The organism is Shewanella sp. (genome assembly GCF_047975355.1).
Taxonomy (GTDB): Bacteria; Pseudomonadota; Gammaproteobacteria; order Enterobacterales; family Shewanellaceae; genus Shewanella.
Map to the genome: position 1 here is coordinate 1 of NZ_JBKEDJ010000045.1, position 57,671 is coordinate 57,671.

Here is a 57,671-nt window from a genome sequence, read left to right on the forward strand (position 1 = left end):
GGGATTAGCGGCAGTTTAACACTCAAGCCGCTGGCTGACTAATAAAGAACTTGGCAACCTTGCGCGAAGTAAGACTCAGTGCCTGTCAGTATTCATCTTGATTTTACAGGCACTTATACGGCTTAAAGTACAATAGCTTTATCGCGATTGTTTATCCGCGCAGCTTATCCCAAGAGTTGAGCGCCAATCACGGCCACTCCGCAGAGCATAGCTAACAGTAAACCGAGCTTCCCCCCCGCGACGCGGTAACCCTGAGGCAGGTTGGACCTATCGCGCGTTTGTCTTTGCACCCACACCATGGCAACGGGTAAAAAAATCGCGAGGATCACGAGGGCGATCGCCGCATAACCGAGGGCGGTTATAAATCCCTGCGGGTAAAAGAGGGCAAAACCCAGAGGTGGCACGAAGGTAATGGCGGCGGTGATACTGCGACCCGTGGCATTATCCTGTTGCCTTAAGTTAGCCGCCATAAAGTCAAACAGACCTAAGCTCACCCCTAAAAAGGAGGTGGCCAGCGCCAGATCGGCAAACACACTGATCGCTGAGCTTAAGTATTGGCTGTGCAGAACGCTGGCTAACTGATTGATAAAGCCTGAAAGACTCTGATTTGTCATCAGTTGGCTTTGGCTGAGCACGCCTTGGCTGCCCAGTTGCCAAAGCAGGTAAATCAGCAGCGGTAATGCCGAGCCGAGCAACATGATTTTGCGAAGGCTGTTAACCTCAACGCCTAAGTAGCGCACTACAGATGGAATCGAACCATGAAAACCAAACGAGGTAAAAATCACTGGGATGGCCGACACAATAAGCCCTTGTTCCAGCGGCAATTCGAGTAAATGTGTGCCTTCCACCTGCGGGAGTAATAACGCCAGCATCAAGATCAACGCAATGATTTTTAAGCTAAAGAGAAGGCGGTTAATTAAATCGACGCAGTGGGTACCTAAACCCACAATCGTACCAATCAAGAGGGTAAATAAGATGGCGCCTGCCTGTGGCGGCAGCGCTAACCCTAACCAAGTGCTGAGCTTTTGATTGACTTGCTCCCCGCCGCCTGCGATGTAGGCGGCGCACAGGGCGTAGAGTAAAAACATTAACGCGATACTGGCAACCACTTGGCCCTTAGCGCCCAAAAGCGTGCGGGCTAATTGGTTGAGGCTGGCATCATTCGGGGCAAATTGGTGAATTTCGACCATAAGTAGGGCGGTGAAGGCCATCAATGCCCAGAGGATTAGCATAATCATGCTCGATACACCAAAGCCGAGTCCTGCTGAGGCGATGGGGAGTGCGAGCATGCCCGCGCCGATGGTGGTGCCTGCAATTAGTAGCAAACTGCCGAAAAATTTATTTTGTGTCATAACTGTACGCTCAAACGTCTTTATTAATGGCTCAACTGTGTCAGATGAGTGCTTTATTGAGGAGCTGTGCAGAGTGGCGCGTGAAACTGGGGTCTAAAAGGTACCTGGGTGTACCTGTATTGTGATCGTGGCGCAATCTGCGGATCGTTGGGGATATGGCCACAATGGAAGGTCAGGCGAGTGTGCCTATCTATGCCATTGCGGCTACAGATAGGGATAATAAGCTGTGGTAATACGCATAACACTCGCCTTTGCTTGGGGTTAATTTGGCACTTAATGACATCTAGTGACTTGATCACATCTAATGGCTTGGCCACATCACATAACTAAGGCAATTCGCCCTGTTGTTAAATTTGTCTTAAATGTTAATAAGTTGCGTTAATGCCTCGGTGCGGGTTCGAGGACGCTGGCTACGATAGGCTGTTAAAATGTACTTGTCAACCATTACAACAGTATTTTGCTGATTTTTTGTCAGGAGACAAGTGTACAATTTGTGTGACGTTGTGTGGTTTATAGGTCAGGTTAAGGATTACAAAACAGACTGTAGAAGCGGGGTTTTGGTTGGCTAAAGCACACAAATAGACAAGCAAATAGACACGTAAAAAGCATCTAAATAGGGCTGAATGGAGAGTACTCTGCCGCAGAACCAAAGGAATGCGGCAGAGAGGTACTGCGATGTTTGAAAACGGACTACTTTTGCTGCGCCTTTTGATGGCGGGCGAGCAAATTGGCGTTGATATCACTTAAGCTTAGTGATTGATCTTCAAGCAAGACTAATAAGTGATACACCAGATCCGATGCCTCGTTAATCAGCTCTTCTTTATCGTGAGTCGCAGCGGCCAAGGCGGTTTCTAATCCTTCTTCACCGACTTTTTGGGCGATGCGTTTGGTGCCACGGGCAAAAAGGGAAGCGGTGTAGCTCGACTCTGGGTTTTGCCCCTTACGTGAAGCAATCAGCTCGGCCAGATTATTTAAAAACGGGTGAGCATTGCCATCGAGCCAGCAGCTTTCAGTGCCTTTATGGCAGGTTGGGCCATTGGGCAACACCTGTACCAGCAAGCTGTCGTTATCACAGTCTTTATCAATGGCGACCAATTTTAGGGTATGGCCCGAGGTTTCGCCCTTGGTCCATAAACGTTGCTTAGAGCGGCTAAAAAACGTCACATCACCGGTCGTCAGCGTGTGCTGCAGCGCGGCTTTATCCATAAATCCGAGCATTAACACCTTGCCCGAGAGGTGATTTTGAATAACCGCAGGGATAAGCCCCTGTTGTTTTTCCCAGTCGAGACTATTGACTAGTTCTGTGTTTACTGGGCCTTGGCAATAGCTTGAAGTGGTTCCAGTTGTCATATCTGCATACCTTATTATTTCTATCAATCGCTACTGATGTTGAGTTACTGGCGAATGGCGATGCCTTCGGCCGCTAAATACTGTTTTAACTCGCCGATATTGATAATGGCCTTATGGAACACGCTGGCCGCCAGCGCAGCATCCACCTTAGCCTCGATAAACACATCGCGAAAATGCGCCATAGTGCCAGCACCGCCCGAGGCGATTAAGGGCACGTCGCACAGCTGGCGTACTAGGCTTAACTGTTTGATATCATAGCCACCGCGTACACCATCTTGGTTCATCACGTTGAGCACGATTTCGCCGCAGCCGCGTTTTTGTACTTCTTCAACCCAATCCTGAGTGTACCAAGGGGTTTCTTTGGTGGCGGCTTCATCGCCGGTAAATTGCTTCACCTTATAACTATCGCTTGCCGCATCATAAAAAGAGTCGATGCCGATAACGATGCATTGACGGCCAAATTCATCCTGCAGACGCGAGATTAAACTGGGATCACTGAGGGCGGGTGAGTTGACCGAAATCTTATCCGCGCCAAAGGCCAATAACTCACGGGCTTGGGCAATGGTTTTAATGCCGCCGGCGACGCAGAAGGGGATATCGATTTGCTCCGCCACTCGGCTTACCCAAGACTTATCGACTACTCGGTCGTGGGCACTGGCGGTGATATCGTAAAACACCAGTTCGTCGGCGCCCTCTGCGGCGTAACGCGCCGCGAGAGGCACTATGTCGCCCACAATTTCATGGTTACGAAACTGTACGCCCTTGACCACGCAACCATCTTTCACATCTAAACAGGGGACTATTCGTTTGGCCAGCATTGGATTGCCTCCGCCACATTAAACTGATTGATAAGTAAAGCTTTACCGATAATGATGTCCGCGGCGCCACTGTCTCTGACGGCGGCAACATCCTCAAGGGTGGCAATGCCGCCCGAGGCTTGCCAAGCGATATGGGGATAGCGACTGGATAGCTCGCGGTAGAGTTCGGTATTAGCGCCCGTGAGGGTGCCATCGCGGCTGATGTCAGTCACCAGCGCATGTTTAAGTCCCACTTGGCTAAAGTCTTCGACGATAGATTCTAGACTCTTACCGCCACCGCTTTGCCAGCCAGAAACCGCAACGATTTTCTCGCCGCTCTGATTGATATTGACATCCAGTGCGAGGCAAATAGCCTCGCTGCCAAACTTGTTAAACCAGCCTTTGACTAACTCGGGCTCTTTGACGGCGAGCGAGCCTATCACCACGCGTTTAACCCCAAGGGATAATAACTCTGCGACTTGCTCTTCAGTGCGGATCCCGCCGCCCACTTGAATATTGGCGCTTAACCCCGCTGTCAGCTTAGCAATCAAAGCCGTTTGGCGTTTAGCAGGTTCTTTGGCGCCAGTTAAATCTACAATATGCAGCCAGCTTGCCCCTTGGTCTTGGTAGGATTGCAACTGGGCCAGCGGACTTAAATCGAAGGTGGTCTGCTGCCCATAATCCCCTTGGTAGAGCCTAACTACCTGGCCATCAATTAAATCAATTGCTGGAATAATCATCTGTTGTCCTTAAATTCTTTTTGGTGCATTTGCTGCCGCATTTTATTGCTGAATGTTATGGCTCAAAAATGCGGGTTCATCCCAAACACAATAAGCGATTGCATTTACTGCATTTTTAAAAAGTTACCTAGGATTTGTGCACCCACGGCGGCACTCTTCTCGGGGTGAAATTGCACGCCCATAAAGTTGTCTTTACCGATGGCGGCGCTAAAGTCCTCACCATAACGGCATTGTGCCAAGGTGTAGTCGCTTAATGGCGCGCGGTAGCTGTGCACAAAATACACGTAACTGCCGGCCGCCACGCCGGCAAACAGCGGATGAACCTGAGACGGATTGCTAAAGGTCAGTTGGTTCCAGCCCATGTGCGGTAGAGGTAAACCTTCGGCCTTCAGTATTTGACGGTCTAGCTCGTCAATCTCGGTTGGAATAATGCCTAAGCACTTACAGTCTAAAGTTTGGCAATCCAGCGCTTGGCCGCCGCGTTCTTTAGAGAGCAGCGTGAGCATTTGCATTCCTAAGCAGACGCCCAGCACGGGTTGAGTTAACCCTTGAATTAATTCGACTAAGGTTTTTTCAGATAATGAAGCCATCGCGGCGCCAGCGCTGCCGACACCTGGCAGTACCACACGTTTGGCGGCTTTAATGCTGGCCTTGCCATCGGTGACTAACACCTTAGCGCCGAGGCGCTCAAAGGCGAAACGGACCGAGCTTAAGTTGGCGCAACCTGTGTCTATGATGACAACATCAAATTCATCTATGTTTGCTGACATTGGGTTTTCCTATTGATGGGTCAGTGGGGAAGTGGCTTGTCGCCGCATTTCCTAAACTGCCCCTCGTTAAAATCATCAGGCTTTGTATTATTCGCTAATCAATCTGCATTAGGTCATTACACACCTAACTCAGGTTGAGTGCGCTGTTAGAGCACGCCTTTACTCGATGGTAAGACATCACCTTCAACTTTGACTGCCTGACGCAGCGCGCGGCCAAGCACTTTAAATAGCGCTTCGACCTTGTGGTGATCGTTGTCTCCTTCGGCGGCCACATGCAGGGTGCAGCGTAGGCCATCGGCAAAGGAGCGGAAAAAGTGCGGCACCATTTCGGTGGCCATTTCACCGACTTTTTCCCGTTCAAATTGGGCGGCGAATTTAATAAAAGGCCTGCCGGAAAGATCCAGTAAGCATTCGCCCTTGGCCTCATCCATCGGCAAACTAAAACCAAAGCGGGCGATACCGCGTTTATCGCCAAGGGCTTGGCGCAGTGCATCCCCAATCGCCAATGCCGTGTCTTCAACGCTGTGGTGATCGTCTATCTCAAGATCGCCATCGACATTCACCTCCATTTTGAAGTTTCCGTGGGTGGCGATTTGATCCAGCATATGGTCGAAGAAACCAATGCCGGTGTTGATGGCGCCTTTGCTGGCATTGTCGAGATCGACAGTCACTCGAATATCGGTTTCCTTGGTGGTGCGTACCACAGTCGCGGTGCGGCCCTTGTTGAGTAAGGCATCGGCAATGGCGTCCCAACCTAGGCTGCCACGTTGATATTGAAAGCTTTTTATCCCCATGGCATTGCCCAGTTCCACATCTGTATGTCTGTCACCAATCACGGCGGACTGGGTAAAATCGATGGTGCCTTGGGTCAAAAAGTCTTTTACCAGCCCTAGTTTAGGTTTACGGCAGCTGCAGTTTTCATCGTTAAAGTGCGGGCAGATGAGTACATCTTCAAATTTAACCCCTTGGCTAGAAAGGATTTGCATCATCATATTGTGCGGCGCATCGAAATCTTCCTGCGGGAAGGAAGGGGTACCGAGTCCGTCCTGATTGCTAACCATCACCAAACGAAACCCGGCTTTTTGCAGGCGCAGCAAGGCGGGGATCACTTGGGGCTCGAAGACCAGTTTAGCAAGGCTATCGACTTGTTTGTCGGTGATGGGCTCTTCAATCAAGGTGCCATCACGGTCGATAAAGAGTATTTTCTGGGCGACATTAGGAGTAAATACTGGGTTCATGCTGCTACCTTTCAATTCAGTTTGTTATCTTTATAAAATCAGTTTATTAGGCAAATGCTGCGACAAGACTTTCGCTAAATGCTCAAAGCTTTTGCGATTCAAATAGCGACACTAAGCGGTCGGTGTCAGCCTGAGAGCTGAAGCTAAAACGAATGGCTTTAGCCAGCCTTGGGTCCTTATAGGCCCGCGCGACAATGCCATTATCGATAAGTAGCTGTGCCACTTTGGCCACGTCGTCAAATTCGGCGAGCACATAGTTGCCATTGGGTGTTAGTACGGCGCCGCCCCATTGCTCGCAGTACAAATTCAGCGCCGACGCGAGTCGCTCTCCCTGCGCATTGAGCTCTTTGACTTGGGTTTTCATCCGCGCAATTCCAGCCGGTGACAGTGCTTGCACGGCCACTTCACTCACGGGCAGTGGCACGGGATAGGGTGCAATCACCCGCATGATGATTTCGATAATCCCTTCATTGGCGAGCAAAAAGCCGCAGCGGGCGCCTGCTAAGGCAAAGGCCTTTGAAAGGGTGCGTAGCACCACAAGGTTTGGGTAAGACTCGAGTAAATCGGCGACGCTATATTCTGGGCAAAACTCGATATAAGCCTCATCGACAACAACAATGGCGTCGGGCAGGGCTTGGATAGCTTGCTCTATGCGCGCCTTGTCAATCACAGTGCCGGTTGGGTTATTGGGATTGCAGATAAACACTAATTTAGCGCCGCGCGCGGCCGTCGCAAAGTCGGCTGGGAGACCGTACTCCGCCGTTAAGCTTAATGCCTTAACGCCCACATTAAAGGTTTGCGCGCTAATGGCGTACATGCCGTAAGTGGGCCCAAAGGTCGCAATGAAGTCGATGCCTGGGACACAAAAAGCACGGATCAGCAGTTCGATGGCCTCATCGGCGCCGCGACTGGCGACAATCTTGCTCTCTGCTACACCACTATATTGGCTGTAGGCATTGATCAACGCGGGCGGTTGGCACTCGGGGTAACGATTTAACTTAGATAAATCGAGTTCGGCAACCGCCACATTATTGAAGGGCGATTCGTTAGCGTTGATCCAAATATCCCCTCGACCACCCAGCCTGCGAGCACTTTGGTAGGGCGTTAACTCGAGCAGTTCGGGCCGCGCAAGACGTGTAGCAAGGGTTGTCGGCTCGAGGCTTGTGGTATCGAGAGTATTGTTATCGAGAGTATTGCTGGCGCAATTGGCGCTCGGAATGTTTGTCACAGGCACATTGCTCGTCGGTGCTGGGCTCGTTGGTGCTTGGCTAGTTGGCACTTGGCTCATCCTATTCATCCTAAGTCTTGCTATGGCGTTAATTAAGCGTACTGTTGATTGCGTTACTTATTTTCATCAGTCCTTAAGACTGGCTAAGCGTATCGCGACCGCATTTTTATGGGCATCGAGTAACTCATTGCTGGCAAGGGTCATCACCGCTTGTCCGAGTCCGAGCAGGCCCTTGGCACTGAGCTCTTGCACCGTAAAGCGGCGGCTAAAGTCTGCTAAGGAGAGGCTAGATACCGCGCGGCTATAACCGTAAGTCGGCAATACATGGTTAGTTCCACTGGCGTAATCTCCGACGGATTCAGGTGTATAGGCGCCTAAAAACACTGAGCCTGCGGCACGAATATGATTTAGCACATCCCGTGGGAAGCGGGTTTGAATAATTAAGTGTTCGGGCCCATAGCGATTCGAAACGAGCGCCGCTTCTAGCATATCTTTGACCAAAATGGTGCGGCTGCCTTTTAGTGCGGTCGCGGCAATCTCTTGGCGCGGCAGGGCGGCCAGTTGTGACGCGAGCGCTTGATTGACTGCCTGTGCTAATGGCTCCGAATCCGTGACTAAAATGACCTGCGAATCTGGGCCATGCTCCGCTTGCGAGAGTAAGTCTGCGGCAATAAACTGCGCATTGGCATCGCTATCGGCAATCACCAACACCTCGGAAGGCCCCGCTGGCATATCGATAGACACAGTGCAGCGACCGTCCTGCGAGACTAAGCGCTTGGCCTCGGTGACATAACGATTACCCGGACCAAAAATTTTATCGACGCTGGGAATCGTTTCAGTACCAAAAGCTAGTGCGGCAATGGCTTGCGCACCGCCAACTTGATAAATTTCGGTGATCCCACAGGCGTTTGCCGCATACACAATGGCATCGTTAATCGGCGGCGGACTCACCAATACGCGTTTTTCGCAGCCGGCAATTTTTGCTGGCAGGGCCAACATCATCACGGTCGAAATGAGGGGCGCGCTGCCGCCGGGAATATATAAACCGACTTTTTCAATCGGTTCGCTACGAAGCTCGCAGCGAACACCCGCTTGGGTTTCAATGTCTATGGGGCGAAATTGCTGCGCGCTGTGGAACACATCAATATTAGCCATCGCTTGGGCAATGGCGGCTTTAAGTTCTGCCGAGACTCGTGCGCTGGCGGCGCTAATCTCGCTTTCACTTAAGCGCAGACTGTCGATATTGGCGCTATTAAAGCCATCAAACTTTTGATTAAACTCTTTCAGCGCCGCATCGCCACGGCTAGCCACAGCATCGACAATCGCCCGAACACTTTGTTCTAAGCCGCTGTCACCGATTAAAGGCGAGCGTTGGAGCGCATCTTTTTGTTCATCGGCGGATAACGCTGCCCAAGTCAAAATATCCATAGATCACCCCATCATTTTTTCAATTGGCATTACGAGGATAGAGCTGGCGCCGAGTGCGGTGAGCTCTTCCATAGTGTCCCAGAATAAATCTTCGGTACTGACGGCGTGGATGGCCACTCGATTAGTATCGTCGTTTAATGGCAGCACAGTGGGGTTTTCGGCGCCGGGCAGCAGTGCGACAATTTGATCTAAGGTTTCTGTGGGCGCGTGTAGCAAAATATACTTACTTTCACGGGCGCGGATCACGCCGTTTACGCGGGATAAAATTCTGTCGATTAGCGCTTGTTTGCTTGGCGTTTGAGTTTGGGTCGATTGGATAACACAGGCCATGGAGCGGTAGATGACTTCGGTCTCGTATAAACCGTTGGCCTCAAGGGTGGCACCGGTGGAGACTAAGTCACAAATGCCATCGGCAAGCCCTGCACGCGGCGCGACTTCAACCGAGCCTTTCAACATACAGTCGCGATAACTTATGCCTTTTTGTTGCATAAAACGGCGCAGCAGATTGGGGTAGGAGGTGGCAATTCTCAAGCCTTCTAAGGATGAGGCATCAGCATAGCTAAATTCGCTTGGCACGGCTAACGACAGGCGGCAGGCCCCAAAATCCAGTTGGCGTAACTTCACAAATTCGGCGGGTTTATTTAAGGTTTGACGCTCAATTTGCTCTTCTTCGAGTACGTTCTCACCAATAATGCCTAAATCGACCACGCCATCCATCACCAGTCCTGGAATATCATCGTCACGCACTCTGAGTAAATCGATGGGCATGTTGTCTGCGTGTGCGATAAGGCGTTGTTCATTAATGGAAAACTTAACGCCGCAGCTCTTGAGTAATTGCTGAGAGTCGGTGGATAAACGGCCAGATTTTTGGATGGCGATGCGTAAACGGTTTGATTCAGTCATAGTCTTGTCTCGCTCAAAGTTAACAAATTCAAAATGATATTCTTTTGTCGCATGGTTTAACTGGTTTCTATGTCTTGCCGGTATTTATCTAGCTAACATATTGAAATTACATACTAAACATGGGTTAAGTTGTAAGTTAAAAAGCCTAAAAGCAAAAACCCCCGGAATTCCTTCCAGGGGTTAGTGATCATCTTTGAATCAGTCCGCCAGAAGGATACAGTCCTCCGGCAGTGAGCGTCCGAAGGCTACCGCATATGGTGGTGATGATGGTGGATAGCGTTCAGTAATGGGCTCATATGACTCTCTATACTCTGTATTCTGTTGAATTCGGTGTTGATGGATACTTATCCATCGAACGTTTTTTTAAGCTAACCGCTTTCTGTGCCGTTTGCAACAGCTAATTTTAACTAAATAAGAATATTTATGCGCTTTATGAAAATGTTTCATCTTGATGGTCGCAGAAGGTAAATCAACCGATTGCAAGAGGGGACTACTTGAGGTTTGCTAGGATGGGCGCAAAGCCAACTCTGCTTTTAGAACCTTTCGGCAGCTAGAATAGCGGCAAGGATGGCAGATTTTGGCTAGCAGCATCCTCTGGACTGGCGAGTGCGGATGAGTGTCAGTCACAGCGCTAATGCCGAATTAGTGCTGTGACATCCTTTTTATTGTGCTAAATATTCTCCAAACAGATGTTCAACTGTCTGTTGGCAATATTTATCTTCGCCACGCCAATATTCGGCAAATACCCAGTCATTTTTGCCTTTGCGTTGTCTATCGAAACAACGAGGTTTTAAGACTCCCAGACTGGCTAATATCTCGATTAATATTTGTCGCTCAGCTTTACTCGATTTAATTACACTCGCTAATCTTTTCTCCAGTGAGCTGGGATAATCGCTCGGCTCAGACGTTTCGATAATCGTTAATATTGCTCTAAAACAGGCAATATCTTCTGACGTTGGTTCTGGAATATCGGCATTGATAAATTGGCTTAAATCAAAATAGGTATACAAAATATCCCCATGGCGAACGCCGCCCCATTTAATGCGCTCGAAATTGAATACGTTAATATCCATCTCGTTATAGGATTCACTTCCTCGGATGCCATATTGACTGTCTCGGCAAATGCCACAGGTATAGGAGTGTGCCGTTGGTTTGCCATCCGTATAGGAAGTGCCTGAAATGACGGGCGCATATTGGTGTGATGGGATTTTTTTTGCGATCGCATAGGATGCAAGGGATGAGCGCCAATCCAATCCCCGAGAGGTTAGACTGCTTAAAAATCCTTTTGTTACTTGTGCTTGCGAAATGCCTTTTACTAGCGTCGTGATGGCAAGGATGCATTCATCGTGGGAGATAGTTAAAGGATCAAACATTAATCCTTTCGATTTGGCGTAGTTGAAGTCGGACTCGGAGAGACTTCTATTTTTTGCGTCAATCCAACCATTCTTCCAATAGGTGGAGAATAAAATCCTTTTTGCTTTTTTATCCATATCTGATTCTTTTTTATCTTTTAACAATTGGGTTTAATTTATCTTAAAAAATCTCAATTAAAGCGGTTAACACTCTACATTTATATAAGCATCGTTTTGATAGTAATAACTGACAGCATGAATTAAGTCATGCAAGCTGGCATTTGGCCGCTGTTGCACTAAGTTAGCATTGATGCTTTGTAAATCCGCAATGCTCAAAACGTATTGATAGCCTTGGGTTTGTGGAAAGAGAGGCTCATCCTGTTGGTCGCGTTCTTCTTCAAGCTCATCGTCAATGATTAACACCGACATTGTTGGACTTAATGGTTGATCTAGGGCTTTATACACATCCAAGTGCCACGAAAAAGAACCGAGTTGGGATAATAGGGTTTCCAAGGTTAATGTTAATCGCATGAAATATCCTTTTAGCGAGCATCATTTATATCATCAACACGAGTTAATTAAGGCGAGTTAATTAAACCGACAGAATTAGGCTTAAGGCCTCAACAGACTTAGCATTAATTCGGTTAACGCAAACGATGAGAAAATAAACAGTAAATTAATCAAGGCCCGCATAATCCAAGGCAATACACCGTAGGACAGACCATATTTATTTGAGGCAATTACGATAACTCCCATGATGCCAAACCAAGGTGTAAAAAAGAACATGGCTTGCCATTTAACCAGAGCTACGGCGAGATCATGTAGCGCACCACTGACCAAAAAGGTGAACAAGACGGCAAGCCATATGGGCAGAAACTGACTGAGAGGGCGCATGACATTACGAGATAAATAATATCCCCAAATCGGATTCCAATAATGCCAAAAAATAGGGAATGACTTAGCGCCAAGAGCGCGGGATAGCATATTCCTCATCGAGTGATTGGCACCGAGCGGAACACCATTTCGCTTTTTCACATATTGTGACAAAGATAATGTCGTTTGCATGGTTAACCTCTATGCTCCACGCTTACCCTCATAGTGAGTGGTCTGCAGTCTGTTTTGCCGTCTAAAGTATACGGTTATCAATATTGATTACAGCACTGCATCAGGCAAGCAGTAAGTTATGCTGTTATCTGCCATAGCATAACAGGTTTGGTCACTCTTTTCGGGGGACGGCCTAATGAAGATACCTGGGGTGCCATTAACACGAATAAGCTGCGATTGATTATCCTGTCTCATAAAAATGGTTCCTCCATTTTCGAGCGAGACATCAACTAGGTATTCGCTCATATTGGCGCAAATCGCAATTTCACAGGATTCAGAACGCGCTTTATCCCCATCAATAACGAGGCATTGCGAAGTCACTTCATCACAACCAGCCCATGAAGCGTGGCTAAAAGCCAACAATAGTAAAAAACCAGAAGGGTATTTCATCGAATCATCCTGTCGCGTTATAAACGTTCATCCGTGGCTGATGAGCGCCAATCTATTAAAGCGTATTGTCGACTGGCCGCCAAACTTCGCAATATTCTCGCATATAACTATGTTCGTGTTGAATTCGGCGCAGGACTGAAACTATTGGTATTATTAGGCGGGCTTAATTACACTGCGGCGACGGAATCAGGCTCTTTAACGCTTGCTGACAAATTTACCAAGATTTAGCCATCTCTGAACCGTATTATTTAACCCTATTAAAGGACCTTGCTCGCCCTTGAATCACACCCGACGCCCAGCTATGCGGCAAGCCAAACTTCAGCAATCCAATCAGCAGTCGAGTGACGCTCAAGGTCCGATGAGCCGATTGGCGAGTGAAGTGTTGCGTGCTTTTGCCAGTGATGGCGTGCTCGCTAAGCATATTCAAGGGTTTAGTGCGCGTCAGAGTCAGGTTGAAATGGCGCAAATCATCGGTGACGCGATTGCCAGCAAGGGCAATGCATTGATTGAAGCGGGCACTGGGGTCGGTAAAACCTTCGCGTATTTAATTCCTGCCATCTTAAGTGGCAAGCAAGTGATCGTGAGCACGGGCAGTAAAAACCTGCAGGAGCAATTGTTTCTAAAGGATTTACCCGCATTGACATCTATGCTTGGGATTACGCCCAAGCTTGCGCTATTGAAAGGTCGCAATAATTATTTATGCCAGCATCGGCTCGATAGGCAGATGCAGGAGGCCAGCCATATTGAGGCGCGATTATTGGATGATTTACTGAAAATCAACCAATGGGCGGGCATGAGTAAGGATGGTGATATCGGTGGCTTAACTTCTGTTGCCGAAAACTCTCCCGCGCTTCCCCTAGTTGTCAGTACCAAAGAGACCTGTCTTGGGCAGCGCTGCGAATTTTATGATGCTTGTTTTACCCGCAAGGCCCGCAGCCGAGCCATGGACGCCAAAATCATTGTGGTGAATCATCACTTATTCTTTGCCGACAGCGTGTTAAAGGATACGGGCTTTGCAGAGCTATTACCCGATCCCGATGTCGTGGTCTTCGATGAGGCGCATTTGTTACCAGACATCTGCGTCAGTTACTTTGGGCAGCAATCCTCGAGTCGCACCATCGATGATTATCTGCAAAAGTTATTGCAGATTTATCAAACTGAGCTCAGCGATACGGGGCAGATTGCTCAATTCTGTCAGCGCTGTTTAGCCAAGTTAAGTGATTGGCATAACGCGTTATTTTCGAGCGGCGAGTCGGATTGGCGGCTGCAGCTTGGCAATAAATCCATCGCCTTAGCCTCATGGGATTTATTGGCTGAATTAACCGCACTGCAAAAGTTGTTACTTGTGCACGTGGGGCGCAGTGAATTATTGGATGATATTGCGGTAAAGTTGACTGAGCTTAACCATAAACTCAATCAATTTTTTAATTGCGATAACCCGCAGGCGGCGTACAGCGTTGAGTTTGGTAGCCGTTTTGTCATGCTACGTATGTCTCCCATCAATATTGCCCGCGAGTGCCAGCAGCTATTTGTGGCCAATACTAGCTGGATTTTTACTTCGGCGACCTTACAAGTGAACCGCAGCCTAGGACATTTTGCTCAGGAGCTTGGAATAAGCGATGCTAAAGCGCATATTTTAGACAGTCCCTTTGATTATCCGCGTCAGGCCTTATTTTGTGTGCCGAGGCAACTGGGGAATGTGGCAAATCAGCAGCAGGCACTTAAGCAGTTAGTCGATGTGTGTGTGAAAGCGATTGAGGCGGCGCAGGGGCGAACCTTTATTCTGTTTACCAGCCATAAAATGCTTGAGCAAACCGCGCTGGCATTACGGACTCGAACTCAATATCCACTGTTAGTACAAGGGCAAGCGGGTAAGCAGAGTTTACTGACCAAGTTTCGCCAACTGGGGAATGCGGTGTTACTCGGCACCAGTAGTTTTTGGGAAGGGGTAGACGTGCGCGGTAAGTTATTAAGCTGCGTGATTATCGATAAGTTGCCCTTTGTCTCGCCCGATGAGCCACTTTACCGTGCTCGCGCCGACAATATCAGCCGTCAGGGGGGCGATCCTTTTACTCAAGTGTCGTTACCGCAGGCAATTATTGCGCTCAAACAAGGGGTTGGACGTTTGATCCGTGACGAAAAGGACTGCGGCGTACTCATTCTCTGTGATAATCGGATTGTGAATCGCGCCTACGGACAGGCGTTTTTAAACTCCCTGCCGCCGATGTCCCGCACCCGAGATTTAGACCAAGCCCTGCAATTTTTAAGGAAAATCCCTTAATACAAATAATGAGTTGGAACAGAAACTCATTATTTGTATATCTTAGCTGGAGAACGGACGTGTTTAATTGGTTAAAGGGCTTAGTCTCCAAAGACCTGTTGATTGAGCTAAGTGAAACTAAGGTTGTGATAAAAGTGTTTGGTGAGCGTACTTGTATCGAATATGAACCTGTGCTCGCCCTCGTCGATGAGCCGACTCAGACGCGGATCAAGGCTATTGGTCGTGAGGCTGCTGTAATGTCAGGCGAGGGCGTTCGCCTTGTGAATCCTTTTTCCCATCCTCGGATGTTTGTTGCAAGCTTTGAACTCGCCGAAAAGCTGCTTCAATATGGCATTTCGCAACTTCATTCATCAGGATTTAGAGCGGCGCCACGGGTCATTGTGCATCAGTTGGAAAAGACCGAAGGTGGCTTAACCGATATTGAAGATAGGGTACTGCGTGAACTTGCTCTGGGCGCAGGTGCAAGGGAGGTGGTGATTTATCTCGGCCCGAGGATCAATACTACATTTGAACATTATGAAGCCATTAAACGTGCGCAACATAAAAAATAGGAAGGGATAAACACTATCCCTTCTACTTAACCTAAACTTAGACTTTTTGATAATTAGACTTTTAGTCCAACCATCAGTTGATCTAGCTGTCCCGCAGTTGCCTGCAGTTCATCACACCCCGACACCGATTGGTTCGCCGATTGTTCAACATCGTGGGATTGATCCCTAATTTCCATCAAATTCGTGGCGATTTCGTTAGCCACGGCCGATTGTTCTTCGGCAGACGTCGCTATCAGTACGCTCATTTCGAACACTCGGCTGCTGTGGTGGGCAATCGACTCGAGATCTTTACCCGTTTGCAGCACATGTTGTTTGCCTTCGCTCGCTTGGCTCACGGTGCGCGACATCACTTGAGTGAGATTGCGGGTTCCCAGTTGCAATGATTCGATCATCGACTTGATTTCAACCGTTGCTGCTTGGGTGCGACCAGCTAGGGTTCTAACCTCATCGGCTACTACCGCAAAGCCTCGGCCCTGTTCGCCAGCACGCGCCGCTTCAATCGCAGCATTGAGGGCGAGTAGGTTGGTTTGTTGTGAAATCGCATTAATGGTTGAAACCACCTCGTCAATTTTACTGGCGTTGTCGTTGAGGATGTTCACCGCATCCGAGGCGGCAGAAATTTCATCCGACAGCACATCAATAGCGCTCACTGTGGTTTCAATATCTTTAGAGCCCGCGCTGACTTGTTGATTGGCCTCTTGGGTTTCGGCGGAGGATTGCTCGGCGTTGCGCGCCACTTCTTTAACTGCGGCGGTCATTTCTTCCATCGCGGTGGCTAAGGAATCGAGGTGCTGACGTTGATTGACCGCAAGGGCTTGGCCTTGCTGCGCCGTGCTTCTAAATGATGAAACCACTTCGCGGATTTTGCTGGTGGATTCAGCAATTTGCTTCACTAGGGTATGTTGACGCTCGACCAAGGTGTCGATACTAATCGCTAAAATGCTGAACTCATCTTTCACTTCGAAGAAGTTTAATCGACCGGTTAAATCCCCCGAAGCCGCGCGTTTAAGCGCCATCACAGTGGTGTAGAGCGCGCCGCCCACGAAGGTGGAGATGTAGTAACTAAAGAGGAAGAGTACGAATAACAGTACCCCCATCACGCTATAGACCAAAATATTATCGTCGGCTAAAAGTGCATTAAGCTGACGATCATCTACGGGAATAATGGTTAACATATTTTGATCGTTAACCGAGCTTATGGCTCTATTGGGAGAACCCTTAGTATCGATACCGCCACCACTACGGGCAATGGTTTGTGCGCGGCTATCGGCATCAGAAACCGTGACAATTTGAACATTCTTTATGCCTTGGCTCAACAGATTCGGTAGATTTTGGCGTTCTTGCTCGGGCAAGTTGTTATACACCTGCGCCGCGAGTTGATTGATTTTCTGCGATGAGTCCTGAATGCCGTTCAAATGGCTTTCGAGCAAGGTATCCCTAAACTGAGTATTTAAAAATAGCGCTAATCCCACAATCATAAACATGGGAACTAGGGCGAGAATTGCAAATTTGGTTTTTAAGGTCATGTGGATAAGATATTGATCTATCCAGCGAAATTTAACTTCTTTCATTAGCGCCTCGATAAATTGGGCTGTGACCAAATGGATATCGGTCGATTTGCCATAGACTTTATGCTTTTCTGCTTAGTAAGCTGTTGCTTGTATTATTGTTGTCCAATTGCGGCATTTTTGTTTGTTTTGCTGCAATTTTGGCAAGGTACAAACGCAAGTTTACAGTTTGGATACATTTGTAGCTAGTGGTGGCAGATGAGGAACTGTTTGCTGTAAAAATCAACAATCCTGATTTTTCGCTATCGAACTCGCGGCATTTGTTGGGGTAACACATGAATTTGCATGATAAAAACCCCGAATAAACCCTAGTAATATGTCGCTCGCTCGCGTAAAATTTCTCTCCTTTTATTTCGTTATAGCTAGCAAAGCGTCTGGCATTAACGCCCGATAACCTGAGCACCCAAATAGCCTGAAAGTTTGGCGCCCATAGCACTTGTTTATCAAGCGCGACTATGCAGTGGAAGAGAAAATGCAGCAGTTAACTGAGATCGTAGAACAAGCCTTAGTCATTATTGACCAGGCCAGTGATCTAAAAGCACTGGATGATATCCGTGTCGATTACCTGGGTAAGAAGGGTAAGATCACCGACATGATGAAAATGATGGGCAGCTTAAGTCCTGAAGAAAAACCCGCTTTTGGTCAGGCGGTCAATGATGCGAAACAGGCGATTCAACAGAAATTAACTGAGCGCATCGACGGCCTGAAAAGTGCAGAACTGGAAGCTAAATTAATCGCCGAAAAGATTGATGTAACGCTACCAGGCCGCACTATCGAAATAGGTGGTTTACACCCAGTGACGCGCACTATTGAGCGTATCGAAACCTTTTTTGGGGAATTAGGGTTTTCGGTAAAACAAGGGCCAGAAATCGAAGATGACTTCCATAACTTCGACGCCTTGAATATCTCTGAGCACCACCCAGCGCGTGCAGACCACGATACGTTTTACTTTAATCCTAAGCTGATGCTGCGTACCCAAACCTCGGGCGTGCAGATCCGTACTATGGAAACTGAAAAGCCGCCACTGCGGATTATTTCTCCGGGTCGTGTTTATCGTAATGACTACGACCAAACCCACACGCCAATGTTCCACCAAGTGGAAGGTTTGCTGGTGGATGAGCACGTGAACTTTGCCGAGTTAAAAGGCGTGTTGCATGACTTCCTGCGTAACTTCTTCGAGGAAGATTTGCAGGTGCGTTTCCGTCCTTCTTATTTCCCATTCACTGAGCCTTCAGCCGAAGTGGATGTGATGGGTAAAAACGGCAAATGGTTAGAAGTGTTAGGCTGCGGTATGGTGCACCCAAATGTACTGCGTAGCGTTGGCATCGATCCAGAAAAATACTCTGGTTTTGCTTTTGGTATGGGCGTTGAGCGTTTAACTATGCTGCGTTACGGCGTAAACGATCTACGTGCGTTTTTCGAAAACGACCTGCGTTTCCTGAAGCAATTTAAATAACGGAGCTGTATAGCATGAAATTTAGCGAATCTTGGCTTCGTGAGTGGGTCAATCCTGCCGTTAGCCGTGAAGCATTATCCCACCAGATCACAATGGCTGGCCTCGAAGTTGATGGCGTTGATGCCGTGGCCGCCGAGTTTAGCGGTGTTGTGATTGGTGAAGTGGTCGAATGTGGCCAGCACCCAGATGCAGATAAACTGCGCGTGACCAAAGTCAGTGTCGGCAGTGGTGAACTTATCGATATCGTTTGCGGCGCACCTAACTGCCGCCAAGGTCTACGCGTTGCCGTTGCTATGGTTGGCGCTGTATTGCCAGGCGATTTTAAAATTAAGAAGGCTAAGCTGCGTGGTATGCCGTCTGAAGGCATGTTGTGTTCATACAGCGAGCTGGGCATCGACATCGACAGCGATGGCATTATTGAACTGCCATTAGATGCGCCATTAGGCACGGATTTACGTGAGTATCTCCAGCTTGATGATGCTGTGATTGAAGTGGATTTAACCGCTAACCGTGCCGACTGTTTAGGTATGGTGGGTCTGGCCCGTGAAGTCGGCGTGTTAAACCGTGCTGCTGTGACTGAGCCACAATGGCAAGCCGTTACGCCAACGATTGATGCCAAAGTGGCTATCAATGTGAAGGAAACCGCAGCGTGCCCACGCTACTTAGGTCGTGTGGTGAAGAATGTGAACGTGAAAGCGGCTACGCCTCTATGGATGCAGGAAAAACTGCGCCGTAGCGGTATCCGTTCTATCGATCCTATCGTCGATATCACTAACTTCGTGTTAGTTGAATTCGGCCAACCTATGCACGCCTTCGACCTTGCCAAACTCTCTGGCGATATCCAAGTGCGTTTAGGCAATGGCGAAGAGAAAATCACCCTGCTCGATGGCAGCGAAGTGACCATTCCAAGCGACACTTTAGTGATTGCCGACGATGCCCGTCCATTAGCACTTGCTGGCGTATTTGGTGGCGAATATTCGGGTGTGAGTGACACCACGCAAGACATTCTGCTGGAATGTGCTTTCTTCGCACCGTTAGCGATTATGGGTAAATCACGCCGTTTAGGTCTGCATACCGATTCTTCACACCGTTTTGAACGTGGTGTTGACCCTGAGGTGCAGCACAAGGTTATGGACCGTGCGACTCGCTTAGTGCTGGATATTTGCGGCGGTGAAGCGGGTCCTGTAGTTGAAGCCAAATCTGACGCTGACTTACCAAAGCCTGCGCAAATCCTATTGCGTCGCAGCAAGTTAGATAAAATTCTGGGTCACCATGTTCCTGATAGCGACGTGGTTGAAATCCTCGAACGTTTAGGTTTTGGCGTTGTTGCAGGTGAGGGTAGCTGGCAGATCACAACCGCCACTTACCGCTTCGATATGGCGATTGAAGAAGACTTAATCGAAGAAGTGGCCCGTATCTACGGCTACAACAACATTCCAAACGTTGCGCCTGTGGCGTCACTGCGGATGTCAGATCATAAAGAGACCGACTTAAGCCTCAAGCGTGTACGTTCGCTGTTAGTGGCCCGTGGTTTCCAGGAAGCTGTGACTTACAGTTTCGTCGATCCTAAGCTGCAAAATCTGGTTCACCCAGGTGAGCAAGCCATGGTGTTACCGAACCCAATTTCCAGCGAAATGTCGGCCATGCGTTTGTCGATGTTCACAGGATTATTGACTGCGGTTGGCTACAACCAAAGTCGTCAACAGGGTCGTGTGAGACTTTTTGAAACTGGCCTGCGCTTTGTTCCTGATATTAATGCAGAATCAGGTGTAAGACAGCAAGCTATGCTCGGTTGCGTCATAACTGGCCTTCAAAATGACGAACATTGGGCTATGGAATCGAAAACTGTTGATTTTTTCGACCTTAAAGGCGATTTAGAAGCAATTATCGGCTTGACAGTTTCCGCATCAGAATTTAGCTTTAGAGTAGCGACGCATTCTGCTCTTCATCCAGGGCAATGTGCTGAAATATTGAGAAATGATCGAGTGATCGGTCATATAGGTGCTATCCATCCTAGTTTGGAGAAGCCTTTTGGACTCAATGGTAAAACCATCGTATTTGAGTTGGAATTGGATGCATTATTGCATACCAGTTTACCGCTAGCCCAAGCTGTATCTAAGTTCCCGGCTAATCGTCGTGACATCGCTGTAGTAGTAGATGAAACTGTATCTGCAGGTGATGTAATGAAGTTGATAAGAAAAGTTGGCGAAAATCAGTTGGTTGGCGTAAACTTGTTCGATGTATACTTAGGTAAAGGTGTTGAGCCCGGCAAGAAGAGCTTGGCGATAGCACTTACATTACAAGACACTACTCGTACACTTGAGGAAAAAGAGATCGCTGAGACAGTTGAATCAGTTGTTTCTGCCCTGAAGACCGAGTTCAACGCATCGTTGAGGGATTAAAGTATGGCACTTACCAAAGCCGAAATGGCAGAACATCTTTTTGAAACACTAGGTATTAACAAGCGTGTCGCCAAAGAGATGGTTGAGTCGTTTTTTGAAGAAATTCGAGGCGCACTTGAAAGTGGTGAGCAGGTCAAGTTATCTGGCTTTGGCAACTTTGACCTTAGGGATAAGAATCAAAGACCGGGAAGGAACCCAAAAACAGGCGAGGATATCCCGATTTCCGCTCGCCGTGTCGTGACCTTCCGTCCCGGCCAGAAACTGAAAACTCGCGTAGAAGCAGCTAACGCGGGCAAGTAATTTCTTTAAGTTTGATAGGAAAGCCACTCCTTCGTGAGTGGCTTTCCTATTTTCTTCCTTTGGTAGTTCAGTCTTTTACTGTCTGAGGTGATTTCTTTGTCAAGACAGCCCAAACATTTTGACCGACGTTTTCAACTGGTCTTATTGCACCCTAAATATTGGGTCACTTGGTTGGCGATCGGCCTATTAGTGATTTTTGGGATCATGCCCGCATGGCTGCGTGATCCTATTGCCAAAACCTTGGCTAAACTGGTGGCACCTATTGCGAAAAAGCCGATTGGCATTGCCAGAGCTAACTTAAGGGCTTGCTTCCCTGAAAAATCCGCTGCAGAGATTGAAGCCTTAATTAACGATAACGTACAAAACTTCGTATTAGTGCTGTTATCGCAAGGTGAGCTGTTGGTACGCTCCAAGGCGCATTTACGCCGCCGCGTGAATCTGATGGGCTTTGAGCACGTACAAGCTGCACAGGCGGTAGGGCAACCTGTGATATTTATCATGCCCCATGTATGGCCCATCGATTATGCGGGACTGAGGCTAAACCTCGAGCTGCCCATGGTCACTATGGCAAAAGCCCATAAAAACGCGTTATTTAACTGGTTCAATAACCGAGTACGCAGTAGTGGCGGTGGCCACGTTTATATGCGAGAGGCTGGCATTCGTGCCTTATTGGCCGAGCTTAAGCGGAACAATAGCTTTTTCTATCTGCCTGATGAGGATTTAGGCCCAGACCAAAGCGTGTTTACGCCGTTTTTAGGCACAGTGAAAGCCACTTTACCCGTGGTAGGTAGGTTAGCGCAGGCGGGTAATGCGCAAGTTTTGCCGGTGAAAATTGGTTATAATCAAGCTTTACACCAATTTGATTTGACTGTGATGCCTGCCATTGCCGCCGACGATATGGTCGGTAAAGAAAACGAAGCGCTGGCGCTGAATAAAGCGGTTGAACAAGTGATCCTCGCTTATCCTGAGCAGTATATGTGGTTCTTAAGACTGCTTAAGACTCGACCCGAAGGGCAAGCCTCGATTTATCAGTAAGCGTTTATCCGCTTATTGTTCACCTAAATGAAATGGGCTTTAAGTGGAATACTTAAAGCCCATTTTTTATGACGAGTGAGTGCTTGGGAAGATGCTCACAATCGCTCAGGCTCGTCCTCTTGTTCCATTTCAAGCTGCATTAGCAGCATATCCTCGCCGTCCAATACCCGCGTGTGGTAACTTTTACAAGCAGGACAGATGATAGAGCGCTCGTCGAGCTCTGACTCTTGGTGACAGTCTAAACAGCTAATAACTAAGGGTTGCAGCGTCATACGAAGTTCTGCATCACGGCAGATCCCATCGAGTTTGAAGGTCTCAAAGGCGGTCTTGAGCAGAGGGGGTTCGACACCGCTCATGACCCCGAGTTTGATATCGACGCGAGTGATTTTGTTGGCTCGATTGGTCTTAGCGTGTTGCTCGCATTGTTCAATCAAGGCACTGACGATGGAATATTCGTGCATTAACAAATCCTTGGCAGCAGTTCACCCTGGGGCAAGTCTAAGTAACGCTTGGTATTCCACGGAGTTCTTAAGATCACTTTTCCCGGCAATTCGTCGCTGACGGTACCGATAATGGCCGCCTGCTCACAGTGACCAAAGCGTTGCATAATCTCCAAGGCACCGAGTGCGATATCGTTGGGTACGGCCAAGATAAAGGTGCCTTCATTGGCTAAATCCATTGCCTCAAAGCCATAGAGTTCGCATAAGCCTTTGACTTCATCGCAAACCGGGATGCTGGCTTCATTGACGGTAATTCCGACATTGGCAGCTGTTGCCCATTCATTTAACACGGCGGATAGTCCGCCACGGGTGGCATCACGCATTGCATGAATAGGAATATTCGCCGCAATAAGCTGCTCAACCACGGGCCAGAGGGTGGCACAATCGCTTTGCAGAGCTGATTCAAGAGTTAAGCCTTCACGCGCCATTAAAATTGCTGCGCCATGGCAGCCCACATCGCGGGAGACAATAATGGCATCCCCCGGCGCGACATTCGCCGCCGAGATATTCGGACGTAAAATCCGTCCAACGCCTGAGGTATTGATAAACAAACCATCGGCACAGCCCTTAGGCACGACTTTCGTATCGCCACAGACAATTCTGGCGCCGCTTTGTTTTAGCTCCTTGGCCATACTGCGCACAATAGTGGTTAACTGATTGAGTGAAAAACCTTCTTCGATAATCACACTACAACTTAAATACTGTGGCTCGGCGCCCATCATGGCTAAGTCATTCACAGTGCCGGCTATTGCCAACTTGCCGATGTCGCCACCGGCAAAAAACAGCGGCGATACGGTAAAGGAGTCTGTGGTGAAGGCTGTAGCACCTTGCAGATCAAGTTTTGCCGCGTCTTCTTCGCTACGCAGGATGGGGTTATCGAACTCGGCAAAAAACAGTTCACGAATGAGTTTATTCATCTCTTTGCCACCACCACCGTGGCTGAGTTGAATCGCTTTATCTTTGGTTTGGAAATCAGCCATGGTGTGGCTCCTTGCTATCTATGCCTTGATAGCGGTAATACGCATTACACGCGCCTTCGGAGCTGACCATACAGCTACCGAGAGGGGTTTCGGGATTGCAGCCGCGGCCAAAGACTTTACAGTCCTTAGGCTTGGCGAGCCCGCGAAGAATATCGCCGCATTGGCAAGCCTTATGATCGTCAATCTCTTTGACGGGTAATCTGTCCTTAAAATGCAGCTCAGCATCCCTGTGGGCGTATTCGGGTTTTAACTCAAGCGCCGAGTTAGGAATTGGCCCAAGCCCGCGCCAACGAAATTGCGGCCGAGTCTGGAAAAATTGATTAACCTTGGCTTGAGCGGCAAGATTGCCTTCCTCGGACACGGCGCGGCTGTATTGGATTTCTAACCGCGCCGTCCCTGCGGCCTTTTGCCTCACTATGCGCAGGATGGACTCCATCACATCCACAGGTTCAAAACCAGATACCACCACAGGTGTGCCATATTGCTCGACGGCGGGGCGATAAATTTTGGCGCCACTGATCACGCTGACGTGCGCAGGGCCAATAAAGGCATTCACCCTTGCTTTAGGGTCTTGCATTACCGCATCAATCGCGGGTGGGACTAAGACGTGATTGATATGAAATAACAAATTCGCCAGCTTTTCCTGCTCGGCCAGTTGTAGCAACACCGCGGTCATTGGGGTGGAGGTTTCAAAGCCAATGGCGAAAAACACTACGGTTTTATCGGGATTGTCGCGGGCGATTTTGAGTGTATCTAAAGGGTCATAGATAGGGCGAATATCACAGCCTTTGGCCCTGAAACTGGCAAGTGAGCCCTGGGAGCCGGGCACGCGGATCATATCCCCTAAGGTCACTAAAATCACATTCTCTTGCTGGGCGAGCAATGCGGCTTGGTCAATTCGCTCTTTAGGCATTACACACACAGGGCAGCCGGGACCGTGGATAAACTCGATATTTTCCGGCAGTAAATCCAACAAGCCGTATTTCATGATGGTATGGGTGTGGCCGCCACAAACCTCCATGATGTTGATAGGCTCTTTGAGCGTGCGGGCACATTTGGCGATATCCTCGGCAAACGAGGCTATGGTGTCGGGATCGCGAAAGCCTTGATAAAGTTGTTTTAGGTCAAGCATCTTCAGTCCTTGCGCAGTTTTGGTTGTTATTTGTTATCACTTATACTGCGGTGATTACTTAATGCATGGTCTCACTTTCAAGTTTTGAGACTATCTCTTTATATAATTCAAGGCTTTGCTCCGCATCGTTACGATCAATTTTATTCATCACAAAACCGATATGGATAAGCACATAGTCACCAATGGCTAAGGGCTCGGTCATTAAATGGCTGCTGACATCACGCCTGACGCCTAAGGTATCGACGGTGACAGATTGACGCTCGTTATCGACAGCCACCACTTGGGAAGGAATAGACAGGCACATTATTGTGGCTCTCCTGCAGCGTGGCGAAGGTTGCTGTTAAGCCATGCAACGACGGCGCGCATGGAATCGCCATCCTTGATGGAGACTTCCTGAATCTTCGTGTCAGGATTAAGCTTTTTAAGTTGGGCCTTAGCCTCGTCGACATTGAAGTCGAAGTAGGGCAAGAGGTCGCATTTTGTGATGAGCACCAGATCGGCGCGGCGAAACATGACGGGATATTTCTCAATCTTATCATCGCCTTCGGGCACCGAGAGTAATACGATATTTTTATGGGTGCCGACATCGTAACTGGCGGGACAGACGAGGTTTCCCACGTTTTCGACAAAGCAAATATCTAAGCCTTCGAGTGGCAAATGATGCAAAGCGCCGTGCACCATGAATGCGTCGAGGTGGCAGGCACTGCCGGTTTGAATTTGATGGGCCTGAATGCCTTTAGCTATCAAACGGTCGGCATCGCGGGAGGTTTCTAAATCGCCTTCAATCACAGCGTAGTTGAGCTGTGTGTATTCTTTCAAGTGCTCAAGTAGAGTGGTTTTACCGCTGCCTGGGCTACTCATTAAATTGAAGGCGGTGATATTGTGCGCCTCAAAATGCGCGCGGTTATGGGCGGCTTCAACATCGTTTTTATCGAGAATTTTGTGGATCACCGACAAGGTTTTTTTATCGTTAAGCTGAGGATTGGTGTGCAATTCCTGATGGTGATGGCCGTGATCGTGGGAATGGCGGGGTAGTGAGCAGCCACAGTCTTTACACATCTTATATCTCTCCTTGTCCTAGGCTGAGGAGCCTCTCTCGGAGGTGCTTGCCTGACAATATGTTGATGCTATCGAATAGGGTTAATTTGATTACGCTAATGTTAAGTGTGATATAAATCTGCAGCGGATTCTTTGATATTCGTCAGGTTATTAGGACGTATTGTCCTCAAGGGATGAGATTTTGTTTATTTCACTAATATGCTTTATTCGAACTCAATATTTGCCCTTTGATGTATTCCATACCAAAGCTGACCAAGGGCGATACCGCCATCGTTGACGGGGATCTGTTTATTGGGCAGCACTGTACTGCCTTGCTGCTGCAGTTTACTGAGGCAATATTCGAGCAGATATTGGTTTTGAAAGACTCCGCCGCACAGCACCACGGGCAGCGATGGGTAGTGCGCGGCATAACCACAAATCGCATCACCCAAACTATGTAAAAAAGCGCGGGCGATCCGCTCTTGCCGCTGTGCTGTGAGCGGCGCTTCGGTTATGAGTGTAATTATTTGTTTAAAGAGTTGGCTACTGCACCAGATATGCGCTTTGTGCGCCGAATTTCCATTTGATACATTCGCCATCTCGAAAGGTAAATCGAGTAAAAGCGCAGGCAGTTGTTGTGCATCGGCTCGTTTTGCCGCCGCTTCAATTAACATGCCCGCTTGGCCTTCAAATTGGGTAGTATCGATAAAACCTAAGGCGCAGGCGAGGGCATCGAATAAACGTCCCACCGATGAGCTTTTAATTCCATGGCCGTTTTGCCAGATCCGATGAAGATTGCTTAAGGTGATAGGGCTTAAGGTTTCGAGAATTGGCAACTTCAAAGCCTGTACCGCTTCTAAACTCATCTTCTGAAACAGCAGCGCCAGCAATAATCGCACCGGCTGCTTAATCGCCTGCTCACCTCCGAGCAAGGGAATGGCCTCGAAATGGGCGAGACGCTCGGCGCCGCTAAGCGTCGTGAGTAAGACTTCGCCGCCCCAGAGGCTACCATCGTCACCCAGGCCTGTGCCATCGAAACTAAAACCTAAGACCGAGTCTTGGTATTGATTGATGGCCATCACGCTCAGCACATGTGCATGGTGATGCTGTACGCTTAAGACATTAATTTTATTGCTAGTATTATGATTATTTTTTGTATTGTTATTTTGACTTTGTTCCTCTGCCCAGCGTGAGGGAGCATAGTCTGGGTGCTTGTCATGCACAATCAGCTCGGGGCTAAAATGGTATAGGCGCGTAAAGGTAGCCAAGGTGCGCTCGAAGTACTGCTCGGCGTTGACACTAAAAAGATCACCTATGTGAGGGCTTAAAAATACATTCGAACCAAAGCCTAGGGCGATCGCATTTTTTTGTTGGGCGCCCACGGCAAGTATGGGTTTGGTTAGCGGCGCGGCTAACGGAAAGCTTAATGGTGCATACCCCCGAGCCAAGCGCAGCACTTGTTGCTGAGGCGGGTTGTCTTTGGGGTGAATAAGTTGCACGACACTGTCATCACAGCCGTTGAGGATGGGGCGATTGTGATCGACTATCGCATCTACCACATGCCCTAGTTGGCTGATAAGTTCATCGCAGTTTGTGATAATCGGCTCGCCCGACAGATTTGCGCTAGTCGCTACCAGCGGACCATTAAATAGTCCGAGCAGTAGATGGTGCAGTGGTGTGTAGGGCAAGAAGATGCCAAGCTTTGGAATATTGGGCGCAATCTCAGGGCTAAGGTTGTGCTTAGCTAGGGCTCTCATCAGCACAATTGGCCGCTCCTGAGAGCTTAAGGTTTGCCACTCCGCCTCTGTGCCCGTAACGTAGCGTTTCGCCATTTCAATGCTTGGCATCATCACCGCCAGAGGCTTGGCTTTACGTTGCTTGCGTTGCCTAAGTAGGCTCACAGACTGGGTATTTGTGGCATCACAGATTAAGTGAAAGCCGCCAAGGCCCTTAACCGCCAGAATTTGCCCTTGGGCCAGTCTTTTCGCTGCAGCTGACAATACCGCAAGGCTGATATCTTGCGAAGCAGACAAGGAGTTAGGTGCAAGTAACTCGCCCTGAGGTGTTTTTAAACTGAGCTTAGGACCACATTTGGGGCAACTCACGGGCTGGGCGTGGTATCTACGATTAAGGGGATCTTGATAAGCCTTGGCGCAGTCGGGACACATGGCGAAATCGGCCATGGCCGTATGTTGGCGATCGTAGGGTAAGGCATTGATAATAGTGTATCTTGGGCCGCAATTCGTGCAATTGGTAAAGGCATAGCCAAAGTGGCGATCCTCTGGATTGTGCATATCGTTGAGACAATCCTGACAGGTGCTCTTATCGGCCGATACTGCGACGAGTGCCTCTTGGCGATTATCCTCTGTGCCATCACTTTGACTATCACTTTGAAGAATATCGAAGCATGTCTCTTCAGGCTTTAGTGTTAATGGACTCAGGCTTATCTGGTCAATGCGCGCCAGTGGTGGTGGATTGGTTGTTAACTCGTGAACAAAGATATCCAACTGAGTGACGGGACCTTGCAGTTCAATCAGCACGCCTTTGGCATTATTGAGCACAGTACCTGTTAATTTAAGCTCGCTTGCCCAGCGGTAAACGAAGGGACGAAAGCCCACACCTTGCACTATGCCAGTAATATGCAGTTGGCGGCGCTCAATTACGCCTGTTTGAGTGACGGGTGAGGCGGCTGTTCTCAATCTTGGCCTTCTTTGTTTATCTGGCGGCATCTACATGGAAGATAAAATATTTTATCCTCCATGCGTTAGCATTATCTGATTATAATGCGCTGATGTTAGTCGGTTTTATCACTGGGCGTTCAATTGACGTTGTTTAACATAGAGCGCCCCTACGGCTAAGTTATCTCCCTCTAAATCGAGGCTGCGATTGACCACTAGTGGGAAGTTTTTCCCTAGTCGCAAGCTTATACGCCTGCAAAGGGTTTCATTGGCTAACTCATTACCTGCAAAGGCAATGTTGTGCACGCCGATATTTAAGTCTATGTGTTCAAGCCAATTGGCGAGGTAATCGGCGAGGGAGTCCTGCATCGCAAAGGCCAGCTGACTTGGATCGCTGTGTCCCGCAACGCGAAAACTGAGCAGTGTGCCAAGGGTTTTACACCAATTGAGGCTACGGTGGGCTTCACCTTTGGTGAGAGGGTAATCGATACGTGGCGCATTGGCTCCATGGTAACGCATGGCCGCGGCCAGTAGCGCATCGCTCAAATATTCTTGTGTCTGGGTTTCTTCCTGTGGATTTAGGCCAATCAAAATCGCGGCAATTGCCCACAGACTCTGGAGATTATCGCGTCTGCCATGGAGTTTGAGGCTCAGCAGTTTTAAGTAGTCGTCTGGGAACAGGCTCTTAAATTTTTGCGCGACGGCCTTTTGCGGGCTGCTGTCGAGTTTGTGAAAAATATCATAGCCATTGTCAGGCAGCTCGGGCAGGGCAAAAAACAGCGAAGTTTCGCCCTTATTATCACAGGTGACGATTTGCCCCGTATGCTCTTGGCTTAAGTAAATCACTGCCGCATGCTTGGCCTGCTTGTGGGTAGTAAATTTGCCATTGAGCAGCGCCGCGAAAAGGGCGGCATCGGCAAGGGTATGATCTTCTTCGTCAGTCTCGTAAACGGTTTGGCTCTCGAGTGAGGACAGCGGTTGCACTGTGAGCAAACCCTGATGTGAACGGGTTTTCTTATGGGCTTGCCAATTCGTCTTAAAGCCTAAAAAACGAATATCTTCCCTTAAGGGCTCTGGCGCATGGAAGTGTTTAATCGCTTGAGATTGTTGTGTATTACCTAGCGTTTGGCTCGATAGCTGTGCCCACGCGCCATCTATCCAAGCTAACGCAGGCCTGTGGTGTTGCCCCTCAAGATAAACCCAATCTATGCCTTTTTGCCTGAGGATTTCACTCAGGACTAACACCACACGGCTGTAGCCAAAACAGATATCGTAGAGCGGTGCGGGTAGTTTTTGATGATCTTGGGTTGGCCTGACGCAAATCAGCGGTTTTTCGATACTGGATAAGGCGAAAACTTGATGGTCTTTCAGACAAAAGTGCGCATTAAGCGTATTAGGGTTACAAATAAGCAGCTGAGGTCTCATCCCCGTAGGATTGGCAAAGGGCTCTAGGCTTAATTGCACCCCTTCGCTGCTTAAATCAAGCGTACCATGGTTGATAAGCATGGTGACCATGGCCTTAAGATCGGAAAGCGTTAGCGCCTTTTGTGCATCCGTTAAGCGCATTTCACCGTGACAGCATGCGCAGGCTAAATCGAGCTTGCCAAATTGAGCCGCCTGATTATCGCCAAAAAGGGGATAACATTGCTGGCAAAAGGCCGCGACAGATTGATCAGCTTGTGTCGCTTCTGTAGGCACAACCTCCAATAATGTCCGCTGGCCTTGTGGCTCATCGATCACTTTAATGCCTGAATCGACGAGCCAAACGGAAATTAAAAAGTCGGCAGCGATAGCATCGGCGAGCTGCTCAAGTTGTATTTGCTCGCCCTGCGCCTCAATAAAATAGGTCTGAGGGCCAAAATCATTTTGGTTGTCGCAGCCGATGCTGATGTTGAGCGCATCGTAATTTAGGTATTGATTACATAAATGCGCATACAAAGGCACCTGCCGTGAGCAGGTAAACTCAAATCTGATGTGTTTCATCTTCTATATTTTCACCAGTAGTGACGCCACGTTTGTAAGAATAGGGGATCAGCGAATCGATACTATGCTCGGCAATGCGTGTCGCGGTGAACCCAAGGGAGGCTAAGTGGGATAATAGGGTGCGTTCCATCAAAGGGACGGCGGAGGCTACCTTAGTGGTCAGCCCCAGTGTCATCGGTTCTAACACGGTTGGGGTTACACCTAACACAAAGGTTTTTGGCCTGTCGCCAACCATTTCCATCATATTGAGGGTTTGCAGCATTTCGACTTCATGGGCGCTGCCTTGCCAGTCAATTTCCTGCGGGGCTTTATCAAAATCGAAGAAATAGACTTCGCCCGCCTCGACGCCGTTGGCATTGACGGTATCGACTACGATCAAATAATCGTATTGGCAAATAATCGGAATGAGCCCCTGGGCTAAGGTGCCGCCATCGAGCATCTCGAGCTGGTGGGACTCGTGTGTGAACTGATAATTATCAGCGATGTAATTGACAAAATGTACGCCGATGCCTTCATCGGCGTACAGGACATTGCCAATACCCAGTAGCAATATCTTCATTGGACTCCTAGTGGTGTGAGTCTGGTTTCGGATAGTCGTAACCAGAGACAATTGAGTCGACAGAGTTATGTTTGAAGCGTATCCCTGACCAAACCGCCATATAGACGTGGATAACCACAAAGATAACGAATGCCCAAGTGAGGTAGTGGTGCCAAATTCTCACCTGTGCCAGTCCACCCATTTGCGCCGTGATCCAAGCTGCGCTGCTCCAAAGCATGCCACCTAAACCTTTATGGTAAACGTTGGCATACAGCACGAGTCCAGTAATACATATCACAAGTGCCACGAAGGAGATTGCTACGTAAGTCACAAATTGCAGCGGTCCGTAAACACCAGCTTTGTGTAAGTGTCCCATCCAAATGTAGGATTTGAGTTGGGTGATCCAGCTCTTAACGCTCATCACATCTCGGAATGAGCGCCGCTCGATATCACTTCGACTGAAAAAATACAGGTAGAAGCGAACCAAGGTGACAGCGGTCAACACAAAACCGCAGATCAAATGGGCAAAGCGGATCCAACCTTGTACCAATACATCCGTGCTGTCGGGCGCCACAAGAAACGGCCAAGCGATATAGAATCCGGTGATCACCAGCACTAAAATCGACAGTGCCCGTAGCCAGTGGAAAATCCGTATCGCTGGACTAAAAACCAGTGTCCGAATACGGGTTTCAGAATGGTTCATGTTGCGTTCCCTCCCTCGTTGTTATTGACCATTGGGGCTGACACGGAACTCGCTCAATGCTTGACCTTTGAAATCCATCACGTGTACTGAACACGCCATACAAGGGTCGAATGAGTGAATAATACGTATCACCTCAAGGGGTTTAGTGGGATCTTCCAGTTTTAAGCCAATCAGTGAGGCTTCATAGGGACCAATCTTGCCATTGGCATCCACTGGACCTGCGTTCCAGGTGGTGGGCACCACGGCTTGATAGTTCTCAATGACACCGTTTTTGATGCGGATCCAGTGGCTTAACATGCCGCGTGGCGCTTCAATCATGGCGTGACCCACATATTCACGACTTGGGTCGATATGGGGCATCACATAAGTGGTTTCATCGGACTGAATATTGGTGAGCAGAGCATCGAAGGTTCTGAGGCCTTCCTGCGCCACGATAACGGTTTGCAGCATACGTGCTGCGGTGCGGCCTAGTGTAGTGAACAGGGCTTCTACGGGTAAACCTGTGCGTGCCAGCAGAGCGTTGACGGCATCGACCACCACTTTGTTGCCACGGGCGTAGCTGACCAGCAGGCAGGATAATGGACCGACTTCCACGGGTTCGCCCTGATAGCGTGGCGATTTCACCCAAGAGTATTTACCATCGCCATCTAAGGTTGGCAGTTTGCCGTAAACCGTATCTCGCTCAACAAAGCCGGTGTAGTTAGGAATGGTGGTGCCGTCGTAGGGATGCTGCGGCGCATCGGCGGTATACCATGCATGGCTCACGTCTTCGGCGATAAGCTCGGGGTTAATGTCGCTCACGCCCGCTAGGTCGCCCTTCATGATCACGCCTTGGTCGAACAGGTATTCGCCATTGGCAAGCACAAAGTCATTGGTCGCCATGAAGTTTTTAACGTTCACGCCACCAAGCACACTGGCCTCACCGCCGAAGGCTTCTGCCGCCATGACGATATCCGCCTGATAGGCGCGCAGAATAAAGTCGGTCACTATGGCGTGTTTTTGTTTCCACTCCTGCAGGCGAGCAGGGCTTAACATGTCGCGCACTGAGGTGACTCCGCCCACAACCAATGATTGTGGATGTGGCTGCTTACCCCCGAAAATCGCCAGCATTTCCGCGGCAATCCGTTGCACTTCAAGGGCCTTGAGATAGTGCGACAGGGCAATCAGGTTTTGCTCTGGGGTAAATTTATAGGTGCCATTGCCCCAGTAAGCGTTGGCGAAGGGGCCGAGTTTGCCTGTTTCGACAAAACCTTTAACGCGCTCTTGCACCGCTCTTAACTCACCTTCGCCCGCGGCAATCGGCTTGTCTGTATATTTAAGGGCAACCTGCGCGGCCTTAGCGGGATCGGCACTTAAGGCCGAGACCACATCGACCCAGTCTAGACCGTGTAGATGATAGAAATGCACTATATGGTCATGCATATAGAGCGAAGTTTGCATCAAGGAGCGCAGATACTTGGCGTTTAATGGGATTTGAATGCCTAAGGCATTTTCCACTGCTTCGGTACCACACCGATAGTGGGAATAGGTACAGACACCGCAGATCCGCTGCACGATCAGCCCCACGTCCATCGGTGTGTGGCCTTTCAAAATCACTTCAATACCACGCCACAGGGTAGAGGATGACCATGCCTTGTTGATGACATTATTCTCATCAACTTCCACTTCGATACGTAAGTGACCCTCAATACGGGTGATAGGGTCGATAACAACGCGCTTGCTCATGGGTTATTCCTCCAGCGGCTTGGCAAAAATACTGGCAACGGCGTGGGCTCCAATGCCGACGACGGTCGCGCCTAAAATCACCGCACCGACTGTGTCTGCGGTTGCATCCAATCCATGGAGCAGTTGACGACCAAGGGGTTTCTCAAAGTCGGCCATATCATCCCAGAAGTTAGGTTCTGAACAGCCCATACAACCGTGGCCTGCTAACACTGGCCAGCTGGTGTGATGGTTAAAACGCTCGGTTGGGCAGTTGTTATAGGTGTATGGTCCTTTGCAGCCCACTTTGTAGAGGCAGTAACCTTCTTTCGCACCGTGATCGCCAAACTCTTCAACGAACTCTCCGGCATCGAAGCGACCACGGCGTTCACAGTTATCGTGCACCCGTGCGCCATAAGCCCATTTTGGACGGTTAAACATATCCAACGCAGGCAATTTGCCGAACATAATGAAATACATCAGGGTGCCGACGATATTCTTTTCGCTCGGTGGGCAGCCGCCTAAGTTGATCACGGGTTTGCTTACCACTTCGTGCACACCTTTAGCCCCAGTTGGGTTTGGATATGCCGCTTGTACACCACCGAAAGAGGCACAGGTGCCTACCGAGATGATGGCAGCGGCGCCTTCGGCAGCATGTTTGATAATTTCTAAGCCCGTATGGCCTTTACAGCCAACGGTTAAGAAGCTGCCGTTATTGGCGGTCGGGATTGCACCTTCAACGGCGAGTAGATAACGACCCTTGTAGGTCTCTAGGGCGTGTTCGAGGTTTTCCTCTGCTTGCCAGCCGGCGGCGGCCATTAAGGTTTCGTGATATTCCAACGAGATATGATCGAAGATCAGTGAATCGAGATTGGGCGTATCGGCGCGAACTAAGGATTCGGAGCAGCCAGTACATTCGGCCATGTGTAACCAGATTAAGGGCACTCGGTCGGCTAGTTCGGCGGCTTCAGCGACTAAGTTACTAAAGGGCAGTGGTAGGGCGAGCATGCCCGTCACCATGGCGCTCCACTTCATAAAGTCACGACGGGTGATGCCGTGTTGCTGCAATTTTTCGGTTAATGTTTGTTGTTGACGGGGAGCGAATTGGCGTAACGCATCTAAGCGCGCCTTTCCCTGTTCATAGAGGGCTGCATGTGTGTCCATGGGTCAACCTTTTTGTTATTTGAATGTAAATTGGTAAGGGTTTACATAATTGACACAGTCAGTTTAGGCCTTAGGGGATGGATAATTCTTGATGCATATCAAGAATTTTCAAGAGATGTGATGAAACTGATTTTGACATTTAATTAACATGACACAGATCTAATTTCGAATTTGCTAATGGGACAAAATGTCTCACTTTTAACATTTTTTCCGCTAGAGTTCACTTTGTAATCAATTGATGTCGTAAGAATAAGTTGAACAGCAGACTTAATTTATTCTTCTACAGTTTAAGAAAACCTTAAGATTCAGTTAATAGATTCGAACGCAATTGTGATGGGTGGAAGACGTATGAAAAAACTCTTGTTGTTACTCGGATTATTCAGTGTGGGAGCCTATGCCGTTCCGTCGCTCGATCACCAAGTCTTCGATGCGCAAAACCAAGCGGTTTCCTTAACTGAGTTTAGGGGGAAAGTCGTCTACGTCGATTTTTGGGCGTCTTGGTGTGGGCCGTGCCGTAAGTCTTTCCCTTGGATGAATGCGATGCAACAAAAGTATCGTGACCAAGGTTTAGCCGTGGTGGCGATTAACCTCGATACTGATAAGGCGTTGGCTGATGAATTTTTAAAGCAGATTCCCGCCCAGTTTTCGGTACGTTTTAATCCCGAAGGCGATGTGGCGCGAAGTTTCGATTTATTGGGTATGCCCAGCAGCTTTATGTTTGACCGCCAAGGTGAGTTAGTCAAAAGCCATGTGGGCTTTTATCAAGACAAAGCCGCCGACTATGAACAAGAACTCGTGAGTCTGTTGAAGGAATAAGCTATGGGTAAAATTACGTTAGTTGCCGTGTCATTGGTGATGTTGGGTGTAAGTGGTTGTTCAAGCATTGGGGTGGAGCCATGGGAGAAGGGACAACTCGCGCGTGCGGATATGGCGCTCGATAGCGAGAAGTTAGACCAAGCATTAGACGATCACATCTATTTCAGTAAGGAAGGTAGCAGCGGCGGCCGCGCGTTTGCGGGCGGCGGTTGTGGTTGTAATTAAACCGTGCAAGTTCAACAAGTTGTACCTGAGGTTTTAGTCTAAATAAGCTTTATTGAAATAAAGGTGTTGTCTGCCATGACAAATAATAACAATAAGTTAGACTCAATAGTCCCGCAAACGCAGCAAACTAAAGTACAGACAAAACAGATCGCCAGCGCGTTGGCCTTAGCCAGTTGTGGTTTGTTTGCCTCTAATGGCCATGCGACAGAGCTGGCGAAAAATGTCGATGATTGGAAAGTCGATGCCGCGCTGATGTATTACGGCGAGCAGGATAGGGTACAGGCGATTGAAGCCATTGGTACGGCGCAGAAAAACTTTGGCGACGACAGTGTGCTGGATTTAAAACTGGTGGTCGACAGTTTAACAGGTGCCTCGGCCTCAGGTGCAGTTGCCCAAAGTAACAGCCAGACCTTCACCCGCCCTTCCGGCAATGGTCAATATAAAGTGGCGGCCGGTGAGACACCCCTAGATGATACCTTCCACGATACCCGGGTGCAGGGCAGTGCCAACTGGTCAGAGGTGCTCAATCCCGATTGGAAAGTCAGCGGTGGCGTCTATGGCTCTAAGGAATTCGACTATATGTCGATGGGCATCAATGCGGGTGTTGAGCGAGGTTTTAACAAGGACAATACTACGCTGTTTTTAGGCACTGCCTACAGCTTCGATGTGGTCGACCCTGTCGGTGGCAGACCCGTGGCCTTATCCTCCATGGCCATCCGCGATAATTTTACTAGCGATGAGGCTTATCGCAGTGCATTCGATGCCACCCGCCAAAGTGGCAGTGACGATAAACAAACCGTCGACTTGATGCTCGGTATCACTCAAGTATTGAACCAACGCTGGTTGTTACAGGCCAACTATGGCTTATCCAGTGTTAGTGGTTATCTAACCGATCCCTATAAAGTCTTGAGTGTGGTAGATGACAACGGTTTGACTCAAGATATAGTCTACGAAAATCGCCCCGATTCGCGCCTAAAACACAGCTTTTATGTGATGGCCAAAGGGGCACTCGATTCCGGCGTAGTGGATTTTTCTTACCGCTATAACACGGACGATTGGGACTTAACCTCGCACACTTTAGAAACCCATTACCGATACTATTTTAGCGGCAGCTTCTATGGGCAATTGCATTTACGTTATTACCAACAGTCCGCGGTGAACTTCTATCAGCCGTTCTTGCTTGTCGATACGCCGATGCCTGAGTTTGCTAGTGCCGATTATCGAATTGGTGACATGAGCGCTTATACGATAGGGGTTAAGTTTGGCCATCGTCTCTCGGGTGGTCATGAGATGACTTACCGCTTGGAATATTACCAACAGGATCCGAAAAACAATGGTACGGCTATCCCGGGTGAGCTGCAAAACTACGACTTATTCCCGACACAAAAGGCGATAACAGCGCAGTTTAGTTATTCATTTTAAAGGTAAACTGTGCTACTTAGTACAAACAGCACAAGCAATATGCGTAGCCTTGCTGCCCATATTGAGTTTTGGCTAAGTCATAGCATAAGGATATTAAGATGCCAGCAGTTTCCCCTAATACGCCTTATCGACTCGTGCGCCGTGATTGGGGATTTTTGGGTGAGTTTAGGGCCATGGCAAGTCCCTGTGAGTTATTAATCGCAAGCCATGATGAAGATATCGCCTACGATATGCTCGATATGGCGACCCGCGAGGCGCTTAGAATCGAGCAAAAGTACAGCCGTTTTATGGAAGGCAATTATCTATGGTGTTTGAATCATGCCGATGGCAAACGTCAGTCAATCGATGAGGAAACCTGGCAGCTGCTAACTTTTGCTAAACAATGCTTTGAGTTAAGCGAAGGGCTATTTGATGTTTCGGCTTGCCCTCTAATGCAAGTATGGCGTTTTACTGCCGATGCCAAGATGCCCGCAAGCGCCGATATTGAGGCTGCGAGAGCCTTGGTCGGTTTTGAGCGTATCGAATTTAATACCCATGAGTTGTTGATGCCCCAAGGCATGCAGCTCGATTTTGGTGGTATCGCCAAAGAATATGCGGTCGATAGGGTCGCCTATGAACTTGCCGAATCCTATGTTGGGATTTCAGTATTGGTCAATTTTGGCGGTGATATCGCCTGTCCGGTGGCCAATGCTGTGCCTTGGCAGGTGGGGATTGAAGATCCCCATCGGCTCGACCATGCCGCTAAAGTGCTTGCCATAACGCGAGGCGCCTTAGCGACCAGCGGTGATACAAGGCGTTTTATTGAGGTCGAGGGGAGGCGCTATGGGCATATCGTCGACCCTCGCACAGGCTATCCAGTAAACGGAGCGCCACGTTCAGTGACAGTGCTTGGACCAAACTGTGTCACTGCGGGGATGTTAGCAACCATGGCCATGTTACTGGGTGAGCAGGCAGAAGCCTTTTTAGCAGAGCAATCGATTCAATTCAGTATTTTTCGATAGGGCATTATCAATGCGTATCATGTTAGTGGAAGACAACGAATTATTAGCCCAAGGGATTTGCTTAAGCCTTGCTAAAATGGGGATGCAGGTCGATCACTTAAGTAGCTATCAGCAAGCATTGGTGGGCATTAAGAATGAGACCTTTAGTGCCATAGTGCTCGATTTAGGTCTACCCGATGGTAATGGTAAAGAACTGCTAAAAGCATGGCGCGCGCAGGGCGTTTCGATCCCGACGATAGTGTTGACGGCCAATACAGATTTCGATACTAAACTCGAATGTTTGGATATTGGCGCCGATGATTATTTAGGTAAACCCTTCGATGTGCGCGAGCTAGCCGCACGAATACGAGCGATCGTCCGTCGTCAATATGGTCTCGATAATAACAGTTTGAATATCGGCGCATTAAGTATTGATCTCAACACCCGCGAGGTGACCTTCCGCGATCAAAATGTGCCCCTCTCTCGCCGGGAATTTCAACTCTTGCTCGAATTGGCCCAATCTGCAGGCCGAGTATTAACCCGTAATCAGTTAGAGCAGCTAACCTATGGTTGGGATGAAGTCGGCAGCAACTCAATTGAAGTGCATATCCATCATTTGCGTAAAAAAATGGCCAATGAATTGATTAAGACAGTGCGCGGCATTGGCTATACCCTAACCGAAGTCAATTAACCCATAAAATGGGATCACCGATCAGGATTTAAGTGACAAACTCGGCGTTTATCGGTATTTAGTAACTGCCTTTTAGGCAAGTCTGCTCTTACCATAGATAACGGGGACTACGGGGTGAATCGACTCAAGGTGCTGGATGTGTACTCATTACGTTTGTTATTAACCTTGTTGATGCTATCGGGGATCTCTGTGTCCGTAGGCATTTCCAGTTGGTTTAGCACCCGAGATTCTAAACATCAAATTGAAGAGTTATTCGATGCGCAGATGCTGCAATCTGCGAAAATGCTTGAGCTTTTCTATCACGATGAAGCGGAGTTTAAAGCGCCGCAAGAGATACCACAAATTCTCCATGTCCCCGATAGTCAGATCAGTAGCTTTGCTGAAAAGGCCGATGCGCTAAAGTTGGCCTATGAACATAAACTCGCATTCCAGATCTGGAGCGAAGCAGGGCAGGCACTGGTTTTTTCCGATAATATTGGTCGTCAACCCATCACTAAATTTGTGCAGGGGTACAGCAAAAAAGTGTTCGAAGGGGAGCTCTGGCATGTGTTTAGCTTTTTTTCGGTGAAGCACAAAGTCTGGATCGTCACCGCCCAGCAAGACGAAGTACGTCAGGAACTGGTTTCACAAATTATGCACAATGCCGTGATAGTGCCGCTGATCGTAGTGCCCTTAACTTTGCTTATCGTTAGCTTGCTGTTTTACATTTTGTTCCGTCCGTTGAAGTCCTTTGAGCGCGAGTTAATGGCGCGCTCGCCTAACGATCTCACGCCGCTGACGATGTCGCTCCCTAAGGAACTTGTGCCCGTGCGCCGGGCATTAAATCAGTACATCAGCAGTATTGCGCACTTTATTGCGCGGGAGCGCCGTTTTAGTGCCGATGCGGCCCATGAATTAAAAACCCCTTTATCCGTAATTAAATTACATCAACAGGGGTTAGAAGGTTTAGTGGGAGAAGGGGATGCGGAGCGGATCCACCTTGCGGCAATCGATGCGGGAGTGAAACATATGAGCCATACGGTAGAGCAACTCTTGCTGCTCGCTCGGGTCGATTCGATTGCCGAACTGAATGTGCAGCCTCATCCTCTGTTACCTATGGTCGAGGATGCCCTGAATCAGTTGATGCCACTGATCACCGACTATGAATGGAATATTGATGTCGACGCAACATTAACGCTGAACTGTGATCGTTTTTACCTACTGATAGTGCTGAAAAATATTATCGAAAATGCCTGTAAATACAGTCCAGTTGAAACGCAAATTTGCATTAGTGCAGCCCGAACTTACACAGGAATTGAGATAAAAATAGCCGACCGCGGTCAAGGCATGACTCTCCAACAAATCACCAGTGCGACGGAACGTTTTTACCGAGTTAATGAAAACGAAGGTATAGGCGCGGGATTAGGCTTATCCATCTGCCACCACATTATTGATTTGCACCAAGGTCAATTGACAATAGCGCCCCGTGAAAACGGTGGCTTAGTTGTCACGCTCACCTTGCCATAGTCATGATAAGTTTAGGTGTTATATCGGAATGATTAAGGGCATTAGTATAATTATTTTATGCTAACTGGTTCGCGTATTTACAGTTATCACCTAAGATTAGTGACTAAGAATAATGACAGTGGCTAATTTGCAAAACAGACAGATTTTGTTTCTATTTATGCGAACTTGGCAGCACTTTATTATCACTTATTACTTTTAAAGATCAAATTGGTATGTTAATTCGAATTTGATATTCTTTATTGGTATAAGTATATTGCTAAATAGTATCGTGCAAAGGGAGTTAACTGCATCTTTATTTATGAGTTTTTTACTCCTTCTGATATCTTTCGCGATATGTAACAGCCTGTGTTTTTTTACCATCAAACCGCGGTAAAAAAATTTCACTGTGCACACAAAAAACGTTGATTTCTTAGTTTATTTTTAGGTTACCTATCCTATGGTTAGCTTGTTGCGTTGCCAATCGTTTAAACCTTCATCTTCACTCATTTGCTCACTGGCACTTAGCGCAGCATTTGCGCTGTCGAGTTCGGCATTTGCTGAAGAGACAAAGCCTGCTGAAAACAAACCCGCCACACCTGTGGTGAGTCCACCTAAGGCGACGGCTCAGCCGGCGAATAAAAATCAAGTGAGATTTACTAAAACGGGCACCTTTGATGGCGACTCTGTAGTGAAGTTAGCCCGCAAGTTGGCTTCTAAACCCTATGTGGTGTTGAAGGACCCGCTACCAGCTGGCCTTGCTAAGTTAAGTTACGATGAATACCGCGACATTCGCTTTAACCCCGTCTCGTCTATTTGGCGCGATCAAGGTTTGCCATTCCAAATGCAAATGTTTCACCGTGGTTTCTATTTCCAAGATTTAATCGAAATAGCCATAGTTGAAGCCAACCAAGCGACTCACTTAGCCTATGAACCCAAGTATTTCACTGCGGGTGAGGTTATCACTCAAGCGTTGCCGAGTGATGACATTGGCTACTCAGGATTTCGCATCCATAACCAGTTAAATACCAACGGCGTCTATGATGAGTTGATGGTGTTCCAAGGTGCGAGTTATTTCCGTGCCCTAGGCAAAGGTAACTCCTATGGTTTATCTGCCCGTGGTTTGGCTTTGAAAACCGCCGATCCAGAAGGGGAAGAGTTCCCGATTTTCCGTGCGTTTTGGGTTGAACGTCCTTCCTACGACAGCAACCTGATCGTGGTGCATGCATTGCTGGATAGCCCAAGTGTGGCGGGCGCTTATCGCTTTTCTGTGCGTCCTGGTGACAACACCCATATCGACGTTGAAGCTACTTTATTCCCTCGTGTCGAACTCAGCAAAGTAGGACTGGCGCCTAGCACCAGCATGTTCCTGCATTCACTCAATGGTCGCCACGATACCGATGATTTTAGACCTGAAGTCCACGATTCTGACGGTCTGTTGATGTTTAATGGCCGTGGTGAACACCTGTGGCGTCCACTTGCCAACCCACGTCAATTACAGGTGAGTGCGTTTTCTGACAACTCACCACAGGGCTTTGGCTTAATTCAACGTGAACGTAATTATGCTTCTTATCAAGATCTCGAAGCCCACTACGAGCGTCGTCCAAGTCTGTGGATTGAACCCGTGGGCAACTGGGGACAAGGTGCGGTCGTTCTGACAGAAATTCCAACAGAATCAGAAATTCATGATAATATCGTCAGCTTCTGGAAGCCGCGTCAGCCGATCCCTGCGGGCAGCGAATATCACTTTGCTTACCGTATGAGCTGGGGCGATGAGCCAGTGGCGAAAACCAATTCCGTCGTGGTGAGTCGTACTGCAAGTGGTCGTGCCGACATCGCAAAATCGACTCCAAGACGTTTGTTTGTCGTGGATTATCATCTGAACGGCGCAATGCCCGATGAATTACCGCTTGCGAAGGTTGAGTCTTCCGGTGGGGTGATTTCAAATGTGGTTATCGCGCGTAATGCGGCTAACAATGGTTATCGCCTCGCGTTTGAGTTGGAGCCAGAAGATAAGGAACTTATCGAACTACGTGCCGAACTCAAGTTCTCAACACCGCGTCAGGTTGAAACCTGGCTCTATCGCTGGACGTTGTAAGGTCCATGACGGAGCAACATAATATGACTGTATCCGAGAATTCGGTTCTTGAGACTGAAGTGCTCGTGGGTGGTAGCGCCATGCCTAATGAAAGGCCTGGCGCGATGGAACCCCAAAGCTTAAGCCAAATGCCTGAAGGATTCCCACGCCGTAGCACTGTTGCTAACGGTGTGCGCTCAAAGGTGTCCCGTCGATTTTTGGTTGTGGGCGGTGCACTGGCACTGTCTGCTTTTGCGATTTATGAAATGGCTGCCGTATTCAGTATCGGAGGGATCACCCCTCTCGAATATCTGATGCTGGTATTGTTTGCGATTAACTTCTGCTGGATTGCCTTGGCGTTTTGTAGTGGTATCGCGGGCTTCTTCATGTTGTTGAAAAAGCCCAAGCCAAACGAGCTTGACCAGACTGAGCTACATACCCGCACCGCGATTTTGATGCCGACCTATAATGAGTCGCCTGACAGGGTATTCTCTGCGGTTTCTGTGATGGCCGAGGCCTTGTCTCAAACGGGCCATGGACATGCGTTCGATTGGTTTATCTTAAGTGATACTACAGATCCTGAAATTGCCCTGTTAGAAGAACAGGCGTTTTTAGTTCTGCGCCAAGAAACCCATAAACACTCCCGTGTGTATTACCGCCGTCGTCGTAAGAACGTGGCGCGTAAAGCGGGTAACGTGGCAGATTTCTGTCGCCGTTGGGGTTCGCGTTACGATCACTTACTGGTGCTCGACGCCGACAGTTTGATGGAGTCATCGACCATTACAGGCCTTGCGCAGCGTATGCAGGCCGATCCTGACGCTGGACTTATCCAAACCATTCCATCGCTGATCAATGGCACAACCTTAATGGCGCGTCTGCAACAGTTTGCTGCGCGCATTTATGGTCCTGTGATTGGTACGGGCCTAGGTTGGTGGGTACAAAAAGAAGGTAACTTCTGGGGCCATAACGCCATTATCCGTACTGAAGCCTTTATGGGGGCGGCAGGTCTGCCAAACCTTAAGGGGAAACCCCCATTTGGTGGCCATATCTTAAGCCATGACTTCGTCGAAGCAGCGCTTATTCGCCGTGCTGGCTGGAGTGTGGTCATTGCCTACGATTTACCCGGCTCTTACGAGGAATGTCCACCCTCCATCGTCGACTTAGCCGTGCGCGATCGCCGTTGGTGTCAAGGTAACTTACAGCATTCCCGTATCCTGCCAACCAAAGGGTTGCACTGGGTGAGCCGTTTACACTTAATGACGGGCATTATGGCGTATCTGTCATCGCCATTCTGGTTGTTATTGATTTTAACCGGTTTGATGCTCGCCTTGCAGGCACACTTTATTCGCCCTGAATATTTTACCGACCAATTCTCCTTGTTCCCTACCTGGCCAATCATGGACTCGGACAGGGCATTAAGATTGTTCTACATCACCATGGGTGTGTTGTTTGGACCTAAAATTTTCGGTGTATTGTTGCTGCTAAAAGATGGCAATTTTGCCCGCAGTGTTGGCGGTCGCATCAAGGCCATTTTCAGTGTGATATTTGAGGTGATCCTTTCCGCACTAATCGCACCTATCATGATGTTTATCCACTGCGGTGCGGTGATGTCGATTCTGATGGGGCGTGACAGTGGTTGGTCTCCGCAGCGTCGTGACGATGGCAGCATGCCTTGGTTAACCCTGATCTATCGCCACCGTTGGCATATGCTGGCGGGCGTGATGTTGGGTTATGCGGCGATTTTGGACTCCTTGACGTTGCTCGCGTGGATGAGCCCAGCCTTGATTGGCCTGTGGTTAGCGGTGCCGATTTCTGCGTGGACGGGTTCTATCAAAATTGGTGAGTTCTTCAAACGCATTGGTATTTTGGCTACGCCAGAAGAGCGCAATCCTGCGCCTATCTGTATTCGTGCTCAAGAGGCGCGTGCGGCTTATCAGGCACATATCGAGCAGCCTTGGACATTAGCGCAATTGTTAAAAGACCCTGCGTTAATGGAATTGCACTTAGCAATGGTCGATAAGCAGCCGCTGCGTGCCGCAGGCACACCAATTGAACCGGTGGAAGCCATAGTACATGTTAAAGTGCATGAGGCGCAGTGCCAACAAAGTGCCTTAGCACTATTCAACCGTCAGGAAATGGCGCTAGTGCTGGCTAATCCGCTGATGCTGAGAAGTTTACAAAAACTGCCTGAGCAGTTTGTGCCGGAAGACTTAGTGTCTTTCTGCTAGCGCAAGCATTAACCTAGCGTTATATAACTAGCTCGATGAAATGCCACTGATGCCATCAGTGGCATTTTTGTTTTATCCCTCTGCTATCTGCATTTCGTTAACGGCTTCAGCTATAGTGAATTGAGTACTGATGTCAGCGTTAGCGGTAATATCATCGCTAAGTATCTGCGGTAACAGGGGACGTTTATGATGCCTGTGAGTCGATTAACGCTAAATCTTAATAAACGAGACCGTAGCTTGAGTTCATTTAAGCGTTGGCCACTCAGCGCATTGTTGATGGGTCTTACGCTTGTTGTCATCGAACCCTATGCCGCCGAACCATTAGTAACAGACCCTGTCGCCGTTGAAGAGCCGGTTTTAACACCTTCCAGCCCGAGTGAAGTTTCCGAACCTGACTCTGCCCTTGAGCAAATATTAGGGCAAACCTTACTCTTGAGTCTTGCCAATGTCAGCCCTGTCTTTAACGCTAATTATCAGCAATTGATTCAGTGGCGGCATAGGGCGCTGGATAATGAGGAGCAGGTGAAGCTTCAGCAAATGCAGCTGCAACTGGATAACTATTGGCAGTATCTCGATGCCCAAGCTGAATGCATCACGCCATGCTCATCGGCAACACTGATGCCAAAGGATACGTATTTTCGCGCTGTGGTCCTCAAGTTGAAGCAATTAATGGCGTTATCGAAATCCTCTTCGTGGGATACGCTCATCCTCGAAGATAAGCTAAGTCCAGGGCAAGAGAGTCCACTCATCGCGCCGGTTACGCAGCGTCTGTTCCTATTAGGTTTTCTAGAAGATAAGTCTAACACAGCTTCCGAGTCTGTAGCCGATAAAGTATCAGTGCCTGTATCTGAACTAGAATCAGAGCCATTCATTAAACCAGACACCATTTCGCCAGACGCAACAACTCCTGCTGGAACAGTCGCACAGTCGAAGCAGGTTGCAACTGATAACAACCCCCTGCGTTATGATGATGAACTGGTTACTGCAATCAAAGCCTTTCAAACCCAGCATGGCTTACAGGCCGATGGGGTAATAGGTAAGCAGACACTGTATTGGCTTAATCAATCTCCCTATGTTCGGGCGCAGTTACTGGCTAAAAATACCCTTAGGCAGCAGATTTTTACACGGACCTTACCGACAAACTATCTGGTAATAAACATCCCAGCATTTGAGTTGCAATTAGTCGTAGAAGGAAAGGTGACGCTCGAATCTAAGGTGATTGTAGGCAAAGCGTCGCGGCCTACACCACTGTTAAGCAGCCATATTTCGAACGTAGTGCTGAATCCACAGTGGCGAGTGCCACGAAGTATTGTCAGGCGTGATATCTTGCCCCATATACTCCAAGATGGGCATTATCTACAGGACCGCGAGTTTGAGGTATACGATTATAACGGTGAACGCGTCGAGCATTCGCCGCAGGAGTGGCAAGCATTGGCGGCAACCCATTTTCCCTACCGTTTAGTTCAGCGTCCTGGGGCGAAAAATGCCTTAGGTCGGTATAAATTTCATTTCGACAACAGTTTTAGTGTGTATTTGCATGGAACTTCTGAGCCAAGTCTCTTTAAAAAGACCAATAGGGCCTTATCATCGGGTTGTATTAGGGTTGAAAAGGTAGAGGAGTTAGCTCTCTGGTTTAAGACTCACTTAATTAAAGATACGCGCCTTTGGGATAACTTAACGCCTAATATAACCCAATCCCAATGGTTTGCTCTGTCAGAAACCTTGCCAGTTTACACTGTGTACTGGACGGCATGGCTTGATGATGCTGGGCAAGTACAATATCGCAATGATATTTATCAATTAGAAGCTGAGTTTACGCAGGCGGTTCCTGCATCAATTTTTTACATTCTATAACGACCTGAACTTTTAAGGGATTTTGAAATCTGAAATCTTGTGAGTGGGTCAAGGCTTGATCTGAATAGCGATTCAGTATAATTTGCGGTTTTAGTGTCCAAAAAACGAACAAAAGGTGATGATGTGACGTTACTTTGTCCTGCCCGTAGGCAGTTGTTGTTAGGCCTCAGTGGTGTGGCATTGTGTTCTTTAATTCCTTCTAAAGCGTTTGCGAGTCGGTCGACTAAAGGGGTTCGCGATCTGAGTCTCTATAATCGCCACACGGGCGAGCATAACAATGGCAGTTATTGGATTGACGGCCATTACCAGCGCGAAGTGTTGAATGATTTTAGCCATTTGCTGCGTGACCACCGTCAAAATGTCGCGGCGCCCATGGATAAACGTTTGTTCGATCTGCTTTACAGCCTCAAGAGCACCCTCAATACGGATAATGAAATCCATGTGATTTCAGGCTATCGTTCACCCAAGACCAATGCCATGTTGGCGGGTAAGAGCAGCGGGGTGGCAAAGAAAAGTTACCATATGCAAGGCATGGCGATGGACATTGCAATCCCTGGGGTGAATCTTAAGACTCTTAGAGATGCGGCGTTATCACTCAAATTGGGTGGCGTGGGTTATTACCCTAGGTCGGGCTTTGTACACGTTGACTGTGGCCCAGTACGCCATTGGTAGTCTGTTCGTTTTGCTGAGTGAGCTGCTGATAAAACTGCAGCTCTAACGCTTGAATATCCTGCAAATAATGCTTCAACAATGGCAAAAACAGTTGCCCTAGTTTGTTCATTTCCCGGTGTTGTTGCCAGTCGTTCACATGCTGATTGAGGCACTGTGAAAACTTAAATTGTCTCTGTCGTTGGCCTTCAACAACAGTCGATTCACATAGCTGCATTAACATCAGCAAACTACGGTTTTTTTGCTGAGTACAGGCGAGCAGCTCTAACAATTTCAATTCGATCATGGTCTGCTGATAAGGAACAGTTTCGATAAGTGAGACGAGTTCACGGGCTAATTGACATGAAAGGCGATTATCTTGTTGCAATAAGTACAGCTCGTGACGCATGTTTGACAAGACTGAAGTGACAAAATTTGCCCGAGCTTAGCAGGCATCGGCTGGCGTAAGTGTGATCAAGATCGCGTGTTTTTTGATTCAGATCAAAGGCGTTTCGCCTATGTAACAGGCCACAAACAAGTTTTCCAATTCAATAAATACTCTTTGTGATTGATAACGATAGCCGTTTTGTACCATTCAAGTTTGAGAGCCAGGCTGTTCTTGTGCCTGTCTAGCAACTGTGTTAGTATGCGCGCGCTTTATATGAGTCATCATTGGTCGAAAATGATGACGGTTTTTACTCTAAATTTAAGTGAGAAACACATGTCTTACACTATCCAAGCACAAACCCGCACTGAAATAGGGAAAGGTTCGAGCCGCCGCCTACGTCATGCAGGTAAAGTTCCTGCTGTTATCTACGGTGCAGGCAAAGAGCCAGTTTCTATTGTTTTTGATCACAAAGACATCATCAACATTCAAACTAACGAAGACTTCTACACTTCTGTACTGACTATCGTTTTAGATGGCAAAGAAGTAGGTGTTCGTGCACAAGCTATGCAACGTCATGCGTTCAAGCCAATGATCGAGCACGTTGACTTCGTTTACGCTTAATCGCGTGATTGATGTAATAAAGCGCCTTTAGGGCGCTTTTTTTGTGGCTGTTTTTTAGCTTTCAAATGCTAAGTTATCCCGCGTAACATGGTTACGCGGGGCCCATTATTTGATATTGAAGTTGTAATAGATATCGAGGGATTGGCCTAAGGTGCCAGATACAGTTTCAAGATAGAGCTGGGATAACAGGTAGTATCTGACTGTCATCTCATAACCTGGATTAAATACCCCAACGCCATATTTCACCATCAGGTTATCACCGATAAAGCCACTGATTGCCACGCGGCCCTCATCGTTAGTATCCAGTTGTACGTTAGAGAAACCGAACTCTTCAATAATTCCGGCCGCCGTGCTGCCAATATTATTGATCGCGCCACCGCCGCCCACCTGTGAGCCTAATCCTAGCGCCGCGCCCATCATCAGGGAGTTATTCTGTTCGTTATTGCTGCTGTTAAAACCGCTGCCCTTAATAATGTAAGACAGGATCTCCGCTTGCTCTTTGGCAGGATTTGAGAACAGGGTTACTACGGGGCGGGTTGGTGTGCCTGTGACACGAACACCCGCGACGAGATCCTCATTCTTAATTTCCCGAATCGCTTCAATATTTAAGTTAGGAACTGAAATTGGCCCCACAAACTGCACTTCGCCGGTGCGAATTTTCAGGGTTTGTCCCATAAACTTATAGCTACCTTGTTTGACCTTAATATCGCCAAACAGCAGTGGCGGCCGAAACGCCTGTTGCTGAAGTTTTAGGGTACCTTGCAGCTTGCCTTTAAGGCCCATGCCATCCACTTTTAAGTCGTTACCGACATTGATATTCAGATCCGCCACGATCGCATAGGGGCTGGCCTTGGGCTGAGCCGCCGCAATCGAGTCATCGAATACCACATCTTCCGACAGTGCAACGCCGCCCTCGGCAAGCTGGACTATTTTGATATTGCCCGAAGGTACATCGACGGCACCTTTGACTTCGAGCTGCTGGCTGCTAAAGGCGATGGTGAGATCGGGAGAGACATCGAGCAGCGCCAGTGGCGGCTGGATCACGGCTAATTTGTCGCCTTTCACCGCAAGCTCGCCACTAAATTGGCCCTGTGGCCAACGCATTTCTCCCGTGACTCGGCCTACACCATTGCCCATCATCCAACGACCTTTAAGGGACGCCTGTTGGCCACCAAGATCCATCGACAAATCGATTTTATTGATAAGGGTCGGGTTTACAGTCAGTGCGAGGGCGCCTTGGGTCAAGGACACATTGCCTGACACCTCTGGCGTCTCCAAGGTGCCAGCAAAGTTTAATCTGCTGGTTAGCAAGCCTTCGAGTGTGTTGATCTGCGGGAAAAACTCACCCAATGGTTGCAGGTTGATTTGTTTGATATTGGCATAACCTGACAAGGTCCGATCTGGCGTCACGTTAATAGTGACCTCACTTTGCCAGCTGGCGACATCTTCCGATTCAAAGCTGATTGACGAAACCAGTCGTTTAGCGTCTAAGTTAGTTTTAAAATCTAGTTGCTGATAATTAATGGTGACTTCACGGTTTTTAGCACGTTTTAGCTTGATGCTACCGGGATTAAAGTTGAAGTCGATATTGGCCGTGGGTTTACGCCCCGCAGCCCAGGCAAAGTTTGCCAGCAGTGACGAACTGCCGTCCCATTGCATATTGCTCGGCAACACAGGCACTAACAGCTTACCCAGATTGCCCGCATAACTGAGCTGGGCATCGCCAGTTTTTCCAATAGTTACTTGATTATCTAAGCAAACTTTACTGTTTGGGTTGACCAGACAGAATGGGCTGATATTGCCTTTGTTCTTGTTTTGATCCCAAGCGACTAGAATATCCTTATCAATTTCCCAGCGACCAACAGGGGTCGCCAAGTTAATTTTATTCACCTGCGCCTGCAGTTGGGATTTTTTCAAATCGTATTGGCTATTGACACCAAGCTCTAGTCCCAAATCCCCTGTGGCACTGAGGGTGAGCTTTTGGTTCTGAATATCGCCCTTAGTGCCCAAGGTGACGGTATCTAAACTCTGTGAGCCAAGTTGCAACGCCTTAGACTTGAGTGAAAGGGCGAACTCATGGGCATCCAAAGGCTTATAGTAGGCCTTGAGCGTTGACTCCCTGAGCTTAATATTTTGGTGCACCAGGTCGACCAGTTGGGCGGTTAACTCAAGCTGTGGATGTTTTTCATCCCCAGTAACATTGATATCTGCCTGCAATTGGCCACTGGCTTGGGGCAGCCATAAACCGAAATCGGGCACTTGCAGTTTGCCTACAAGGTTCCAGGTTTTGTTGGTTTCGCCCGCTAAGGTTAATGTGGAATCGAGTACCTTGGCATTCACCTCTTTGGCGCTGATATACAGCTTATCGTTAATGCTTACATCGGCAGTGATATCAAAAGGATATCCCTGCATCGTGCCCGACAATTGAGTGTCTGTTATACCAACTTGCCACAGTTTATCTAACAAGCGACCCGTGGTGTGTAATTGGCCTGAGATTAAGCTGTTTGGCAAGCTGGTTGTTGCACTTGTCGCTGAAGCTGGAGAAGTGGCAGGAGTCGCCTTATCGGTATTCGTACTCGGTGTTTGCGTGTCCTTATTTGGCGTCGATTCAGGCGTTTGCGCAGTTACAGGGAGGATTATTTCCTGTAGTTTGAGATTATCGAGCAGAATTTTGGCTTTCCAGGTGATCGCCTTGGCGTAATCCAATTCACCGATGACATCAATCGCGCCTAACTCGCCCTTAGCATTAAACTGCTTGATATCCAGTTTCGCATCTTGGTGTTGTAGCTCACTGCTAATGGCCAACACTTTATGAAAAGGTGTGGTGACATTTCCCGTTAACGTTGCAGCTTGTTTTTTGAGCGAGCCTTGGCTGTCGAGACTAAGATCGCTGACGATATATTCGGCATTTTGCAGCGGCCATTGTGCCCTAGCTTTCTCTAGTTTGACCTTATAGGGCAGGGTAGGATCTTTCAGGGTCAGTTGGCCATCGAGGTTAAAATCGGCATCCCCAGTAGCGAGGGCATGAATGCCGAGTTGCCCGACACTTTGGCTAAGCTTAAGGTTTAATTGTTGATGGGTCAGTTCAGGCAACTCTGCAACCTGTGTCAAATTAGCCTTAACCTCAAGCTCGAGGGGATAATCTTGTTCTAGGGCGAGTTGACCAACCACAGAAAGCTCACCGTAGCTATGGGTGAGCAGTAGTTTATCTAGGGTTAACTGATACTTGGCAAATTGACCTTGAAGTTCGATATGGCTAAACAGATCTTCGCGCGGGCCAATCTGCAAACGGTTGTTGTCTAAACGGAGATGCTTCACATCCACCGCAAAAGGCATAAACACCTGTGGCAAGTGTGCAAGTGCCCATTCATCCGCGGCTGTTTTCTTATCTTCGTTTTTATCGGTTTGCTTATCTACTTGAGTATTTGCAGGCGTTTGCGCCGCCGAACCTTTATCAGCAATTGGCTTGTCAGTTGACGTTTTTGCGTTTGCCGTTGCAACTTCTGCTGCTAACTTGCCCGAATCAGGCTTCGGAGGCGTAGCCGCGGGGGGGCTAGTGGTTTCAGCCGCGCTAGTCGCATCCACAACCCTTGAGTTTGTAGCCGTGGTGTCAGTCACATTCGTGTCTGTCACAGGGCTATTGTCGATTGGAATTAAAACCGCTAGACCTTCACTACTCAGCTGCTCAACCGTGAGTCCTTCGGCAAACCAAGTGGCGGCGGTCTGAATATGGTTTGCCGAAAAGCGCATCTTATCGACCGCGATATTGATGTTATTCAGTTCGGCTGCGTCGAGTTTTATCCCAAAGGGCAGAACCAGTTCGGTGGGCTCGGCATTTTCGGGGGCGACTTCGGCTTCAGTCGTACCAGCGCCTAAGGCTTGCGTATCGATACTGACATCGATTTTGCTCGCCGTTAAGGCATTCACGCACAGTTGTTTTTGCAATAGACAAGTGGGTTGCCATGCCAAATGTAAATCCTTGAGCTCAACGTTAATCCCGTCCATCGACCAACTGGCGTGGGCTAAGGTGAGATCCTTATTTAAGGAGCCCGAGGTGTAGTTTAGTGCGAGATCTGGGACAAATTTATCGGCTAATCCAACACTTATCCGTGAGCCAATTTCAGTGCCCAGCAGTAGCGCCGTGAGTACCAAGAGGCTTAAGGGGACGTAAACAATAATACGCGTGCAGAGTTTAAATATTTGCCATAGGCGCAGCTTAAATGTTTTAGGCTGCGCACAACTTGGGTTTGGTTCCAACGTTTGTGGCTCAGGCGTTGGATTATCATGTTGAGCAGGTGTATTAGGCTCATGAATAGGGGGTTGACTCATAGTTCTGTCCCCATGGTTAAGTGAATGCGCCATGAGCGGTCAATGGTGTCAGTCTCTTTCAAACCTACCCCTAAATCTAACTTAATTGGACCAATGGGGGAGATCCAATGGATACCGCCGCCCACTGAAACTACGGGTTCAAACTGATTGTTATCAAAAGCGTTACCCGCATCAACAAAGGTGGCAACCCGCCATGTTGGGGTAACGTAATATTGATATTCCAAACTGCCGACCATCATATAACGGCCACCTATAACCTCGCGATTAACATTACCATTGGCATCAATATAGTCCAGATAAGGGCCTAGTTCTTGATAGCCATAACCACGGATAGTCTGATCGCCACCAGCAAAATAGCGCAGTGACGGTGGGATAAAGGCCAGTTCATTTTCATTGGCAATGTTGGCCGCTAAATCCATGCGAGCCACGATTCTGTGGTTATCAAAAAAGGTATCTATCCACTTAAACTTGGCCTGTAAGCGTGCGAGGCGCGTCTCTGAGCCGAGATAGGGATCGGCATAATCTAGACTGTATATTTGCCTAAAACCGGATTTAGGATCGAGGGAGTTATCCCCACGAGTGGTTTTAGAAAAGTTAATCCCCGCCAGATAGAAAGTGGGATTGTAATCAATATCAGACTGGGTATATTCCTCGCGAATTGCATCGAGGGAATAACTCATTAACCATTGATTATCTAAACGTTGTTGCCTGAGAAGGCCGAGTAAATACTTGGTCGATTCCAGTTGGCCCGTATTACGGAAATCACGGTTTTCGGGTTCGTAAATCTGGGTGACCCCGTATTTATCCCGCAGCAAGCCTAAACGAATTTTCAGTTGATCGTCTAAAGGATGGCTAAGCGGAATCGTATAAGTAGTTAAAAATTTGGGCCTGTCAGGCGACCATTCCAAGCTGGTCTCTTGGGAATGACCGTATTTATTTATCTGTGGCGTACGCCAAGTGACCCGTACACGCGGCTCGAAGGTGTTATCCGCGCTTTGGCCAATATCTCCACCGAGACCTAATTCGATGGAATGACTGGCTTTATCTGTGAGTTCCACTTTTACGGGGAGCTGATTGTCCTTAGCCTGATCGATCTGCGGGATCACTTTAATATTGGCAAAATAGCCCGTATCCAATAACTGGCGGTTAAGGGCACTGACTCGACGGGTCGAGTAGGCCGCATCCTCCTTGAAGGGAACCAGCTTAGTGAGAATATCAGGCTCTAAGCTATGACCTTCAAAACTCACTTGACCGAAATGGTAACGCGCACCTGAGTTAAAATGCAGGCTAATTTGCGCCGTATTTAAATCACGGTTGATTTTGATCTGCGACTCAGTGAACTCGCCATCGAAATAACCCCTAGCTAGGGCGAGGGTGACAAGTTGGGATTTTACATCGGCATACACCCCATGGTTGAGGGTATCGCCGGGTTTGATATTGACCTCTGAAAGCCACTTATCGAAGGCACGGTCCTCGAGCATTTCGCCCGAGAAGTTAATATCGACCCATTGGATCTTAACCGGATTGCCCGCCTTCACCGTGAGCTTGAGTTCCCACGGTCCCTTGTCCTTTTCGACTAACTGTTCTTCCACTTCTCCATGGTAATAACCCATGGATTCGAGGGCGGTGCTGACATTGTCTTCCACGTTAAATAAGAAGGCTCGGCGCTGCACTTCTGAGTCTGGCATAGCACCTAAATGGGCGAGAATATTACGCTTTAGGGCTTCGTCGACCCCGTTCACTGAAAGCGTTAACAAGTTATCGGCGGCCATAGCCCCCGATGTCACTAAACTCAGGCCTAGTAGCAAATGAAGACGAAAAGATAATGACGTTATTTGCAAGAATCGCTGCACTTTATAATCCCTGTGATGTGAGTTCATTGTCGCCAGAATAGGCGTAACAGGCAAGGAGATGATTGAAATTAGTCATTGAAATGGTTACAAAGGACTTTACTGTTTAAGGGGATGTAAATAATGAAAATAAAATTAGCCACCTCTAGTTTAATTCTCTCGAGTGCACTTTTTATGTCACAAAATACCCATGCGAATGAAAAACCTTTTGCCATTGCGATCCACGGTGGCGCTGGCACCATTTCTAAGGCCAACCTCACTCCTGAGCTGCGTCAGGCCTACAAAGACAAGCTCAAAGAAGCCGTCGATAAAGGCTCAAAAGTGCTCGAACAAGGCGGTGATAGCTTAGTTGCGGTGCAAACCGCTATCAATGTATTGGAAAATAGCCCGCTGTTTAACGCCGGTGTCGGTTCGGTTTACACCTATGATGGCGGCCACGAGTTAGATGCTTCGATTATGGATGGTAAAACTATGAACGCTGGCGCGGTAGCTGGTGTGCGCCATATTGCTAATCCCATCGATTTGGCCTTAGCCGTGATGAATAAGTCTGAGCATGTGATGCTCGCGGGCGCTGGTGCAGAAGAGTTTGCCTTGACCCAAGGCTTTAAGCTGGTGCCTAACAGCCATTTCGATAGCGATGCCCGTTACCAGCAATTACTCGATGCTAGACAAAAGCTGCAGGCGGCTGAAAAGTCAGAGCAAATTGCAGGTGTTGAAATGACAGATCTCGATTATAAATTTGGCACCGTCGGCGCTGTCGCTTTAGATAAAAACGGCAACTTAGCGGCGGGCACTTCTACCGGCGGCATGACGGCCAAGCGCTTTGGTCGGATTGGGGATTCGCCTGTGATTGGGGCGGGTACCTATGCGGAAAACGGCGTTTGCGCCGTGTCGGCCACGGGACACGGTGAGTTCTTTATTCGCTACCAAGTGGCGGGCGATATCTGCGCTAAGGTGAAATACCAGCAAAAATCCATTATTCAAGCGGCGGATGAGGTGATTAATCAACGTCTTATCACCGCTGGCGGCACTGGCGGTGTGATTGCGGTCGACCACAGGGGCAATATTGCCACGCCATTTAATACCGAAGGTATGTACCGTGCCACCCGTAGCAATGGCGAGCCTGCCCAAGTGATGATTTGGCAGGATCAATAGACCCTAAGTGTTATTGCCTTAGCGCAGGATAAACGAGCGCTAAGGCAAATATCCTCAAAGTTTCTCCATTCCAAATGGCGTTTGTAGACCCAGCTTAACCCCATTTAATCGCACTTTTTGTCCGCCAAATTTCCATCCCGATAGCCAATAGATAAGCACAATCGATATTAATCGCTTACCTCTTGCGAGATTTTGACTAGACTCAAAGCGTAGGTGTGTAGAGTTGGTTAAAGGAAAGATTGGGGAGATTGCTATGGATTCTATAAAAATACGCGACCATATGGACCGTCAGCCCGTGCTGCTGCGCGCCAATATGTCGCTGGCTACTGCGGTTGAAAAACTGTTAGACAATAACAAGATGGGGGCCGCTGTTGTAGATGATAGTGGCAATTTGGTGGGCTTTTTATCCCAGCAGGATTGCTTAGCCGTGATGCTAAAGAGCAGTTATCACTGTGATATGACCTCAGTCGTTAAAGACTGTATGCGCACCGAAGTGCTGTTTGTCGGTCCCGACGACAGTATTTTGCAATTAGCAGAGCAAATGCTTGGACCTAAACCTAAGATTTATCCCGTGGTAGAGCAGGGTAAAGTCGTTGGCACTATTAATCGCACCAATGTGCTGCGAGCCATGAATGTGTATATGCAGCAGTGTTATCTGGCACCCGCCTAAGCTGTTATTTCGGGAGCTGATTTTCCAGCGATTTACCGCGGTTTTCGGAAAATTAGCCATACCAATAAACCACGTTCCTTGCTAGGATCGCCATTTTTGATGCTAGCAATGGAATTTGGTTTTGAACTCTGACAAACATCCGCTATCGAGCGACTTTCTCAAGCAGTGCTTTCAAAGTGATGCCTCGCGGATCCGCCGCCGTTTATTTAAGCTCAATAAAGAAGCCGATTCTGATAAGAAAAACCAAGAGTTAGCCAAACTTGCCGAACAGGCGCAAGCAGCGTTCGAAAAGGTCGAGCAGCGTCTTAAGGCGCGCCCGAAAATCCAATACTCAGATAATTTGCCCGTTAGCGGCATGCGCGAAGAGATCGCTAAAGCCATCAGTGAACACCAAGTGGTGATCATTGCGGGTGAAACTGGTTCGGGTAAAACCACTCAGCTCCCCAAAATCTGTTTAGAACTAGGCTTAGGTAGCCGCGGGTTTATTGGCCATACCCAGCCGCGCCGTTTAGCGGCACGCAGCGTGGCGACACGTGTTGCCGAAGAATTACAAAGTCCGCTCGGCGAAGTGGTGGGCTTTAAGGTGCGTTTTGCCGATGCCTTAAAGAGTGAATCCTATATCAAGCTGATGACTGACGGGATTTTACTGGCGGAGCTCACCTCGGATCGTTATTTAGATCAATATGATACTATCATCATCGACGAGGCGCACGAGCGCAGCCTCAACATCGATTTTATCTTGGGTTACCTCAAGCAAATTCTGAAAAAACGCCCCGATCTTAAGATCATCATCACCTCGGCGACTATCGATGTTGAGCGTTTTTCTAAGCATTTCAATAATGCACCTATTATCGAAGTCTCTGGCCGGACGTATCCGGTGGAAACCCGTTATCGCCCGCTGGTGCAAGATACCGAAGCGGATCTCGACCAAATCGAAGGGATTTTTGCCGCCGTCGATGAGTTAGTCGCCGAAGGCTTGGGCGATATTCTGATCTTTATGAACGGCGAGCGCGAAATTCGCGATACCGCCGAGCAGTTAAATCGTCGCAATTACCGCGATACCGAGATTTTGCCGCTGTATGCGCGCCTCTCCTACGGTGAGCAGTCTAAGGTGTTTAGCAGCCATACTGGGCGTCGCATCGTGCTTGCGACGAACGTAGCGGAAACGTCGCTGACAGTCCCTGGTATACGTTATGTGATTGACCCAGGGACAGCGCGGATCAGCCGTTACAGTTATCGCACTAAGGTGCAGCGCTTGCCGATCGAGCCGATTTCACAGGCCAGTGCCAATCAGCGTCAAGGCCGCTGCGGCCGTGTTGGCCCGGGTATTTGTATTCGTTTATACGATGAGGCAGATTTTAACAGTCGTCCCGCGTTTACCGATCCCGAAATCCTACGCACAAACTTAGCCTCGGTGATTTTACAGATGCTCGCCATCGGCCTTGGCGATATTGCAGCTTTCCCCTTTATTGAGCCGCCCGATCCGCGTCATATTCGTGATGGCTTCTTATTGCTTGAGGAATTACAAGCCGTTAAGCAGCAGAAGGGCAATGTAGTGTTAACGCCGCTTGGG

48 protein-coding genes (1 of these 48 running past the window's edge) are annotated in these 57,671 nt (G+C 48.5%); 20 read left to right on the forward strand and 28 right to left on the reverse strand.

Annotation, left to right across the window (positions count from 1 at the left end; genetic code table 11):
• Nucleotides 1–164: 164 nt before the first annotated feature.
• From ACK5NH_RS13170 to ACK5NH_RS13230, 13 genes are all read right to left on the reverse strand, one after another.
• Entirely contained in the window at nt 165–1,352 is a 1,188-nt protein-coding gene (locus ACK5NH_RS13170) for an aromatic amino acid transport family protein (RefSeq protein WP_416920731.1), read from the reverse strand.
• A 690-nt stretch (nt 1,353–2,042) separates the two neighbouring features.
• A complete protein-coding gene (gene hisIE, locus ACK5NH_RS13175) occupies nt 2,043–2,702 on the reverse strand; it encodes a bifunctional phosphoribosyl-AMP cyclohydrolase/phosphoribosyl-ATP diphosphatase HisIE (RefSeq protein WP_416920733.1) in 660 nt (219 codons plus the stop codon).
• Nucleotides 2,703–2,746: 44 nt separating this feature from the next.
• Nucleotides 2,747–3,520, reverse strand: a complete 774-nt coding sequence (hisF, locus tag ACK5NH_RS13180) for an imidazole glycerol phosphate synthase subunit HisF (protein WP_416920735.1) — start codon at nt 3,518–3,520, stop codon at nt 2,747–2,749.
• Nucleotides 3,502–4,239: a 1-(5-phosphoribosyl)-5-[(5-phosphoribosylamino)methylideneamino]imidazole-4-carboxamide isomerase gene (gene hisA / locus ACK5NH_RS13185; RefSeq protein ID WP_416920737.1), complete on the reverse strand. Its 738-nt coding sequence runs from the start codon at nt 4,237–4,239 to the stop codon at nt 3,502–3,504. Before hisA ends, hisF begins: the two co-directional genes overlap by 19 nt.
• Before the next feature lie 104 nt (nt 4,240–4,343).
• Nucleotides 4,344–5,009: an imidazole glycerol phosphate synthase subunit HisH gene (gene hisH / locus ACK5NH_RS13190; RefSeq protein ID WP_416920739.1), complete on the reverse strand. Its 666-nt coding sequence runs from the start codon at nt 5,007–5,009 to the stop codon at nt 4,344–4,346.
• Nucleotides 5,010–5,155: 146 nt separating this feature from the next.
• Nucleotides 5,156–6,247 (reverse strand): bifunctional histidinol-phosphatase/imidazoleglycerol-phosphate dehydratase HisB, encoded by a 1,092-nt coding sequence (gene hisB / locus ACK5NH_RS13195; RefSeq protein WP_086903653.1) that lies wholly within the window; start codon nt 6,245–6,247, stop codon nt 5,156–5,158.
• An 82-nt stretch (nt 6,248–6,329) separates the two neighbouring features.
• On the reverse strand, nt 6,330–7,535 hold the full coding sequence (gene hisC, locus ACK5NH_RS13200) for a histidinol-phosphate transaminase (RefSeq protein ID WP_416920741.1): 1,206 nt from the start codon (nt 7,533–7,535) through the stop codon (nt 6,330–6,332).
• Nucleotides 7,536–7,601: 66 nt separating this feature from the next.
• A complete protein-coding gene (gene hisD / locus ACK5NH_RS13205) occupies nt 7,602–8,903 on the reverse strand; it encodes a histidinol dehydrogenase (protein ID WP_416920743.1) in 1,302 nt (433 codons plus the stop codon).
• A 3-nt stretch (nt 8,904–8,906) separates the two neighbouring features.
• Entirely contained in the window at nt 8,907–9,806 is a 900-nt protein-coding gene (hisG, locus tag ACK5NH_RS13210) for an ATP phosphoribosyltransferase (RefSeq protein WP_220055393.1), read from the reverse strand.
• Between the two features lie 662 nt (nt 9,807–10,468).
• Nucleotides 10,469–11,296 carry a hypothetical protein gene (locus ACK5NH_RS13215; protein WP_416920746.1) on the reverse strand — a complete coding sequence of 276 codons (828 nt, stop codon included), beginning with the start codon at nt 11,294–11,296 and terminating at the stop codon, nt 10,469–10,471.
• 66 nt (nt 11,297–11,362) lie between these two features.
• The gene (locus ACK5NH_RS13220; RefSeq protein WP_416920748.1) at nt 11,363–11,689 is read right to left on the reverse strand and encodes a hypothetical protein; all 327 of its coding nucleotides are present in this window, start codon (nt 11,687–11,689) and stop codon (nt 11,363–11,365) included.
• A gap of 81 nt (nt 11,690–11,770) precedes the next feature.
• Nucleotides 11,771–12,223, reverse strand: a complete 453-nt coding sequence (locus ACK5NH_RS13225) for an acyltransferase (protein ID WP_374904551.1) — start codon at nt 12,221–12,223, stop codon at nt 11,771–11,773.
• 87 nt (nt 12,224–12,310) lie between these two features.
• Nucleotides 12,311–12,652 carry a hypothetical protein gene (locus ACK5NH_RS13230; protein ID WP_416920751.1) on the reverse strand — a complete coding sequence of 114 codons (342 nt, stop codon included), beginning with the start codon at nt 12,650–12,652 and terminating at the stop codon, nt 12,311–12,313.
• 301 nt (nt 12,653–12,953) lie between these two features.
• Here ACK5NH_RS13230 and ACK5NH_RS13235 point away from each other — a divergent pair, with 301 nt between their 5' ends.
• On the forward strand, nt 12,954–14,933 hold the full coding sequence (locus ACK5NH_RS13235) for an ATP-dependent DNA helicase (RefSeq protein ID WP_416920902.1): 1,980 nt from the start codon (nt 12,954–12,956) through the stop codon (nt 14,931–14,933).
• Nucleotides 14,934–14,992: 59 nt separating this feature from the next.
• Entirely contained in the window at nt 14,993–15,484 is a 492-nt protein-coding gene (locus ACK5NH_RS13240) for a rod shape-determining protein (protein ID WP_416920753.1), read from the forward strand.
• A 53-nt stretch (nt 15,485–15,537) separates the two neighbouring features.
• Here the strand turns inward: ACK5NH_RS13240 and ACK5NH_RS13245 are convergent, their stop codons facing one another.
• Nucleotides 15,538–17,055, reverse strand: a complete 1,518-nt coding sequence (locus ACK5NH_RS13245; protein WP_416920755.1) for a methyl-accepting chemotaxis protein — start codon at nt 17,053–17,055, stop codon at nt 15,538–15,540.
• Between the two features lie 469 nt (nt 17,056–17,524).
• Between ACK5NH_RS13245 and pheS the strand changes: the two genes are divergently transcribed.
• From pheS to lpxM, 4 genes are all read left to right on the forward strand, one after another.
• Entirely contained in the window at nt 17,525–18,508 is a 984-nt protein-coding gene (gene pheS, locus ACK5NH_RS13250; protein ID WP_011072149.1) for a phenylalanine--tRNA ligase subunit alpha, read from the forward strand.
• 14 nt (nt 18,509–18,522) lie between these two features.
• Nucleotides 18,523–20,910, forward strand: a complete 2,388-nt coding sequence (gene pheT / locus ACK5NH_RS13255; RefSeq protein ID WP_416920757.1) for a phenylalanine--tRNA ligase subunit beta — start codon at nt 18,523–18,525, stop codon at nt 20,908–20,910.
• A 3-nt stretch (nt 20,911–20,913) separates the two neighbouring features.
• Nucleotides 20,914–21,210, forward strand: coding sequence for an integration host factor subunit alpha (ihfA, locus tag ACK5NH_RS13260; RefSeq protein ID WP_011716870.1), 297 nt, complete (start codon nt 20,914–20,916; stop codon nt 21,208–21,210).
• Between the two features lie 96 nt (nt 21,211–21,306).
• Nucleotides 21,307–22,245, forward strand: a complete 939-nt coding sequence (gene lpxM, locus ACK5NH_RS13265) for a lauroyl-Kdo(2)-lipid IV(A) myristoyltransferase (RefSeq protein ID WP_416920760.1) — start codon at nt 21,307–21,309, stop codon at nt 22,243–22,245.
• Between the two features lie 95 nt (nt 22,246–22,340).
• Here lpxM and hypA read toward each other — a convergent pair whose 3' ends face one another.
• The 11 genes from hypA to hyaA form a co-directional block, all read right to left on the reverse strand.
• Entirely contained in the window at nt 22,341–22,706 is a 366-nt protein-coding gene (gene hypA / locus ACK5NH_RS13270) for a hydrogenase maturation nickel metallochaperone HypA (protein ID WP_416920762.1), read from the reverse strand.
• Complete coding sequence (gene hypE, locus ACK5NH_RS13275) at nt 22,706–23,725, reverse strand: hydrogenase expression/formation protein HypE (RefSeq protein ID WP_416920764.1); 1,020 nt, start codon at nt 23,723–23,725, stop codon at nt 22,706–22,708. Before hypE ends, hypA begins: the two co-directional genes overlap by 1 nt.
• Nucleotides 23,718–24,857 carry a hydrogenase formation protein HypD gene (gene hypD, locus ACK5NH_RS13280; protein ID WP_416920766.1) on the reverse strand — a complete coding sequence of 380 codons (1,140 nt, stop codon included), beginning with the start codon at nt 24,855–24,857 and terminating at the stop codon, nt 23,718–23,720. The genes hypE and hypD overlap by 8 nt, the downstream gene beginning before the upstream one ends.
• A 58-nt stretch (nt 24,858–24,915) precedes the next feature.
• Nucleotides 24,916–25,161 carry a HypC/HybG/HupF family hydrogenase formation chaperone gene (locus ACK5NH_RS13285; protein WP_416920768.1) on the reverse strand — a complete coding sequence of 82 codons (246 nt, stop codon included), beginning with the start codon at nt 25,159–25,161 and terminating at the stop codon, nt 24,916–24,918.
• Nucleotides 25,161–25,916: a hydrogenase nickel incorporation protein HypB gene (hypB, locus tag ACK5NH_RS13290; RefSeq protein ID WP_416920770.1), complete on the reverse strand. Its 756-nt coding sequence runs from the start codon at nt 25,914–25,916 to the stop codon at nt 25,161–25,163. Before hypB ends, ACK5NH_RS13285 begins: the two co-directional genes overlap by 1 nt.
• 203 nt (nt 25,917–26,119) lie before the next feature.
• Entirely contained in the window at nt 26,120–28,624 is a 2,505-nt protein-coding gene (hypF, locus tag ACK5NH_RS13295; RefSeq protein WP_416920772.1) for a carbamoyltransferase HypF, read from the reverse strand.
• Nucleotides 28,625–28,702: 78 nt separating this feature from the next.
• Nucleotides 28,703–30,556, reverse strand: a complete 1,854-nt coding sequence (locus tag ACK5NH_RS13300; RefSeq protein WP_416920774.1) for a NiFe hydrogenase — start codon at nt 30,554–30,556, stop codon at nt 28,703–28,705.
• Nucleotides 30,537–31,115, reverse strand: coding sequence for a HyaD/HybD family hydrogenase maturation endopeptidase (locus ACK5NH_RS13305; protein WP_416920776.1), 579 nt, complete (start codon nt 31,113–31,115; stop codon nt 30,537–30,539). Before ACK5NH_RS13305 ends, ACK5NH_RS13300 begins: the two co-directional genes overlap by 20 nt.
• Before the next feature lie 7 nt (nt 31,116–31,122).
• A complete protein-coding gene (gene cybH, locus ACK5NH_RS13310; protein WP_416920778.1) occupies nt 31,123–31,797 on the reverse strand; it encodes a Ni/Fe-hydrogenase, b-type cytochrome subunit in 675 nt (224 codons plus the stop codon).
• A 21-nt stretch (nt 31,798–31,818) separates the two neighbouring features.
• The gene (gene hyaB, locus ACK5NH_RS13315) at nt 31,819–33,522 is read right to left on the reverse strand and encodes a nickel-dependent hydrogenase large subunit (RefSeq protein ID WP_416920780.1); all 1,704 of its coding nucleotides are present in this window, start codon (nt 33,520–33,522) and stop codon (nt 31,819–31,821) included.
• A 3-nt stretch (nt 33,523–33,525) separates the two neighbouring features.
• Entirely contained in the window at nt 33,526–34,662 is a 1,137-nt protein-coding gene (gene hyaA / locus ACK5NH_RS13320; protein WP_011626295.1) for a nickel-dependent hydrogenase small subunit, read from the reverse strand.
• A gap of 348 nt (nt 34,663–35,010) precedes the next feature.
• Here hyaA and ACK5NH_RS13325 point away from each other — a divergent pair, with 348 nt between their 5' ends.
• The 10 genes from ACK5NH_RS13325 to ACK5NH_RS13370 all read left to right on the forward strand — a co-directional run bounded on the left by ACK5NH_RS13325 (nt 35,011) and on the right by ACK5NH_RS13370 (nt 47,109).
• Nucleotides 35,011–35,478 (forward strand): TlpA disulfide reductase family protein, encoded by a 468-nt coding sequence (locus tag ACK5NH_RS13325; RefSeq protein WP_416920782.1) that lies wholly within the window; start codon nt 35,011–35,013, stop codon nt 35,476–35,478.
• 3 nt (nt 35,479–35,481) lie between these two features.
• Nucleotides 35,482–35,703: a DUF4266 domain-containing protein gene (locus ACK5NH_RS13330; protein ID WP_416920784.1), complete on the forward strand. Its 222-nt coding sequence runs from the start codon at nt 35,482–35,484 to the stop codon at nt 35,701–35,703.
• Between the two features lie 75 nt (nt 35,704–35,778).
• Nucleotides 35,779–37,125 (forward strand): DUF3570 domain-containing protein, encoded by a 1,347-nt coding sequence (locus ACK5NH_RS13335; protein WP_416920786.1) that lies wholly within the window; start codon nt 35,779–35,781, stop codon nt 37,123–37,125.
• Nucleotides 37,126–37,223: 98 nt separating this feature from the next.
• The gene (locus ACK5NH_RS13340; RefSeq protein ID WP_416920788.1) at nt 37,224–38,126 is read left to right on the forward strand and encodes an FAD:protein FMN transferase; all 903 of its coding nucleotides are present in this window, start codon (nt 37,224–37,226) and stop codon (nt 38,124–38,126) included.
• 10 nt (nt 38,127–38,136) lie between these two features.
• Nucleotides 38,137–38,796, forward strand: a complete 660-nt coding sequence (locus ACK5NH_RS13345; RefSeq protein WP_416920790.1) for a response regulator transcription factor — start codon at nt 38,137–38,139, stop codon at nt 38,794–38,796.
• 114 nt (nt 38,797–38,910) lie between these two features.
• Nucleotides 38,911–40,302 (forward strand): ATP-binding protein, encoded by a 1,392-nt coding sequence (locus ACK5NH_RS13350; RefSeq protein ID WP_416920792.1) that lies wholly within the window; start codon nt 38,911–38,913, stop codon nt 40,300–40,302.
• 436 nt (nt 40,303–40,738) lie between these two features.
• Nucleotides 40,739–42,376 carry a glucan biosynthesis protein G gene (locus tag ACK5NH_RS13355; protein WP_416920794.1) on the forward strand — a complete coding sequence of 546 codons (1,638 nt, stop codon included), beginning with the start codon at nt 40,739–40,741 and terminating at the stop codon, nt 42,374–42,376.
• A gap of 23 nt (nt 42,377–42,399) precedes the next feature.
• Nucleotides 42,400–44,583 carry a glucans biosynthesis glucosyltransferase MdoH gene (gene mdoH / locus ACK5NH_RS13360; RefSeq protein WP_416920796.1) on the forward strand — a complete coding sequence of 728 codons (2,184 nt, stop codon included), beginning with the start codon at nt 42,400–42,402 and terminating at the stop codon, nt 44,581–44,583.
• A 186-nt stretch (nt 44,584–44,769) separates the two neighbouring features.
• A complete protein-coding gene (locus tag ACK5NH_RS13365) occupies nt 44,770–46,437 on the forward strand; it encodes a L,D-transpeptidase family protein (RefSeq protein WP_416920798.1) in 1,668 nt (555 codons plus the stop codon).
• Nucleotides 46,438–46,560: 123 nt separating this feature from the next.
• On the forward strand, nt 46,561–47,109 hold the full coding sequence (locus ACK5NH_RS13370; protein WP_416920800.1) for a DUF882 domain-containing protein: 549 nt from the start codon (nt 46,561–46,563) through the stop codon (nt 47,107–47,109).
• On the opposite strand, the gene ACK5NH_RS13375 is transcribed toward ACK5NH_RS13370, so the two are convergent.
• Nucleotides 47,060–47,494: a hypothetical protein gene (locus ACK5NH_RS13375; protein WP_416920802.1), complete on the reverse strand. Its 435-nt coding sequence runs from the start codon at nt 47,492–47,494 to the stop codon at nt 47,060–47,062. The genes ACK5NH_RS13370 and ACK5NH_RS13375 overlap by 50 nt on opposite strands.
• 312 nt (nt 47,495–47,806) lie before the next feature.
• On the opposite strand from ACK5NH_RS13375, the gene rplY reads away from it, so the two are divergent.
• Complete coding sequence (gene rplY, locus ACK5NH_RS13380; RefSeq protein ID WP_416920804.1) at nt 47,807–48,094, forward strand: 50S ribosomal protein L25; 288 nt, start codon at nt 47,807–47,809, stop codon at nt 48,092–48,094.
• Between the two features lie 105 nt (nt 48,095–48,199).
• On the opposite strand, the gene ACK5NH_RS13385 is transcribed toward rplY, so the two are convergent.
• Both ACK5NH_RS13385 and ACK5NH_RS13390 read right to left on the reverse strand, forming a co-directional pair.
• Nucleotides 48,200–52,423, reverse strand: a complete 4,224-nt coding sequence (locus ACK5NH_RS13385) for a translocation/assembly module TamB domain-containing protein (protein ID WP_416920806.1) — start codon at nt 52,421–52,423, stop codon at nt 48,200–48,202.
• Entirely contained in the window at nt 52,420–54,276 is a 1,857-nt protein-coding gene (locus ACK5NH_RS13390) for an autotransporter assembly complex protein TamA (protein ID WP_416920808.1), read from the reverse strand. Before ACK5NH_RS13390 ends, ACK5NH_RS13385 begins: the two co-directional genes overlap by 4 nt.
• Nucleotides 54,277–54,396: 120 nt before the next feature.
• Here ACK5NH_RS13390 and ACK5NH_RS13395 point away from each other — a divergent pair, with 120 nt between their 5' ends.
• The 3 genes from ACK5NH_RS13395 to hrpA form a co-directional block, all read left to right on the forward strand.
• The gene (locus ACK5NH_RS13395; RefSeq protein WP_416920810.1) at nt 54,397–55,428 is read left to right on the forward strand and encodes an isoaspartyl peptidase/L-asparaginase family protein; all 1,032 of its coding nucleotides are present in this window, start codon (nt 54,397–54,399) and stop codon (nt 55,426–55,428) included.
• Nucleotides 55,429–55,681: 253 nt separating this feature from the next.
• Nucleotides 55,682–56,098 (forward strand): CBS domain-containing protein, encoded by a 417-nt coding sequence (locus ACK5NH_RS13400; RefSeq protein ID WP_416920812.1) that lies wholly within the window; start codon nt 55,682–55,684, stop codon nt 56,096–56,098.
• Nucleotides 56,099–56,219: 121 nt separating this feature from the next.
• On the forward strand, nt 56,220–57,671 hold the start of the coding sequence (hrpA, locus tag ACK5NH_RS13405) for an ATP-dependent RNA helicase HrpA (protein ID WP_416920814.1). It continues 2,424 nt past the right edge of the window; 1,452 of the gene's 3,876 nt are visible here — the first part of the coding sequence; its start codon is at nt 56,220–56,222; its stop codon lies off the right edge, out of view.

Excerpts from the sequence above, each read along its gene's own strand:
- ACK5NH_RS13170 (WP_416920731.1), bottom strand. The coding sequence starts at position 1,352 with ATGACACAAAATAAATTTTTCGGCAGTTTGCTACTAATTGCAGGCACC.
- hisIE (WP_416920733.1), bottom strand. The coding sequence starts at position 2,702 with ATGACAACTGGAACCACTTCAAGCTATTGCCAAGGCCCAGTAAACACA.
- hisF (WP_416920735.1), bottom strand. The coding sequence starts at position 3,520 with ATGCTGGCCAAACGAATAGTCCCCTGTTTAGATGTGAAAGATGGTTGC.
- hisA (WP_416920737.1), bottom strand. The coding sequence starts at position 4,239 with ATGATTATTCCAGCAATTGATTTAATTGATGGCCAGGTAGTTAGGCTC.
- hisH (WP_416920739.1), bottom strand. The coding sequence starts at position 5,009 with ATGTCAGCAAACATAGATGAATTTGATGTTGTCATCATAGACACAGGT.
- hisB (WP_086903653.1), bottom strand. The coding sequence starts at position 6,247 with ATGAACCCAGTATTTACTCCTAATGTCGCCCAGAAAATACTCTTTATC.
- hisC (WP_416920741.1), bottom strand. The coding sequence starts at position 7,535 with ATGAGCCAAGTGCCAACTAGCCAAGCACCAACGAGCCCAGCACCGACG.
- hisD (WP_416920743.1), bottom strand. The coding sequence starts at position 8,903 with ATGGATATTTTGACTTGGGCAGCGTTATCCGCCGATGAACAAAAAGAT.
- hisG (WP_220055393.1), bottom strand. The coding sequence starts at position 9,806 with ATGACTGAATCAAACCGTTTACGCATCGCCATCCAAAAATCTGGCCGT.
- ACK5NH_RS13215 (WP_416920746.1), bottom strand. The coding sequence starts at position 11,296 with ATGGATAAAAAAGCAAAAAGGATTTTATTCTCCACCTATTGGAAGAAT.
- ACK5NH_RS13220 (WP_416920748.1), bottom strand. The coding sequence starts at position 11,689 with ATGCGATTAACATTAACCTTGGAAACCCTATTATCCCAACTCGGTTCT.
- ACK5NH_RS13225 (WP_374904551.1), bottom strand. The coding sequence starts at position 12,223 with ATGCAAACGACATTATCTTTGTCACAATATGTGAAAAAGCGAAATGGT.
- ACK5NH_RS13230 (WP_416920751.1), bottom strand. The coding sequence starts at position 12,652 with ATGAAATACCCTTCTGGTTTTTTACTATTGTTGGCTTTTAGCCACGCT.
- ACK5NH_RS13235 (WP_416920902.1), top strand. The coding sequence starts at position 12,954 with ATGCGGCAAGCCAAACTTCAGCAATCCAATCAGCAGTCGAGTGACGCT.
- ACK5NH_RS13245 (WP_416920755.1), bottom strand. The coding sequence starts at position 17,055 with ATGAAAGAAGTTAAATTTCGCTGGATAGATCAATATCTTATCCACATG.
- pheS (WP_011072149.1), top strand. The coding sequence starts at position 17,525 with ATGCAGCAGTTAACTGAGATCGTAGAACAAGCCTTAGTCATTATTGAC.
- pheT (WP_416920757.1), top strand. The coding sequence starts at position 18,523 with ATGAAATTTAGCGAATCTTGGCTTCGTGAGTGGGTCAATCCTGCCGTT.
- ihfA (WP_011716870.1), top strand. The coding sequence starts at position 20,914 with ATGGCACTTACCAAAGCCGAAATGGCAGAACATCTTTTTGAAACACTA.
- hypA (WP_416920762.1), bottom strand. The coding sequence starts at position 22,706 with ATGCACGAATATTCCATCGTCAGTGCCTTGATTGAACAATGCGAGCAA.
- hypE (WP_416920764.1), bottom strand. The coding sequence starts at position 23,725 with ATGGCTGATTTCCAAACCAAAGATAAAGCGATTCAACTCAGCCACGGT.
- hypD (WP_416920766.1), bottom strand. The coding sequence starts at position 24,857 with ATGCTTGACCTAAAACAACTTTATCAAGGCTTTCGCGATCCCGACACC.
- ACK5NH_RS13285 (WP_416920768.1), bottom strand. The coding sequence starts at position 25,161 with ATGTGCCTGTCTATTCCTTCCCAAGTGGTGGCTGTCGATAACGAGCGT.
- hypB (WP_416920770.1), bottom strand. The coding sequence starts at position 25,916 with ATGTGTAAAGACTGTGGCTGCTCACTACCCCGCCATTCCCACGATCAC.
- hypF (WP_416920772.1), bottom strand. The coding sequence starts at position 28,624 with ATGCCGCCAGATAAACAAAGAAGGCCAAGATTGAGAACAGCCGCCTCA.
- ACK5NH_RS13300 (WP_416920774.1), bottom strand. The coding sequence starts at position 30,556 with ATGAAACACATCAGATTTGAGTTTACCTGCTCACGGCAGGTGCCTTTG.
- ACK5NH_RS13305 (WP_416920776.1), bottom strand. The coding sequence starts at position 31,115 with ATGAAGATATTGCTACTGGGTATTGGCAATGTCCTGTACGCCGATGAA.
- cybH (WP_416920778.1), bottom strand. The coding sequence starts at position 31,797 with ATGAACCATTCTGAAACCCGTATTCGGACACTGGTTTTTAGTCCAGCG.
- hyaB (WP_416920780.1), bottom strand. The coding sequence starts at position 33,522 with ATGAGCAAGCGCGTTGTTATCGACCCTATCACCCGTATTGAGGGTCAC.
- hyaA (WP_011626295.1), bottom strand. The coding sequence starts at position 34,662 with ATGGACACACATGCAGCCCTCTATGAACAGGGAAAGGCGCGCTTAGAT.
- ACK5NH_RS13325 (WP_416920782.1), top strand. The coding sequence starts at position 35,011 with ATGAAAAAACTCTTGTTGTTACTCGGATTATTCAGTGTGGGAGCCTAT.
- ACK5NH_RS13330 (WP_416920784.1), top strand. The coding sequence starts at position 35,482 with ATGGGTAAAATTACGTTAGTTGCCGTGTCATTGGTGATGTTGGGTGTA.
- ACK5NH_RS13335 (WP_416920786.1), top strand. The coding sequence starts at position 35,779 with ATGACAAATAATAACAATAAGTTAGACTCAATAGTCCCGCAAACGCAG.
- ACK5NH_RS13340 (WP_416920788.1), top strand. The coding sequence starts at position 37,224 with ATGCCAGCAGTTTCCCCTAATACGCCTTATCGACTCGTGCGCCGTGAT.
- ACK5NH_RS13345 (WP_416920790.1), top strand. The coding sequence starts at position 38,137 with ATGCGTATCATGTTAGTGGAAGACAACGAATTATTAGCCCAAGGGATT.
- ACK5NH_RS13355 (WP_416920794.1), top strand. The coding sequence starts at position 40,739 with ATGGTTAGCTTGTTGCGTTGCCAATCGTTTAAACCTTCATCTTCACTC.
- mdoH (WP_416920796.1), top strand. The coding sequence starts at position 42,400 with ATGACTGTATCCGAGAATTCGGTTCTTGAGACTGAAGTGCTCGTGGGT.
- ACK5NH_RS13365 (WP_416920798.1), top strand. The coding sequence starts at position 44,770 with ATGATGCCTGTGAGTCGATTAACGCTAAATCTTAATAAACGAGACCGT.
- ACK5NH_RS13375 (WP_416920802.1), bottom strand. The coding sequence starts at position 47,494 with ATGCGTCACGAGCTGTACTTATTGCAACAAGATAATCGCCTTTCATGT.
- rplY (WP_416920804.1), top strand. The coding sequence starts at position 47,807 with ATGTCTTACACTATCCAAGCACAAACCCGCACTGAAATAGGGAAAGGT.
- ACK5NH_RS13385 (WP_416920806.1), bottom strand. The coding sequence starts at position 52,423 with ATGAGTCAACCCCCTATTCATGAGCCTAATACACCTGCTCAACATGAT.
- ACK5NH_RS13395 (WP_416920810.1), top strand. The coding sequence starts at position 54,397 with ATGAAAATAAAATTAGCCACCTCTAGTTTAATTCTCTCGAGTGCACTT.
- ACK5NH_RS13400 (WP_416920812.1), top strand. The coding sequence starts at position 55,682 with ATGGATTCTATAAAAATACGCGACCATATGGACCGTCAGCCCGTGCTG.